This window comes from Larkinella soli (assembly GCF_003703975.1).
In the GTDB taxonomy this organism is placed as follows: Bacteria; Bacteroidota; Bacteroidia; order Cytophagales; family Spirosomataceae; genus Larkinella; species Larkinella soli.
Genome location: NZ_QTJY01000020.1, coordinates 1 through 57671, shown reverse-complemented (window position 1 = coordinate 57671; position 57671 = coordinate 1). Strand labels below are relative to the sequence as shown.

Below are 57671 nucleotides of genomic sequence, written 5' to 3'. Positions count from 1 at the left end.
TAGACAGCGTCGCCACCGACCAGAACAGCAGGCAGAACCCCAGGATGTTCCGGCGCGAAAAGCGGTCGCCGAGGAAACCCGCGATGGGCACCAGCAGGCCGTAGGTCCACACCAGCGCGGAGGCAATCAGCCCCAGTTCGGCGTCCGTCAGGCCGAGGTCGGCCCGGATGAGCGGCAGCACGACGCTGAAAATCTGCCGGTCGGCCTGGTTCAGGAAGAAGGCCAGCCAGAGCAGCACCAGCAGTTCCCAGCGCATCCGGCCGGAGGGAGCAGGGGAGCCGGGGCGCACCGGAGCCGGAGGCAGGGTCTGAGTCGGTTTTTCCATACCGCTATCGGGCTGAGGATTGAATCAAGACCGATTTGGTGTCCAGCGGCACCGTCACTTCCGGAGCATTCCAGGCCGAAACGACGACCTGCACGTTGCCGGCCGGGGTTTCCCGCCAGAGGATGTCCGCCGACAGACTCCGGCTTTCGCCCGGAGCGAGCCAGAAATAGTTATCGTCGGCCACCAGCGCCCTTTTCACCCCGGTCAGGTCGATCCTGGTCATGAAGGCGGGCGTGGTGCCGGTGTTGCGGACCTGCACCACCAGCTGCGAGCGGGTGTCGTCCAGTTTCTTCATCGACAGCAGCCGGCTTTCCAGGCGGGTCGCCGATTTCTGCACGGTCGGTTTCAGGAAGGGGCCCTTCTCCAGCGTCGGCCAGGCAATCGGCTCAGCCAGATACTGGTCGTAGAAGGCTTTATCGTCCATCTTCGTGAGGGAGCGAGGGAAATACACCGACCGCGACACCAGTTTGCCCGCTGCATCCTTCAGTTCCGAGACGATGAACAGAAAGCGGTCTTTGTAGGCAGGCGGGATGGTAAAGCTGCCCGCCGATGCGCTCGTCACGGAAGGGCCGGTCGAGGCCGTCAGCCGGACTTCCTTCGCCCAGAGGGGTCGGAAGGCATCATCCCACACGCTGACCGAAACCGTGCCGGGCAGCGCGTTCGTCCCGGCGTGGGTGACCTTAACGGCGAGCGGGATGGTTTCGCCCGCCTTCCAGAGCAGGCGCGGCAGGTCCACGGCGACGTGGGTGGGCTCGTAGGTCCGTTTCAGAAAGTAATAGGGGGCGGCCGCCTGACCGAACCAGTCCATCATCTGAATGGCGATCACGGGCCAGTGCCGCTTGAACACCCAGGGCATCAGCCCGGCCGTGACCGGATAGTTACCCTGCATCTTCTCCGAAAGGATCTGGTAGAACTCGCCCGCGCCCACCTGCGAGGCTTCCGAGATGGCTTCGATGGTGGGGTCGGTGACGTCCGAGATGTGCGACGCCCGGCTCAGCATCCGGGGCACCCGGCCGGGGCCGTACTCGGTAAAATGGTGGATGAATTCGGGATGCGAGGGGCCGAAGCTTTTGTCCCACATTTTGCCCAGGCCGGTAAACTCCTTGGCGTCCACGGTTTCGTAGAATACGCCCGCTTCCGGGATGCTGTGCATGCCCGTTTCCGATACCCAGGGCTCGAAGCGGTAACTGCGGTTGTACCAGGTCGGGTCCATGTCGGGGTAGGCATGCATCGAGCCGTCGTCGGGCGTCGTGCGGACATAAAACCGGCTTTTGTCGAAGATGTCGAGGTTCCGTTCGATGATTCCCATGGAGGTGGCGTTGCCGCTGGAGTAGGGGTTGAACTCATTGCCGCCGTTCCAGACGACCAGCGAGGGGTGGTTGCGCAGCCGGACGATGTTCTGAACCACCTGGGCCTCCCAGATGTCCTGCGGGTAGTCGGGGGTGTCCTGATTGCCGATCGGAAAATCCTGCCAGACCATGAGGCCCAGTTCATTGCAGAGTTTGTAGAACGTCTCGGTTTCGAGCAGGCCCCCGCCCCAGATGCGGACCAGCTGAACCCCCATTTTCCGGGCGGCTTCGAGCGTCCAGCGGTACCGCTCGGCGGGCAGGTCGAGCAGGATGTCCTGCGGGGTGAAGTTCATGCCCTTGACGAAGAGTTTGCGCCCGTTGACGATAAACTGCCAGTTTTCCCAGCGGTCGGCGATCCGGGGGCCGGCGGTCGGCATGCGCTCGATGGTCCGGATGCCGTAATCGAAGCCGATCCGATCCACCGGAGTGCCGTTCTGTTTCAGCGTCAGGCGGACCCGGTACAGGTTCGGCTCACCGAGTCCGTTGGGCTGCCAGAGCCGGGCGTCGGGCAGGCTCAGGTCTTCTTCGAGCCAGATGCGGCCCTCGTAGGCCGTGACGGGAAATTCTTTCGTCAGGGCGGTGCCTCCGCCGAAGGTGAACTCGACCAGAACGCTCAGCTTGTCGGCCAGCGGCCTGAAGGACGTTCCCTTTTCGTTGGGGTGGTTCAATTGGGTGTTGTTCCAGGGGTGAAGCTGTTTCTGGAGCGAATGGGCACGGCCGAACAGCTCCGCCGACAGATGAAGCTGCGCCGACCGGCCGCTCACGCTTTTCGTCGTCAGGTACGGCCGTTCGAGATGGATCGGCGGCACGATTTCGAGCCGGACGCCCTGCCACATGCCGACGGTAAAGAAGGCTTCCCCGCCGGAGCCGCCCGAAATGACCCAGGGCTTGATGATCCGGCCGCTGGCGCGGGGGTTGAAGCCCGTTCGTTTCGAATAGTCGAACTCGCCCGAAGCCGTCCGGGGGAGGTTTTCGTAATCGGTAGCACGGTTTCCCCAGTTGCCCGCCCGCACCTCCACGGTGATTTCGTTTTTCTGACCCGGTTTGAGCAGGCGGCTGACCTCGACCGACGGCCCGCCGAACATCCCCTCATGGACCCCGGCCAGGCTGTCGTTCACCCAGACTTTCGAGAAATAATCGACCCCGTCGAAACACAGGAACACGTAGCTGCCCTCGGGCGAGGCAGGCAGGTCGAACGATTTTTTATAGTACCAGGCTTTTTCCTCCACCCAGCGGTATTTCGTGGAATGGCGGGCGTAATACGGATGCGGCAGTTTGCCGGCCTTGTGCAGCGACCAGTGTACCGAGTTCGGCACGCTGGTCGGGAAGGCTCCCTGACGGGGCTGGCGGAGGTCCGCAACCGGCTGGTCGGCATACGACAGCTCCCAGCCGCTGCCCGACAGATCGAGGTGCTGGGCGCCCTGGCGGGGCGTGATGCGGTAGGGGCTCCAGAGTTTCTTCGCTTCAGGCGCGGACTGCGCCCCGGCCGCCTGACCGACGAACAGACCCAACACGAGAAAAAGCAGTTTTTTCATGACATAAAAGGTTAAGGTTCTTCATAATGGCCCGGTTTGCCGTAGCCCCGCATGAGCAGGAGTCCGCCGTCGAGGGTAATGGTCGCGCCGGTGAGGTAGCTGCCCGACGCCAGCAGGTCGGCGATCACGGCCGCCACCTCGTCGGGCCGGCCGAACCGCCCGGCCGGGATGCCTTCGTTGACTTCCCGGAGCCGGTCGGGGTCTTCCCAAACCGCCCGGTTCATGTCGGTTTCGATTGCCCCGACGGCGACGGTATTGACCCGGATGCCGTGCGGCCCCAGTTCCATCGCAACGCCTTTCATCAGGGTTTCCAGGGCGCCTTTGGTGGCTCCGTACAACGACAGGCCCAGACCTGGCCGGATGCCGTTCACCGAGGTGATCGTGTAAATACTTCCTTCCACCCGCGCTTTCACCATTTTCCGGGCGACGGCCTGGGTCAGGAACGTCGTTCCTTTGAAATTGAGGTCCGAAAACCGGGTGAAATCCTCCTCCGTGACGTCCAGGAAGTGCTTTTTGTAGGAGACTCCGGCATTGTTGATCAGGAAATCCAGCCCCCCGGCGACGGTCCATGCCTGCTCACCCAGCCGCACGGCCTGGGCGGCATCGGCCAGATCGGCCTGGAGCAGGTGGGCGGTGCTTCCGGCGGCCCGGATCAGTCCGGCGACGTCCTCGGCATCCTCTCGGTTGTGGTGATAATGCACGACCACCGTGCAGCCGTCCTGGGCCAGCCGCAGGGCGATGGCCCGCCCGATTCCCTGAGACGCGCCCGTAACGAGGGCTTTTTTATGAATTAAACGCATAGTAGGCGGCAGAATAAAAGGATTGCCATTGCCGGATAACGGTTCCGGGCTGGAGATCGCCTATCAGGCTCCGTTGCAGGAGCCGGGCGGCTTTGGACTGAAAGTCATGGAAACCGTCGAACCGGGGCCGCACAAACGCCCGTTCAACGGTTTCGCGGGTGTTGCGGTAGAACTGGTGGGTCAGCTCGTTCAGCAGGGGGCTGTCCCAGGCAACCCGTCCGGCGGGTTGCCCGCCACTCAGCGGATACAGCGTCGACTGGCATTCCGGACCGGCGACCCAGCGGCTGTAGGCCACTGCCACGTCGAGGTGCTCGCAGGAGGCCGACACGGCCAGCCCTACCCCGCCCAGCGTGGCTCCGTCGGGCCGGGCGCCGGGCAGGGGGCCGAACGTCAGCGGGTGCCGGACATACCCGGCCATGCCGTAGTTGGCATAGCCGAACGTGATCGGCATATAGACCAGCTCGTCGGTTTGGCCCATCCGGTTCAGCAGGGCCACCGGGTATTGGTTCAGAGCGTCGGAGCCGATGAGGTCATACAAGGCCGACAGCTGATTGATGACAAAAACGGCTTTTTCGTCGTCCATGGCCCACTCCTCATCCTGAAACGGCGGAGCGAACTGGTTGGCATACAGCGAGAAGAACGCTCCCAGCAAACCCATGGGAGCCATCGGCATGGCGACTTTGCCCGTTTCCCGGGCGAGTTCGAGCACCTCGTTCCAGTTGGCGGGAAGCGGCCGGTTTTCGCGCTCGAACCAGTCCCGGCGGGCCACAGACCCCTGCGCGGCCGCATCGACCGGCAGTGCCCACAGGTGGCCGCCGTACTCGTAACTGCCGAACGAAGCGCCCACGGTCCGGCTGCGGAGCAGGGCCAGGTCGGAGGCCGGCAGATGGTCGTCCAGCGGTACGAACAGACGCGAACGGGCGACCGTCCCGATAAACGGATGGTCGATCAGCAGCAGGTCGTATTGCCGCACCAGGGTGTCCAGCCCTTCCTCCCCGAACGACTGGAGCGACCGGATGTCCCAGTGAATACTGACCTCGGGGTGGAAGTCGTTCCAGACCTTCGAGGTGACGGCCAGGGGAGCGTAGCCGCGCGTGTGGTTCCAGGTGATGCCGCGTAGGGTTTTCATGCGTTCAATGCCGAGATCAGACCTTTCATGAAGCCGATGGTGTAGGCCCGTGCCCGGTGGCCGCCCATGGGGTGGGTATAGCGGGCGTCGCTGACCGTGTAGGTGTTCCGCCATTCCGAATCGCCGTCGAGCTGCGGCACGTGGCCGGGGATCATCACCCCGTCGAACCCGACTTCCTGCAACGCCCGGACCACGGCGAACGGGTTGTAATCGGCCAGTTCGGCGAAGTTTTCGGAGAAGAAAGGCGGCACGCCGTTATGGGACTGGAAATGAACATAATGCAGTTTGCCCTGCGGTCCGTAGGCCCGGATTACATCGGCCATCGTGGCGCCGAAGCCCATGGCCGACCAGCCCCCGAGGCAGAACGTCAGCCCGTGGTGGCCGGAGGGGCGAAGGGCCAACGCCCGGTCGAAAGCCTCCCGCGACCGGAACAACTGCGGGACGCCCCCGATGCTGGCGATGGGCGGGTCGTTCGGGTGGACGGACAGCTTCACGTCGGCGCTCTCGGCCACCGGCAGCAGTTCGGTGATGAACCGGCTGTAATGGTCCCAGAACTCCTCTTCCTCATAGACCCGGTCGAAGCTCAGGGGCGCCCGATCGATGTCGGCCTGATTGAAGGCAATGCCGCGCGCACCGCCCCGCAGCCGGTGGCTGTAGGTGGTTCGCCAGACGCCCGTCGGCATCCAGTTGTAGCTGTGGTGCCGGATGCCGGCCCGGCCCATGTTGTCGACGGCTTCCTGGTAGGCCCGCAACTGCTCGGTCCCGGCCGGTTTGCCGAGCATGATCCGGTCGTAGAAGCGGGCCGGGAAGGTTTCGATGGAAAACAGGCGCAGGCCGGCGTCCTCTACCCGGTTTCGGATGGCAATCAGGTTCTTGAACGACAGCTCGGACCAGGATTCGAGGCTGGTACCGAACAGGACGACGTCGTCCACGCCGATCTGTTTGGCGAACGTCAGCTGTTCGGGGGTGGGTGGAAAAAACAGGTCTAAGGCAGGGCGCATGATCGGTTCGGAAAGAGGTGGTTCGTTAACGGGCGGGCGGTTGCAGACGGGCGATCTTGAGCGCTACATCCTTGTCCACTTCGGGAAGGGGGATGGTGAGGGTCCGGTTTTCGGCGTTCAGGGAGGAGGTTCCCACCACGACGCCTTTCCGGGTATCCCAGACTTCGACCCGATAGGTGCCCGGCTGTTTGACGGACAGCGCCAGCCGGGCGTTCCGCACCGGAACCGGCGCTTTTTTCTCCACCCCGATGTGGTACCAGCTATAGAACCGGTTGTTGACCCAGACCAGGGTTTTGCGGTCGGTCTGCAATCCGAAGGCCTGCAACCCCGGGTCCGACACCGCCGGTGCGACCGGTTCATGGAACACCCGCGTCAGCGGCTCTCCCCGGAGGTAGTTTTCGACGGCTTTCGCATGGTACAGTTCGTTCATCTCGTCCAGCGCCTGGTTGAGCCACTCGGTGCCGCCGGCCGCCATTTTGGTGAACAGGCTGAGCCACAGGTGCTGATGAAAGTCGATGGCTTCCGGAAACTTTTTATACTTCTCGCCACTGAGCCAGGAGAAATTCTCCCACTGGCAAATACCGCCCTCGATGTTGACGACCGGAATTTTCCAGTCCCGGAATTTTTCCTGCAGACAGAGATTATAGGCGACGGCATCCCGGCTCTTCTCGCCGTTGCAGAGCTGGTCGTACTCATCGCCCCGGTTGTCGTTGTGGTAATACCAGTCGCCCAGCAGGACCACGTCCCCGCCGTTCAGAACGGCCAGTTCATATTCTCCGATGGAATGCGAGTGTTCATAAATATCGGTCTGCCGGATAAAACCGTGCAGTTCCTTCAGCCAGTCGCGGACCATGACCTTCGAGAGCCGGGTGCCGGGCTGTGATTCGTCGCCACAGTTCCAGAGCCAGAGCGAGGGGCTGTCGGCCATCCGGCTTACCATGTAGCGGAGTTCGTTTTTCTGCATTTCGAGCGCCACCGGGTGGGTATACACCTCGTTGATCGTGCGGCAGGGGCCGCCCTGGGCGGTCGAATAGGGCAGCGTTTCAAACCCGTTCTGGTAGGAGCGGAGAACCCCGTCATGGAACACGATCCAGTACAGGCCGTGACGTTCCATGCTCCGGAGGGCCTGTTCCATCTTCCAGGCGACGTGCTGGTCGATGAAACCGTCTTTTAGGTAGAGGGTTCCGAAATGGAAGGTGGCCAGGTATTCGAAATTGCTGCCGTTGGCCTGCTTGCGGTCGTAGTATTCGTCCAGCAGTTTATAGGGCACCCAGCGGATATTGCCGCCGAACAGAAACCGGCTGCCCCGGAACCAGCCGCTCGGTCCCCGTCCGAAATACGGCTCGCCGTTGTCGAATTCATACAGCCGGGGGTCGACGGCGCTTTTGCGGAGGTAGCCCCGGGCCTCGGAGGAAACGGCCTCGAAACTACCGGCTTCGATGCGCTTCAGGCCGTGACGGTCCTGGGCGAACAGTTCCACCTTGTGCCGCCCTTTCTGGCGGGGCCGGTAATAAAGCTTCCACGGGTTGCCCTTCAACGGCAGCAGAATTTCCTCCTCGGCGTTCAGGCCGACCGGCTCGAAATCCTGCCCGAAAAAGGCGTTCACCTTCTCGATCCGTCCCGAGGGCGTCTCGATGACGGCCGTCACGCTGATCTGTTTCGGATCGAAGGGATTGCGGAAGGTGCCCCGCACCTCCACCGGAATCCGGAGCAGTTCATACAGTCCCACCGTGGCCGGCAGGGGCTGGCTCGTCAGCGTCAGCGAGTCGTCGGCTGAAGTCGGCTGGACGGCATCCAGGTCCACCCGGAGCCGGGTGGCGGGCAGGTGCCGGGCCGGAGCGACGATGATCAGTTCATCTCCCCGCAGAATGGACGGCGGGGTACGCAGGCCCGCCAGTTGCCCGGCGGTGAAGGTTTGCCGTTCGCCCTGCACCAGCCGCGCATCGCCCTGGTGCAGCAGCACACCCAGCGGCTCGTCGGCCGGGGCGGCCAGTCCGATGCCGCCGTCGGCGGTCAGGGTGTTGGGCAGGGTTTTGTACAGACAGGCGCTGCCGATGATGCCCCCCATCCGCTGCGTAACCGCATCCCGAATCTCGACCAGTAGGGTGTTTTCGCCGTCATAGTCGAGGTAGGGCGTCAAATCGATATCGACGGGATGGGGCACCTTGCCCCCGGTCAGGTATTTGAACCGGCCCGCCGGGCGGCCGTTGAGATACACCGCACCTTCGTCGTCAATCATGGTGGCGAAAAAGCCGACCCGGTAGGCCTTCAGGGCGGCCGGTACCCGGAAGGTGAATTTGACCCAGACGGTCTGGTCCTTCAGTTCGGGATGGCCCAGAAACTCCCAGCGCTTCCCGACCCGGATCGGACGCCAGTCCGTCCGGGCGTCGACTTCCTTCAGGGTAGACGCCGGGTTGGGGGCGAGAGCCACAAAACGCCAGTCGAACCGGGTGAGGTCGATGACATGATCGGTCACGGACAGGCTGACCGACTGGGTCAGGCCCGGCCGGAAGGCGGACAGCAGCAGAAACAGGGCTATGGTCAGATATCGCATCTTTCGTTCGGGGAATACCGTTAAATGCCGCTGACGGTCGGAAACCAGTCGGGGCGGTAGGGGTCCTGGTGGAAGCGGGCGTAATAGTCGCCCTTTTCCTCGTAGTATTTTTCGTAACGCTTCATCTTGTCTTCGTCCAGGCTGACGCCCAGCCCCGGACCGGTCGGCACCCGGATGGCGCCGTTCTCGTACTTCATCGGGCCGCCTTCGATGATGTCGTCGGTGAGGTAGTGGTAGTGGGCGTCGCCGGCGAACGTCATGGTCGGAAGGGTGGCCGCCGTATGGATCATGGCCGCCAGCTCGATGCCGAACTCGGCCCCGCTGTGCATGGCGACGCCGAGGTTGAAGGTGTTGCAGACCGCCACGAGGTCCTTGACGCCCCGGGGCCCTTCCCAGTAGTGAAGGTCGGTCAGCACGATGTCGACGGCCCCGAGCCGGATGGCCGGGCCGAGGTCGTCGAACCGGGCGGGATACATATTGGTGGCGACCGGAATGCGGACCTGCTTCCGGACGGCCGCATTGCCCTCCAGGCCCCAGGCGGGGTCCTCGAAGTATTCGGGGTGCAGGTCTTCCATGCGGTGGCCCATCTGCACGGCCGTGGCGACCGACCACACGCCGTTGGGGTCGATGCGCAGGCCGAAGTCGTCGCCCAGCCGGTCGCGGCACAGTTCCAGCACCCGGACTTCCTCTTTGGGAGCCATGACACCGGCTTTCAGCTTCATGGCCCGCACGCCCAGCGTTTCGTGCAGTTCCTGGCAGAGGTCGGCCATGTCCTCGGCGGTTTCGTCGTGGCCCCCCTGCGGCCGGTCGTAGCGCCAGAACAGGTAGGCGATGAACGGCACTTCGTCGCGAACCCGCCCGCCGAGCAGGTCGCTGAGAGGCCGGTTCATCGCCTTGCCCTGGATGTCGAGGCAGGCCATTTCGATGGCGGCATACAGCCGGGCATTGGAGAGGTAATAGATGCTCCGCAGCACTTTCAGCTTGATCTTCTCCAGATGGAACGGGTCTTCGCCGAGGATGCGCGGTTTCAGCTTCTGCAACGCCCCGCGCTGATCGCCCCCGCCCACTTCGCCCAGGCCCACAATCCCTTCGTCGGTAATGAGTTCCAGGATGGTCCGGAGAAAATAGCCGGGATGAACGCCGGTGTTGTGGCGCAGCTGAGCGTTCAGCGGAATGGCGACGCAGCGGGTCCGTAGGTCAATAATTTTCATTCGATCGGTTTACGTCAAAGATGGAGTTTCTGCAAAAGGGTATTACAAAATGACTTTTACGTGATGGGACGGCCCTTTCACCAGGTTTACCCGCTTCTCGACCGTCCTGCCGCCGGTGGTTATCTTCAGGAGATATTCCCCGTGAAATCCGCGGAAGGTGACGGGAGCCGCATCCTGCTGCCGAAGCGTCAGGTTCGTTTTCCATTCGTGGTTGATCAGCTCGTTCAGAACCGTATAGGCGGGTTTGGGCGAAAAGTCCCGATTGACCAGGCCGCCGTTCCACTTATCTTCGCCCGCTACCGCCGTTCCGTCGACGACATTCCACCAGATAATCGCTTCGACCGCCGGGTGGCTGAACCAGAGCCGGTAGAAATGGCGCGCCATCCGGGCCTGCCGTTCCAGCCCATCGGCGTTGTTGGGCAAGGTCGGGATGGTGATTTCCGAAACGTGCAGCGGAAGTCCGAACCGCCCGTACAGGTCCAGTGCCTGAAAAAGCCCCGCCGGGCGCATGGCTTTACCGTTGGCCACATCCTCGTGCAGTTGCTCGCTGAAAAAATGGAACTGAAGTCCAATGCCCCCAATCCGCGCGCCCTTCGCCCGTAAATTTTCAATGAGCAGGTAATACGGGCTGTATTCCTTATGGTAGTTCTGCCACGACTCGCCCGTTACTTCATTGATAAACAGGCGCGTGTCGGCAGGAAAGTATCGTTGCGCTTCGAGAAACGCAAACAGGGCGTATTCCCGGGGCATGGGGAGCGTCGGAAAGTCGTGCAGCACCTCGTTGACGACGTCCCAGGTGTTGATGCGGGTGCCATACCGACCGGCGATCTCCCGGATGCGCTTCGTAATCAGTTGTTTTACGGCGGCCGTATCGGTAGGAAGCCAGTCGGGAGTGCCGTGTTTGGGGTGCGCCCAGACCAGGGTGTGTCCTTTGGCGGTCAATTGATTATGCCGGGTAAAGGCAAGGACCGGGTCGGGGGGAGGACGGCGGTAGATGGGCGTGCTGTTGGCCGCAAACCGAACGTTCCCCGGTTCAGGCTCCAGAGTTTTCCAGTAAAAAGGCACACAGGCGGTATTGAACAGCGACATGAACGTGGCTTCGTACCGTCGGTTTTCGGCCTCGGTCGGGAAGCCGTTCAGCATGAAAATATTGGCTCCAAACTGAAAGGCATGCTTCCGCTGTCGAATTTCGACCGTGGCATTCCGGATCGGCTTCCCCCGGCTATCCACGAGTTCCAGCGTAAAATCGCCTTTACGATTCGTCTCGATACCGTCCTGAATCCGTTTTTCAACGGCCGGATCGTTCCACAATGAATCATAACGGGAGGTCTGGGCCTGCACCAGCGTACAGGTCAATACCATCAGACAGACAGGAAATCCTTTCATTCGATCTGCGAGTGTTTGATCGGGCAGCCGGTTTGAACCGCCGGCTGCCCGATTCCTATTGAAGTCTACCCTGGCTGGAAACACTTTCACCCTGATTAGTACCCCGGATTCTGGTCTTTCGTCGGGTCCAGGGCGGTATTGTAGTTCAGTTCGGAAACCGGGATGGGCCACAACAGGAACTTGTCGGCGACGTCCTTGCCTTCGGCGGCTTTGATATACTGTTTGGCGATGCCCAGCCGCTTGAGTTCCAGCCAGCGTTTGGCTTCGTACATCGTCTCCCAGCCCCGTTCCTTAATCAGGGCATCCATGAACGAGGGAAGATTGGGATAGTCGGCCAGTTTGTAATCGACCGCCGACGGTGTGCCGGAAGGAAGCCCATAGGCCCGGCGACGCACCTGATTCAGCGCTTCGAGAGTGGCCGCCGTCGGGCCGTTGGCCACCCGGGCGGAGGCTTCGGCATACATCATCAGCACATCGGCGTAGCGGTAGACCGGGAAGTCGTTGGCGGCCCCGTTCTGGTTGGTGGCGATGGGGTCGCGGTACTTGCGGTTCAGGTAGGAGGTGGTGCCGAGCCCGATGTTCCAGTTATAGAGGTTATAGGCTTTACGCAGGTCCTTGTCGTCCCAGGCGGCCACGCTTTTGTTCAGGGTGGGGTCGGTGTAGTGGCCGAAGAAGCCGCCCGCCCCGTGATACCGGGCGCCGGGATGATGGGCGAACATGACCATCGTCCAGCCTTCGTTATTGGCCCGCGAGAACTTCAGATACCAGACCTCCTCAGGGGTGGTCACCACGTCGGGGCCGTACAGACCCAGAAAGTCTTCCGAGGTTTTGACCTGGAACAGCGAATACCGGCCCGATTTGATGACCTCGTCGGTCTTCGTGACCACGTCGGCGTACTTGCCGAGCTGCAGCAGCACGTCGGCCAGCAACGTTTTGGCCGACCATCTGGTGGGTCGTCCGGACTGGGCGGCCTTGTCGGGCAGGTTGGTTTCGGCAAACGCCAGGTCTTCCTGAATCAGCTGGTAAATCGGCTCCACCGGGCTGCGTTTGATGTTCGGTTCGAGCATGTTGGCTTCCGTGCGGAGGGGCACCGGCCCCCAGTTGCGCACCAGCTGGAAATAGGTATAGGCCCGCAGAAACCGGGCTTCCGCCACATACCGGTTCTTGTCGGCGGTGGTGAGCGACGTTCCCTTCGGCGCGTTCTCGATAACCAGATTGGCGTTCCGGATGGCCAGATAAAAGGCGTCCCACATCTGGCCCACGCGGGTGACGTTGGTGTTGTCGAGGCCGGTATGGTCGTTCAGCGGCCCGTAGCTGCCCCGCCCGAAGATCAGTTCCGAGTAGGTTTCCTGCTGAATCGGGTAGAGGCTTTTCATGGCGCCGTCCAGCCGCAGGGCCGCGTAGATCGCATTCGTCGCGGCTTCGACTTCGGAAGCGGTATTATAGAACGTTTCGGCCGCCAGCGACTTCGGCGCTTCGACCAGGGTATCCTTGCAGGAGGCCAGCAGCAGGAGCGAAAGGACCGCGCCGGGCAGGAGCGATACCAGTTGCCGCAGGGGAGAATGGAAGAGGAGTTTCATAGGGTTCGAGAACAACAGAGTGAATGTAGCGACTTTAGAAGCCCAGCCGTACGCCGACGGTCACGGCTTTCATGGTGGGATAGCTGTAGTGGTCGATGCCGAGGTTGATGCTGTTGCCGGAGCCGTAGGTGTTGATTTCGGGGTCATACCAGGAATACTTCGTCAGGGTGAGCAGGTTCTGGCCGCTCACGTACACCTGCGCCGAGCGCAGACCCCGGAAGGCCGGCAGGTTATAGGCCAGCTGGATGTTCCGCAGCCGCAGGTAGGAGCCGTCTTCCACGAACCGGTCGGAGATGTTCCCGGCGATGGTCCGGCTGATCCGGGGGTACTTCGCATTCGGATTGGTGGGCGTCCAGGTATTGCCGACCATATCGCGGGGCATGTTCATACCGAAGTTCAGGTCGAGCGTCTGGTTGAGGTTCAGATTGAAGATGTCGTTGCCCTGCGATCCCTGGAAGAAGGCGGTCAGTTCGAAGCCCCGGAAGGCCATGGTCGAATTGAAGCCGTAGATGAAATCCGGGTTCGGGTCGCCGAGGTAGGTCTTGTCCTTGGCGTTGATGGCCCCGTCGGCGTTCAGGTCGGCGTATTTGAGGTTGCCCTTGTCGGTGTATCCGTCCTGTCGGTATCCGTAAAAGACGCCCAGTGGCTGGCCCTCCCGCAGGATATTGACAAAGTCGTTCAGCGGACCGACAAAAAAAGCCGTTCCGTTGATGTCCTGCCCGTTGTAGAGTTTCACCACCTTGTTCCGGTTGAAGGCGATGTTGGCCGAAACGTCCCAGCGGAACCCGGCCCGGTCGGCGCCCCCGCTGAACAGGCCGGCGTCCAGACTCAGTTCAAGGCCCCGGTTCTGAATTTCACCCACGTTCCGGATGGTGCTGGTATAGCCCAGCGACGAAGGCAACTGCACGCTGTTGAGGAGATCGCGGGTGTTTTTCACGTAATAGTCGGCCGTCAGGCGAAGGCGGTTGTTGAGGAAGGCGGCATCGATCCCGATGTCGGTCTGCACGGTCGTCTCCCACCTGAGGTTTCCCGGAAGCCGGGTGCCGGGCGCATAGGTCGTGAAGAGGGCGTCGTCGAACACGGTCTTGCCGGAGCTGAGGCTGTTCAGGGTGGCATAGGGGCTGATGGCCTGGCTGCCCGTGGCCCCGAAACCTGCCCGGATCTTGAGGTCCGAAATGAACGGTACTTGCTTCATGAAGGCTTCTTCGGTCACCCGCCAGGCCAGGGCGGCCGAGGGGAAATACCCCCATTTATTTCCTTCGCTGTAGCGCGATGAGCCGTCTGCGCGGAACGAGGCCGTGAGCAGGTAGCGGTTATTGAAGCTGTAATTGACCCGGCCCAGATAAGAAAGCAGGGTGGAAAAGGTATAGCGGGTTTCAGGCGTATTGAACAGGGCGGCCGCGGCCAGGTCGTAGGTTTCGCTGATGTCGCTGACAAACCCGCTGCCCGACGCGCTGAGTCCCGTGGTTTTAAAGTCCTGATAGGTCAGGGCGCCGGTGACCGAGAGGCTGTGCCGCCCGATGTCGCGGACGTAGCTGACCACGTTTTCGTTGAGCAGACTGACGTATTGCTGCGTACCGATGCCGGCCGTCCCCTGCGAGTTGACGAACTGCCGGGTAGTGTAGCCGTCGGTGCGGTCGTCGGCGTTTTCGACCCCGCCCGAAATCCGGATCGACAGACCCGCCACCGGTTTGTAGGTAACGGCCGCATTAGCCAGCACCCGGTTCGACCGCAGCACGTCGGACTGCTGCTCCAGGAAGTTCAGCGGGTTGACCATCACGTTGGAAATGAACGGGTAGGCCGTCGAGAGGTTGCGGTAAGTGCCGTCGTCGTTGTAGGGGGAGAGCGTCGGCGGGGCGGAAATCATCGCCGTGATGAGGCCGCTGCCCCGGTTGCCGATGGACGTATTTTTCCGGTTGGTCTGAATCCGGCTCAGGTTCGTGCTGTACGACAGGCTGAATTTAGGGCTGATGTCGTGGTTGACGTTGGCCCGCAGCGCATACCGGTCGAAGTTGCTGTTGACGATGATGCCGCCCTGTTTGAGCAGGCTGCCGCCGATCGAAAACTGGGTCTTTTCCGAGCCTCCGCTGACGTTAATGGCATGGTTGTGCAGCGGGGCCGGCTTCATGACCACGTCCTGCCAGTCGGTTCCGGCACCAAGGGCGGCCACCTGCTGGATCTGCTGCGCGTTGAAGTAGGGCGACAATCCGTCGTTGACGGCCTGCTCGTTGTAGAAGGCGACGTATTCCTGCGGGCTGAGCAGGTCGAGTTTCTTCCGGAGGGTCTGGTGGCTGTAGGACCCTTCGTAGTTGACCTGGGTCCGGCCCGCCTTGCCGCGTTTGGTGGTGATCAGCACCACGCCGTTGGCCCCCCTGGAGCCGTAGATGGCCGTGGCCGAGGCATCTTTCAGAATTTCGATACTTTCGATGTCGGCGTTGTTGAGCAGGTTCGGGTTGCCCGAAAAGGGAAAGCCGTCGATCACGTACAGCGGTTCGTTGTTGCCTTGGATGGAGTTGGTGCCCCGAATCCGGACGCTGACGGGCGCTCCCGGCGACCCGTTGTTCTGAATCACCTGAACGCCCGGTGCCCGGCCCGCCAGGGCCTGCACGACGCTCGTCGTCGGGAAGGCGGTCAGTTCCTTTGGTTTCACCGACGCCAGCGAGCCGGTCAGGTCACTTTTCCGCACCGTGCCGTACCCCACGACCACTACTTCGCTGAGCGATTTGTTGTCCTCTTCCATCGCAATGTCGATCTGGGTCCGGCTGCCCACTTCCACGCGCTGGGAGACGTAGCCGATATAGGAGAAAACCACCGTGCGATTCGCTGAAGGCAGGTTGAGCCGGTAGGTTCCCTCGGCGTCGGTGGTCGTTCCGACGGTGGTTCCCTCCACCGATACGTTGACGCCCGGGAGCGGATCGCGGCCCGGGCCGTTCGTCACCCGCCCCGTCAGCGTGAGGGACTGGGCGAGACCGCTGCCTGATAGGATCAGCAGGAGACACAGGCAGTACAGGAAGTTAGTAAATTTGACCATGTATTTAAGGGAGTGTTTTCAATTATATAAAATTGAAATCAATAATGACATAATGGTATAGATAGAAAATGAGCAATCCAAATAAAACGGTATTTTTTCTTTGCAGAGTTAAATGCGTTTAAAAGCGAAAGGGTGCCTTTTTTTGGAGTTTGTGGAAATAACGGCCTATTTGAGACGAAGCCGTTCCATTCCCAAGAAATTAGTTGCCTCTCCTATTGCGTTTGCTAATTATTTGATTAATTTTACAATATAAAATTGTAAGAAGATGATTCAGGTTATCAACCGGGCGTTTGACATTCTGGAATTTGTAGCTTCGGAGGGGAATCGGCCCAAAACGCTGACGGAGGTTGCCGAAGCGGCCGGATTGAATCCCGGCACCTGTGCCAACATCATGAAGACCATGGTGAGCCGGCGGTATCTCGATCAGGCGGGCCCCAAAAAAGGCTATTGCTTAGGATCACGGGCCTACTGGCTGACGGGCAACACCGCCTATCGGAAAGACATTCTGGAAGAGGCCCGCCCGGCCATGGCCGAATTGTCCCGCCGGCTGGAGGAGAGCTGCCTGCTGGCGGTATTGAACGGCGATCAGCGGCTCATCATTCACCGCGAGCTGTGCGACCAGCCGCTTCAGGTTCAGACCGCCAACGAAAAACACGCCTACGATTCGGCCTCAGGGCGCCTGCTGGTCAGCCTGCTGAACGATGCCGAACTGGTTAAATTCAAGAACCGCTATGGGTTGCCGACCACCGACCTTTGGGAAGAAGCCGCTTCCGAGCCGGCTTTTTACGCGCAGATTCAGGCCGTCCGGCAGCGGGGCTACGCCTTCCAGGAAAGTCCGCGTCAGGTGGTCGGGTATGCGGTCGGGGTGTATCGGCAGCAGGAAGTAGTGGCCAGTCTGAGCGTCTATCTGCCCACATACCGCCACACGCCCGAAAAAGCCGCTTTGGTCATCGATCACCTCCGGCAGACGGCGGAGCGGATCAGTGGCGGTTTGTCGGCCGGAGGGAATTGATCGGTTTCAGGGCCGAACTAATAGATATATACCTCTTCGCCCGACGACTCCCCCGTGCGCAGCACCCGGCTGTACGAGCTGACGATGCCCTCGCTGTCCGTAGGCCGCAGGCTTGATTGCCGCACCACCACTTCCGTGGTGATCCGCTCCAGGCGGGATTTGGTGTTTTTATCCGTATGTTCAATATCCAGGATGCACAGGTGGGCTGCCCGGCTGCCCATTTCAAACCCTTTGGCCGACAGGCCCGTGATGGTCGTTTCCAGCCGGGAATGGAAGGGGTCGGCCCCGAAGACCGCCAGACCCAGCTGGTGGGGAATGACGACACCCATCCGGCGGGCTTCCCCAACCACCGCAATGGCGATCTGATCACTGCCCGCCACCACCGCATCCGGCTGCGGCCGCCGTTTCATCAGTTTCTGAAAGCCGCCCCGCCCCTCGAGGTAGCCGAAACCGGCGGTAACGATCAATTCGTCGGCAATCGGCTGATTATAACGATCAAAGGCTTTCTTAAACCCCTTGAGCTGTTCCTGACAAACGCCGGTATGCTCCGGCCCCGTCAGCAGCGCAACCCGCTCGAAACCCGACCGGATCAGGTGCTCGGTCAGTTGAAAAGTGCCGGCTTCGTTGTCGTAAAGAATCCGGTGGGCGGCCAGACGCTCGGGCGCGCGTTCGACAAATACCAGCGGCATGCCCTGCTGCCGGAGCTGTTTGAAATGGTCGATCCGGCGGGTCTGCTGAGACAGGCAGGCGATCACCCCGTCTACCTGGTTCGACAGGGAGGAAGCCTGAAGCATTTCCCGCTCGTAGGTTTCGCCGGATTTGCAGACCACCACCTGATACCCTTTCCGGAACGCTACTTCTTCGATGCCGTTCAGAATGGCCCCATAGGCATACTGTTGAATTTCAGGTAAAATGACCCCGATCAGCCGGGTTCGGCGCTCCCGAAGGCTCTGGGCCTGGGTGTTGGGCTGGTAGTTCAGCTTTTTAGCCATCTTCTTGACGGCTTCGATCGTTTCGGGCCGAATATCGGGATGGTTTCGCAAGGCCCGGGATACGGTGGACGGCGAGATGCTGAGCTGTTCGGCGATGTCGACAATCGTAACGTTGGTTCGGCGGCTGCGGTCAAGGCGTGGCATGGAAGGGGTGTTTTTCCGGGGTGAAAAAAGAAATAAGAACCGCTGCAAATATATTTTGTTTTCGCAAACGTTGCCGCAAACGTTTGCATAAAATTATTATTTTTTTTATTAGAAATGTTATAATAGAATTGCATCCAGTTCAGACCTTTAACCATTTGTCAGCATGAACAGACCCTATACCGTATGGCTCCACGCGCTGATTTTATTGCTGTGTTTATCGGCACAGGCGGCCCTGGCCCAGACAGCGAATGAAATACGACTCAGTGGGATCGTGATCTCGGAAAGCGACGGAAAGCCGCTGCCCGGTGCAACGGTTCTCATCCAGGCGACCAACAAAGGCACGACGACCGACGCCGACGGCCGCTTCCAGCTGATGGCCGGCCTTAACGCAACGCTTCAGGTCAGCTTTATCGGTTACCGTAGCCGCTCGGTGGCCGTCGATAACCGAACCGAACTGACCATCGCCCTGACGGCCGACGAAAGCAACCTGGCCGAAGTGGTGGTGGTGGGCTACGGTACGCAGAAACGCCGGGACGTTACCGGCTCGATCGCGTCGGTGTCGGCCGCGGCCATCAAGGAAATGCCCATCACCTCCGCGGAACAGGGCCTGCAGGGGCGGGTGGCCGGCGTGCAGGTCATCCAGTCGAACTCGGCCCCGGGGGGTGCCGTCAGCATCCGGGTGCGGGGCGGCAATTCCGTCCTCGGCGGCAATGAACCGCTCTATGTGATCGACGGCTTTCCGGTATACAACAGCATCGGGACCAACGACGGCCAGTCGCAGCCGACAAACCCGCTGGCGACGATCAACCCGAACGACATCGTCTCGATGGAAGTCCTGAAGGATGCCTCGGCCACCGCCATTTTCGGCGCCCGGGGCGCCAACGGGGTCGTGATCGTCACGACCCGTCGCGGCAAGGCCGGCCCCGGAACGGTCGATGTCGAGGCTTACTACGGGGTGCAGACCGTCCGGCGAAAAATACCGCTTCTGAACGGCTCGCAGTACATGGACCTGGCGAACGAAAAAGCCCGGAACCTCGGGCAGACCACCCTTCCGTTCCCCGACAAAAGCAAATGGCCCGTCAGCACCGACTGGCAGGAGGAATTGTTCCGGCCCGCCCCGATCCGGAATTATGCCCTGACGTTTTCGGGCGGATCGGAAACCAGCCGGTACGCCATCTCGGGCAACTGGTTCGATCAGCAGGGCATCGTGACCGGCTCCGGCTTCCGGCGCGGCTCCCTGCGGGCCAACATGGACAATACGCTCAGCAGAAAACTGAGTCTGTCGACCAGCATCACCGCATCGCGAACCATCAACCAGCAGGCGCGAACCAGCATCAACTTCGGGAATGGGGTGGTGTACAACGCCTTGATCAGCTCCCCTCTGGCTTCGGTGTACAACCCGGACGGCAGCTATTTTCCGGTCAGCACCATTCCGGCTACCGAGCCGTTCGGCACGAATCCGCTGGCCCTGGCCCGGGAATTCAGCAACGAGCTGGTAACGAACCGGATTCTGGCCAATACCAATCTGACCTACGCCCTGACGGCCGGACTGACCCTGAGCGTCCGGCTGGGGATCGACTACAGCAACGACCGCACGGACCGCTATTTTTCCCGGAAACTTCCCGGATCGACCGGGCAGGCCGGCGTCATCACGGGGGAAGGATCGACCTACCTGAACGAAAACATCCTGACCTACAAAAAGCAGTTCGGCGCGGATCACACCCTCGACGCCACCGGCGGTTTTACATGGCAGGAAAGCGTGTTCTCCTCGCTGTCGGCCAGTTCTCAGAACTTTGCCGTCGACCTGTTCGGAACGGACAACCTGTCGGCCGGCAACAGCCCGGGCGTGCCTGCCTCCGGCCGGAGCAAGAACTCCCTGCTGTCGTGGCTGGGGCGGGTCAACTACGGCTTCAAAGACCGGTATCTGCTGACGGTTTCAGCCCGGGCCGACGGGTCCTCGCGGTTTGGGTCCGGCAACAAATGGGGCTTTTTCCCGTCGGCCGCGCTGGCCTGGCGGGTGTCGGAAGAGCCGTTCATGAAGGCCGTGAACTGGGTTTCGGATCTGAAGCTGCGCACGAGCGTGGGGGTAACGGGTAACCAGGAAATCGGTAACTACCAGTCGTTGAACCGGCTCAGTACGGTCGGCAGCATCCAGGGCGTAGCCCAGTCGCCGGCAGTAGGTTTTGCCGTCACAACCATGGCGAACCCGGATCTGAAGTGGGAAACCACCACGCAGTATGACGCCGGCCTGGACGTGGGTCTGTGGAACGGCCGCATCAATCTGAGCCTGGATTATTACGTCAAGAACACGACCGATCTGCTGGCCCAGGTACCGGTCGCGATCTCCTCGGGTTTCAGCAGCATCCTGCTCAATTCCGGCTCCATCCGCAACCGGGGGGTCGATGTTTCCCTCGACGGGACGATCCTCAACCGCAGCCGGCTGCGCTGGAATGCCGGGGTAAATCTTTCGACCAACCGGAACCGGGTGCAGTCGGTGGCCGTTCGCGGGGGGCAGTTTTTTGCACCCCTGATCACGTCCCCCGTCGATCTGCCGGTGAACATCATCCGGGAGGGCCAGCCGGTGTCGGCTTTCTTCGGCTACGTCCGCGACGGCCTGTGGGGGGAGGACCAGGGCGCTTCCAGCCTGATGCCGAACGCCCGGGCGGGCGAGCAGCGTTACAAAGACCTCAACGGGGACGGAAAGATCACCGCCGACGACCGGACGGTTCTGGGAAAACCGAACCCCGATTTTATCTACGGCCTTACTTCGCAGCTTACCTACGGCCCCTTCGATCTGAATATTCTGTTTCAGGGCGTACAGGGCGCCACAGTGTTCAACGCCAACAATTTCACGCTCAGCGACGTGTTTGCCCGGGGCAATAACCAACTGGCCGACATCACCGACCGCTGGACGACCGAAAACCGCAACGTAAACGCAAAATACCCCCGCGCATCCAGCGTCAGTCCGCTCGTGTCGGACCGTTTCTTCGAGGATGCTTCCTACTTCCGGCTGCGCAACATTCAGGTGGGCTACAACCTTCCGGTGGGGTCACTGGGCGTAAAGTGGTTCCGGTCGGCACGGGTTTACCTCAGCGGCCAGAACCTGCTGACGGTAACGCGGTATACCGGATTCGATCCGGAAGTAAGTTCTACGGCCGGCTCCGATCTTCGCAAAGGCGTCGATATCGGGGCCTATCCGGCGGCTAAAATGTGGACGGCCGGCCTTCGACTGGGTTTTTAAAAGCATTCTTAAACCGACAGATCACCTTCGCATGAACACGCGTCAAACACTCCTTCGTCGGGGCCTGACTCTGCTGACCCTGACGCTCTCTCTTGGCCTGTTTCCGGGCTGTCAGGATTCGTTGCAGGAAGAGGTATACAGTTTCGTTTCGGCCGACAACTTCTACAAAACGGCCGCCGACGCCGAAGCCGCCGTCATCGCGGCTTATCAGCCCTTCACCAGCGACGATTATTTCCGACGCAACTTCTACAACATCGGGTTACTGGCCGACGACCAGGTGATGATCGGCCGGAATGCCACCTTCCAGGCCGTCGATAACTTCAACGTCACCCCCGACCACCCGTTTCATACGGCGCTGTGGCAACAGATGTACCTGTGCATCAATCGTTCCAATACCGGCATTCAGCGCATCCCGGCCATTTCGATGGACGAAACGCGCCGGACCACGCTGGTCGGCGAGTGCCGGTACGTCAGGGCGTACAACTACTTCAACCTGGTCCGTCTCTTCGGTGGCGTCCCGATGCCGACGACGGAAATCCAGTCGCCGGGCCAGACCAATAACCCGAAGGTGCCCAAAGAAAAGGTCTATGAGCAGATCGTGGCCGATTTGCTGGAAGCCGAGAAAGTGCTGCCCCTGACGCGCCCGGCGGCCGAATGGGGGCGGGCCACCCGGGGCGCTGCCCAGACGCTGCTGGCGGAGGTGTACCTGACGATGGAGCGCTGGCAGCAGGCCGCCGATAAGGCCAAAGAAGTGATCGACTCGAAGCAGTACCAGCTGCTGCCGGATTTCAAAGCCGTTTTTTCCGTCAGCAATGAAGCCAACGCCGAAATTATCCAGTCGATTCAGTTCGACGGACCGACGATCGGCACCTGGTTCGCTTCCTTCAACCACGCCGGAGGCTCCGACAACCCAAATTGTTTTCTGGGCAGCGCCAACTGGTCGGTAGAGCAGAAATCCGACATCTGGCTCAACTGGGACAGCAAAGACGGGCGCAAGGCGGCTTCCACCTACGACAAGTTCATCAATAAGGCAGGTAAACTGGTCAGCGTATTCGACTATCCCCAGCCGTTTCCGGGCTTTGGTAAGTACAACGCCCCCAACGAGGTTTCAAACGGCAACAGCCCCTGCAACCCGATCATTCACCGCTACGCCGACGTGCTGCTGATCTATGCCGAGGCCGCGTCCCAGGCCGGCGACGGCCCCACCCCGGCCGCCTATGATGCCGTCAATCAGGTCCGTCGCCGGGGCTATAAAGTCCCGCTGACCGCTCCCTCGGAATTCGACGTGCCGGCCGGTCTGAGCAAGGCCGCCTTCCGGCAGGCGGTCATCCGGGAACGGAGCCTGGAATTCGTGATTGAAAACAAGCGGCTGTTCGACCTGATGCGCACGGGGCAGTTTCCGGCCATCCTCAAAACCCAGGGCAAAAACGTCCGGGACGGAGCCACCCTGTTTCCTATTCCCCTTTCCGAACTTAACTCGAATCTGGCCCTAACCCAGGCCGACCAGAACCCGGGGTATTGACCCTGCCGGCCGGTTTAACGTCGTTTCAGCCATTATGAACTCTATGAATTTCCTACGACACGTTTTTCTCCGACTGATGCTGCCGGCGGCCGGTCTGCTGCCGCTGAGCGGTCAGGCCCAGACGGCCCGGCTCTCGACTGCTAATGCCACGCTGACTATCGACCGCCAGGGCACTCTGACCATCGCTTCCCGGGGGGGTACTCCCTCCTTTACGACACGCACCCCGCTGACCGGCCTGTGGAAGCTGACCCTTCAGAATACCGGAGAGGGCAACTCGTTTCCTCCGAAACTGATGGAGGTGCAGCCCACGACGGCCGTCGACCTCAAACAGACGGCGAGTGAGGTTACGCTGACCTACTCCGGATTGCAGAGCCAGGGACGCCCGCTGCCGGTTCGGGCCGCCTTTCGGATTGCCGTTCAAAACGAAGCCTTTGTCTTTTCGGGCAGCCTCACGAGTGAGTCCGATGAGTGGCTGGTCCGCGAACTGAGCTATCCGATCCTTTCAGGAATCCAGGCTTCGGGCGGGAAAGCAAGCGTATACTGGCCCGAATCGCTGGGACGGTGTTATACCGACCCGGCCAGGTTCGGACAGAAATCGTTCGACTACCCCAGCGGACGAGGCAGTATGCAATGGTTCTCCATCAATACGCCCGCCGGCGGGCTGTATGTGGGATGCCACGATGCCGCCCGGTCCAAAAAACAGTTCGACCTGGCTTTCGACAAGCCGTCGGCGGCTTTCACCTCGTCCATTACCTTCCCGGTGTACAGCCGGACGTTCGCCGTTCCCGACGTATTGGTAACGCCTTATGAAGGGACCTGGCATGCGGCAGCCAAACGCTATCGGGCCTGGTACGACACTCAGTTCACCATGCCGACGCTGCCCGACTGGGTCAAACGGGATGCGGGCTGGTATCTGGCCATCCTGAAACAGCAGAACGGCTACGTCATGTGGCGGTACGACGAAATGGATAAACTATGCGACATCGCCGACCGCTTCGGATTCAAAACCATCGGTTTGTTCGGCTGGGCGCACGGGGGCCACGACCGGCTTTTTCCCAACTGGGTGCCGGACGATCTGCTGGGCGGGCAGGCCGCTCTGAAACAGGGCATCGAACGGGCCCATAAACGAGGCTTCAAGATCATCCTGTACGCCAACGCCACGATGATGGATGCCACCACCGAATACTACAAGTACAGCGGCAATGAAACGATGGCCGTCCGGGAGGACCAGTCGGCCTACACCAGCAGCATCCGCAAGTACAACAGTGCCACGCCCGTCGTCTTTGTCGAAAGTTCGTACAGTTCGGGCCGCTGGCGCAGCACCATGATGAACCTGGCCCTGCAGGCCCGCGACCTGGGGGCCGACGGAATCCTGTACGACCAGGCGGGAGTCAAAGGCGCCCTGCTCAATTTTTCCAGAATCCAGGATCATACGCTGCCTCAGGAGTCCGGTACCAAATACCGGGTGAAGATGCTCAACGACATCCGTACGGCCCTGAAAAAGCTGGACCCGGAGTTTATCATCATGACCGAGGCTACCCACGACGGGGTCATCGACAACATCGATTATCACCACGGCTGGGGCATCGGCACCGCCATCGAACCCATCGGCTTCGGATCGGCGGAGTTTTCGTTTCCGGCATTGTTCCGCTACACCTTTCCCGAACTGGTGGAAACCCAGCGGAATGCCAACCCGATGATTACCCGCGCCGAAGCCAATTTCGCGGCCGTGTATGGACTGCGCCATGAGATCGAAACCCGCTACGCCGAAGATGTGGATTACGTGGTCAACGGGAAACTGCCCACCGCCGGCAGCTATGCGGACGTAACCTATTATCCGCCCGTGCCGGCCAAAATAAAGGAAGCCCCGGAAGCCGTCGCCACGAAGTACGTGCACGACCTGATTCAGTTCGAAAACGACAACCCCGCCTTTTTCCGCTATGGTCAGTTCATCGACGAGGAAGGAATCGAGGTAGCTGGGGAAGACATCACCGCCAAGGGCTTCCGGAACGGTCGGCAAGTGGGGGTCGTGGTCTGGAACACGAGCCGCACCACCCCCCGCACCGCCCGCATCAATGTGCCGGGCTACCAACTGACGACCGCCCGGGAAATCGGGGACTCCGGTTCCGGAACGTCTCCCTTAAGTGCCAGCGTGGCCGGCCGGGAAGGGGGCAGGGTGTCCGACCGGGCGGTTTCCGGCTCGGCCACGGTGTCGGCCGAAAGTCCCCTGAAAGCCAATTCTATACGCCTGCTTGTTTATGAAAAGAAATGATCTCGTTGCTCCCGGTTCCTATTCCGACCCCCAGCCGGTCAATGGATCGGCCCCGGCAGCGTTAAGTTCCGGACCACATGTCGGTGGAGCGGCTCAGGTCGCTCCCGCCCGACGTGTAAAACCTGAAATCAACATGTGTTTACCGTTAGAAGGGAAAGTGGCTCTGATTACCGGCGCGGCCCGCGGCATTGGGAAAGGGATTGCGCTGGTGCTGGCCGAACAGGGCGCCGATATCGTACTCAACGACAAAAAGATGAATCTGGACGGCGAAGTTACCGCCGATCAGATTCGGGAGACCGGACGCCGGGTGTTACTCTGTGAAGCCGACGTGAGTCAGGAAGACCAGGTGAAGGCCATGTTTGCCAAGGTCGGAAAAGAGTTCGGGCGGCTCGATATCCTGGTCAACAACGCCGGGACCTCACAGAACAAGACCATCTTTGAAATCGATCTCGAAGACTGGCGCTACGTCATCGATACCAACCTGACCAGCTGCTTTCTGTGTGCGAAAGAAGCTATGACGATCATGAAGAAGCAGCGGTACGGCCGGGTCATCAACATCAGTTCGGTCGTCGCCGAGCGGGGGTCGCTGTTCGGACATATGCATTACACCTCCACCAAAAGCGGCATGCTGGGGATGACGAAAACGCTGGCCCGCACCGGTGCCCCGCTGGGCATCAACGTCAATGCCGTGGCGCCGGGCATCATCGAAACCGAACTGATGCTGAAAACGCACGGCATCGAAGGTACCGAGAAGTTGAGCGCGTCCGTGCCGCTGGGCCTCGGCAAACCCCGCGCGGTGGGGCTGGCGGTGGCGTTTCTGTGCGGGGAAGGGGGCGACTACATCACCGGTACCATCCTCGACGTGAACGGGGGGATGAACATGCGCTGACCGATGGAGAAACGAGATGCCTACCGGTGGGAGTTGCTGCTGTGGCTGTGGCTGGCTTTCTTTTTCAACCAGGCCGACCGGCAGATTTTCAACGTCTCGCTGCCCCTCATTAAAGCCGACCTGGGCCTGAGCGATGCCCAGGCCGGGCTGGTCGGTTCGCTTTTTTCGCTCACCCTGGGGCTGATGATTCCTTTCGCGGGGATAGCCGGCGATCTGCTCAACCGGAAAAAAATCATCGGCTTCTCGCTGTTGTTCTGGAGCGCGGCTACCCTCCTGACCGGCCTGAGCCATACGCTGCTGCATCTGATTGTGCTTCGGAGCCTGGCGGTGGGCGGTGGGGAAGCGTTTTACGCGCCGGCGGCCAACGGCCTCATCAGCGAGCATCACGACAAAACCCGGGCGGTCGCCATGTCGATTCACCAGACGTCGCTGTATGCCGGAGTCGTGGTGAGCGGAGCGGTCGGAGGATACGTCGCGCAGCAATACGGCTGGAAAAATGCCTTTTTTGGGTTCGGTGGGGCCGGGGTGATCCTGTCGGCCATTCTGTATTTCCGGCTACGACCCACCCCGGCTCCGGTGACGGCCATTTCGTCGGCCGACCAGAAACGGTTTTTCCGCGAAGCCACACTGGCCCTGTTTCGGAAACCGGCCGCTTTGCTGCTGTGTGGTGCGTTTCTGTCGCTGGTGGTCGTCAATGTCGGCTATACGGTCTGGACTCCCACTTTTCTGCACGAAAAATTCGGTTTGTCGGTAGCCGAAGCCGGGTTTACCTCCATGTTCTATCACCATCTGGCGGCCTTCGTGGGCGTCATGGGGGGCGGTTGGCTGTCGGACCGGCTGGCCCGGAAATCGGTGCGTTACCGGCTCATAATCCAGACCGCAGGGCTCCTGCTCGGCGTGCCGTTCATCGTGGGCATGGGGCAGGCGGAAACGCCTTCGCTGACCATCGTTTGTCTGGCGGGTTTCGGCCTCTGCCGCGGTCTCTACGAAGCCAACCTGTACACGACCCTGTTCGAGGTCATCGAACCGCCCTACCGCTCCACCTCGGTGGGGCTGTCGGCCATGTTCGCCTACGTCACGGCGGCCCTTGCGCCGTTCCTGCTGGGGTATCTGAAGCCGACGGTCGGATTGTCGAATGGTCTGTCGTCACTTGGTTTCATGTACCTGCTGGGCGGTTTTTGCCTCTGGCTGACCCTCGGGCGGTATTTTCAAAAGAACAGCCTTCATCGATCTGAATTGACCATTACTGAACTACCATGAAAATCACTGCTATTGAAACCTATATCTGCCACGCCTACCGAACCAATTGGGTGTTTGTCCGGGTCATGACCAGCGTCGACGGGCTGTACGGGATCGGCGAGGCCACACTGGAACACAACGAACTGACCGTGGCGCAGCAGTGCCGCGAGCTGGAACGCATCTTTGTGGGGAAAGACCCGCGCAACATCGAAGCCCTCTGGCACGAAGCCTACCGCGACGTGTACTGGCGGGGCGGATCGGTGCTGATGAGCGCGTTGTCGGGGGTTGAAATGGCCTTGTGGGACATTACCGCCAAAGACCTCGGGGTGCCGGTGTACCGGCTTATGGGCGGCAAGGTGCGCGGGAGCGTGCCCTGCTACGCCAACGGCTGGTTCGCGCCCGCCAAGACCCCCGAACAGTTTGCCGAAAAAGCGGCTTTTGCGATTGGGCAAGGCTTTAAAGCCCTTAAGTGGGACCCTTTTGGGGCCGCTTACCTCACGATGAACCGCGTCGAGTTCGAGCAGTCGATGGCCGTCGTGGCCGCCGTGCGGGAAGCCACCCGGGGCAAGGCCGACATCATCATTGAAGGACACGGCCGCTTCGACGTTCCGACGGCCGTGCGGATTGGTCACGCCCTGGAAAAATTCGAGCCCCTCTGGTTCGAAGAGCCGCTCCCGCCCGAAAATCTGGAAGGACTGGCGGAAGTGAAACGCCGGGTGAACGTACCGATCGCGGCCGGCGAACGGCTTTACAACCGCTGGAATTTCCGGTCGCTGTTCGAACTGCGGGCGGCCGATTTCGTGCAGCCCGACGTAAGTCATGCGGGTGGACTGGCCGAGACCAGAAAAATTGCCGCCATGGCGGAAGCCTATCACCTGCCGGTTTGTCCGCATAACCCGATCGGTCCCGTGGCCAATGCCGCCACCCTGCAACTGGCGGCCTGCGTTCCTAACTTTTATCTGCTCGAAACCATGAATACCGACGTCCCCTGGCGCTCGGAGATCACGACCGAGGAGGTGCAGTTTGTGAATGGGGAGATGATGATTCCCGACAAACCGGGTTTGGGTATCGACCTGAATCTGGACGAGATCGGCAAACACCCCTTCGACCCGCGTCCGCTTCGCCATTACAAAGGAACGCTGACCGAGATCCGGCCCGCCGATGCGACGAGCTATTTCACCGCCTGAGCCATGACTGATCGGCTCATCCCGGGGTGGGGCGGACCTCTGTTCCCGTTTAGTGAACAGGCCCTGCGGGCATTGAACCTGCCGTTCGCCCCAACCCTAACCCGGACACCGACGTGGCAGTAAGACGGAGCGATACACCCGATTTTTCGTGGGAGCGGTTCACGGCCATGCCCCTGGTTGGAATCCTTCGCAACCTGAGCGCAGCCGACCTCGACGAGATTCTCCCGATCTATCAGCAGGCCGGGCTGACGACGATGGAAATTACGATGAATACGCCCGGCGCCCCGGCGATGATCCGGCGAACGCTGGACCGGTATGCCGGAAGCCTGAACATCGGTGCAGGAACCGTCTGTACGCCGGCGGACCTGAACGAGGCTCTGGAAGCGGGGGCGCAGTTCATTGTCACGCCCATCGTGAACCCGGCCGTCATTCGGGCCTGTGTCGAACAGGGGGTTCCCGTCTTCCCGGGTGCTTTTTCGCCTTCGGAGATCTACCGGGCCTGGGCGCTGGGTGCGACGATGGTGAAGGTCTACCCCGCCGGAACGCTGGGCCCCGACTATCTGAAACAGGTAAAAGCACCCCTGAATCAGATAAAGCTCCTGCCCACCGGCGGGATTACCCGGCAAACGATGGAGCATTATTTCAGGGCCGGAGCCGATGGGGTGGGAATGGGCAGCCCGTTGTTTTTACCGGAATATATTCAGGCACGCAACTGGCCGGCATTATCGGTTCATTTTCAGGCTATCGTTCAGGCGATCAGAGCTTCACGGCCGCCGGATGTCTCCGTCATCACTCCATAGGCCGACGATTCGCACGGGCTCTGACTCATCCGGAAAAGCCGCTGTTGAGAAGGGGAGATACACCCGGTTCCTGCCTTTAAACCATTGACTTTTGTCAAGAGTTTGGCGCGGATGTTTGCGGACTTTTGAAACGGAAACCGGAATACCGGTTGGGCCGGGGCTAAACCCCGGTAGGCATGTCGTCGTGCTTTCAACGTTTAAACAATCGAAGTCCATGAACAAAGTCGTTGGTTTAGGAAGGTGGCTATTTGTGCTGCCGTTTACCATGTACATTCTGCTGCACTTCGGCAAAGCCGGCGTGGGCGCGTCGTTCGTTCCGTCGTGGCTGCCCTTTCCCCTGTTCTGGAATTACGCTACCGGCATCTGCATCCTCCTGTTCATCATCAGTTGCATTTGGGGTCGGTATGATAAACTGGCCTCCCTGCTCATGGCGTTGTATGTGTTCCTGATGATCTTCCTGGTCCATGTTCCCCGTGCCGCCACCAGTGAAAACGACCTGCTCAATATCTTCCGCAATACCATGGTCGTCGGGGGCCTGCTGATGTACGCGGGGGCCTATGCCAACGACCGGCGGCTTTCCTTTACCGCCCCCAGGTCTTCCGCGCCGGTCGAAACCGCCCGACGATAGGAGGAGACGGAAGGCCGGGGGCTTTCCATCATCTGCCTCATCAGGCAACGCCACACCCGCAAGGGCCGGTTGGGGGTCGTGGCAATTGCCGGTACGATGGAAAGACTTTTACCCGAAAGGTCCAGTCCTTTAACCGGCTGACAGTTATTTTTTGCGTTATCCGCAATCATTTCCGGTTTTCCGGGCAGGCAGAGCGCCCTCCCTTGCTGAGGTGACTTCAGCAGACAGGCCGGCAATTCTGCCGGCCTGTAACCGAATCAGCGTCTTACCGGTCGGCCGGCGGCTTCGATAAAGGGGGCCGGCAATCCCTGAATTCCCATTTGAATAAAGCAGCGCGGCCAGTCGAACTGGTCCCAGTGCTCATAGAGCTGGCCATTGCGGATCGTCCAGATGTCGATCACGTCAAACTCCAGGCGCTGACCCTGGGGTGCCGCTCCCAGAAAAGGAGCCCCCGTTACGTTTCCCGAAATCGTCCAACGCACCACCACCCGGTCTTCGGTGGCAAATACGTCATGAATGACGGCATTCAGGTTGGGGATGGCTTTATAGAATTCTTCCACAAAGCCGATCAGCCCATCACGGCCCGGAGGGGCAATGGCGTTGTATTGCTGATAATCCGGAGAAACAACCCGTCTGAAGCCGGCGGCCCGGGCCGCCGGCGAATCGGCATTGAGCCCCTCCTCAAAGAAGGCTCGTCCCAGGGCAGCATTGGCGGCCGTCCTGTCGGAAGACTTCGGCGTTACGGTTTCGTTTTCATCATTGCAGGCCGTGGCCGTTACCAAAAAGAAAACGGATAGAACCACTGAGCGTAGGAAAAACCGGGAAGCAGTCATGGTTGTAAAATGTGAAGAGGGTTGATGAAGAGATTTGATTCGGCCGGCGCACGCTGCGTTAGCCTTCGATTACCCGGTACGTCGTCCGGACGTTGCCTCGCGTGGAGTTGCTGTAAGCGCATACGGTTTTGGTAGCTTCCACAAGCTCTTCGGCTTGTTCCCGGCTAACACCGGGTACCTGAATGAACAGGTCGGCGGCTAAGCCGTAACCGCCTTCAATTGCCAGCAGATGCACCCTGGTCGTTACACGGACGTTCCTGACGTCCACCGGCAGCTTACGCTGAGAGGCCACAAAGGACAGACTTTGCCCGAAACAGGCCGAAAAACCGGCCGCAAAAAGTTGCTCGGGGTTCGTGGCTCCGCCATTCCCGCCAATCTCTTTGGGGAAGGCCAGATGTACACTCAGCAGGTTGTCGGATGACTGGGCATGACCGTTACGGCCGCCAAGGGTGGTTACTTCGGCTACATAGAGCCCTTTGTTTGCCTGCGTTTCCATCATTATAATCTGTTTAATTGGATAGGCCGAAAGACCTGGTTATTCTTTGGTCGGGAATGGGGCGATTCGGGTCGCCCGGGTGATGCCCGCAAGCCGGTAGAGCCGTTGCTGGTGCCGAACCGGCGCGGCTCCTTCATCGCTGGTCAGAAACTGGTCGAGCCGGGTCGTCGACCAACCGAGCCGAATACCCGGGCCATATGGGCGTGGCGTTCCACCCCGCTTACCGGAATCTGCGGGAACAACTCGAACGGTTGCCAGCGAATCTGTGTTTCGACCTCGGGAATCTGAGCCAGTGCCTTCTCCAGCCGTCTTCGGCCGATGTAGCACCAGGGGCAAACCAGATCGGAAAGTAGGTCGATTTGTACGGGATTCATCTTCGTAGCGTTGGCCGGTTTTGCTTTTTCGTCCCGATCAACGATACAAAGTTGGTTTCAAAATTCTCTGTCAATCAAGTAGTTACGAAATTGTATGCCACTTACGAAAATGATAGTGTGCTGACCATGAGAAAGTTGAATTCCTCGAATTCGCAGAACCAGTTGCAAATGATTTCCAACTGCCCTCTGACGAGCAGCCTGATCCTGATCCATGGCCGCTGGAAACTGATCATCCTGTGGCAAATCAACGGCGGCATCATCCGTTTCGGTGAACTGCGCCGGGCCATTCCGCTGGTGACCGAAAAAATGCTGACCGATCAGCTCCGGGAGCTGGAGCGTGACGGCTTTGTAGAGCGGGTTGTTTACCCCGAAGTGCCCCCCCGGGTGGAGTATTCGCTAACCTCATTGGCTCAATCGCTGATACCCATCCTGGAACAACTGCTTACCTGGGGCGAGCAGAACCAGGCCGTTGAGCGCGTGAAGCAGCATTTTTCAAAATCGGGTTCGGAATCGGCTCCATCCCATTGATCGATATTTCCCCATCGAGACGGCGGCTGATGTTAGCCCGACTCTTTTGTCCTCCCGAGGAACGAGGGATCTGGTGTTTCGGGGCTCACAATGATTGGTCAACAGAGCACAGGGCCCCTCCTGCGTCGGGATGGCAAAACGCTTCCCATCAACCTAGGGACAGAAGGTGTACAGGGCCGCCCTGGCCCGGCCTCTTTATTGACTTAGGACGAACCTGTGCCGAAGTCTCTTCAAGATTTGGATCAGGAACCTTACCTTTTAATTTAATTTGAATTTATTTGTACTTACTTGTACTTTTTAAGGACTCTTTCCTAACGAATGTGAAAGCCGTCGCCGGAACCCATGAATCAGCCCAAATCAAACCCGCCCCAATCGGATGGATTGCTCTGGCAGCAACTCAAACAGGGCAGCGAACTGGCTCTGGGCAGACTGATTAATCGATTTTTCAATCCACTCCTGAACTACGGCCATAAATTCGTGCGCGATGAAGCGTTCGTAAAGGATTGCGTTCAGGAAGTGTTTATTGAAATCTGGAACCGGCGCGACCACATCACCACCCCCGACAGTGTGCGCGCTTACCTGCTCAGTTCCGTCCGGAAGCGGGTCGTGCGGGAGGGGTTCCGGCAGCAAATCATCCGGGATGACCAACCCGTCAACCTTGAGAACAACGACCAGTTCGTGGAGTTCTCTCCCGAGTGGACGGTCATTGAAGGCGAAACCCTGGCCGAAACGACCCGGCGCATCGCCGGCGTGCTGGCGAAATTGACCAAACGGCAGCGGGAAGTCATTTACCTTCGTTATTACCAGAATCTTGAACGCGACGAAATTGCCGCCATTATGAACGTGACGCCCCAGTCGGTTTCCAATCTGCTTCAGGTAGCCTATGCCTCCATGCGCGACAACTGGATGGTGATAATGGCCCTGGCAATGGGATGGCAAATTAATTTTTTTGAATAAAATCATCCTAAACCAGTATCTGACTCCGGTTTTTGACATCTCCTGTTATAAAGAAAGCCACTCACGCTATGGAAGCCCATTATCGAGCGTTTACGATTGACGAACTAACTCACGACGACCGATTTCGCCAGTGGGTAATCGAGCGCGACCCCGTAGCCGAACGGTTCTGGCTCGAATGGCTGACCCAAAATCCTGATAAAGCCGATACCATCCAGATGGCGCGGGCGTTTCTGCTGGCGCTTGAAGAAGAAAATACGTCCCTGCCCGCGGCTGGGTTAGCCGACATTACGGACGAAATCGTTCAGACGCAGCCGGACCGCCGGACCGCCGTTCGGACCCTTCCTTTCTGGCGCAACACGGCCTTCCGGGTGGCGGCTTCGGTGCTGCTGGTGCTGGGACTCGGGTATGCCGCCCTCCGGTTTACCGGGCAGCCGGAACGACAGATGCAGGCCCGGCTTCGCCGGATCAGCCCGGCCCTGGCCGATGGAGCAATTACCCGGACCAACACCACGCAACAGGTGCAGGACATCCGGCTCGACGACGGCAGCATAGTGCAGTTGTATCCCAACAGCTCGCTGAATTACCCGGCTCATTTTGCCGCCAATAGCCGGGAGGTGTTTTTACGCGGGCGAGCCTTCTTCCGCATTGCCCGCAATCCCAAGAAACCATTCTGGGTGTATACCGGCACCCTCTCGACGCAGGTGCTCGGCACCCGGTTTATGGTCGATGCCGATGCCGGTCAGGCAAACGTTCAGGTCACGTCGGGCCGGGTATCGGTGTATCGGTCAGGCGACGTGGAGCGGGCAAGGCGCGACCGGCTGACGGAGCAGATCGGGGTGATTCTGACGGCCAACCAGCAGGTGGTGTATACGCAAACCGACGAGCAACTGGTGAAGACGGTAGTGGCCCGGCCCACCATGTTGCAGCCGGGGCGGGCGGATGCCTTCGTGTTTGAGGAAACGCCTATTGCGGAGGTGTTTGCCCGGCTCGAAACCATCTATGGCCTGCCCGTGCTGTACGATGCCTCGACCATGAGCCGCTGTTACCTGACGGCCAACCTGACCGACGAGTCGCTATTCGATAAGCTCGCACTGATCTGTAAAATAACCCGGTCGTCGTACGAACTTGTCGATGGGCAGATCGTCATTCATAGCAACGGTTGTGATAATAACTAACTGATAGTCAGTGAATTAATTTTATAGGTAATTTTTTTCTAAAAATAATCGCAAATAACCAGTATCTGCCGGTATCGTCTGCCATCCATGAGAAACCATGTACGGCTTATGAACCGATACTACCTAACTCCTTCTTTTCTTGGGACGCTTATGCGATTCTCGGTGACGCAGTTCCTGATAACCACGCTGCTTGTCGGTGCCACCTACGCCCACGACGTGCTGGCGCAGGAAGTGCTTGACCAGCAGCTTACCCTCGCTACCGAAGTAACCAGCCTGAAAACCGCACTTTCGACCATTGAACGCAACTCGAAGGTGCGGTTTATTTTCAACCCCAAAGAGATCCAGATCAACCGGCGGGTCATCCTGGCCACGCGCTCCGGGACGCTCCGGTCCGTGCTGAACGGTTTACTCCAGCCGCTGCACATCCGTTATGAGGTGACGGGACGGCAAATTGCCCTGTTCTGCGATGACGGCAGCAGTCAGGCCCTGCCCGAACCTGTTTTCCCCAATGAGACCGCCGACCAAAGTATAAGCGGTCGTATTACGGATGAAAAAGGCGAGGGGCTGCCGGGGGTTAGCGTCGTGGTAAAAGGCACCCAGCGAGGTACGACCAGCGATACGGACGGAAAATACCGGCTGTCGGTGCCTGAAGGATCGGCCGTGACGCTGGTGTTCTCATTCGTCGGTTATCAGTCGCAGGAAGTTGCTGTCGGCAATAAATCGGTAGTCGATGTTCGGTTACAGACGGACGATAAATCGCTGGCGGAGGTGGTGGTGGTCGGTTACGGCACGGTCAAAAAATCGGACCTGACCGGAGCCGTAGCCAAGGTGGGTGAAACCGACATCAAAGCGACGCCCATTGTGGCTTTCGACCGGGCCTTGCAGGGGCGGGCCGCCGGTGTACAGGTCGTGCAGAACTCAGCCCGGCCCGGCGGTGCCGCCACGATTCGGATTCGCGGCTCCGGATCGGTCAATGCCAGTAACGATCCTCTCTACGTCATTGACGGGTTTCCGACCACGGGCCTCAACTCCATCAATCCAGGCGACATTGAAAGTATCGAAGTGCTGAAAGATGCCAGCGCGACGGCTATTTACGGCTCACGCGGCTCGAACGGGGTCGTATTGGTGACCACCAAACGCGGAAAGGCGGGTAAATCGGTGGTGAGTTACGAAATGTATTACGGTTCGCAGTCCGTGCGCCGGACCATTCCGCTGCTCAATGCCCGGCAGTTTGCCGAGTTTGTAAACGAAGCCCAGACCAACAGCGGGGGAAAACCCTACTTCGACGGCACCACCGCCGACCGGCCCCTGCCGGCTACCCTCGGCGAAGGCACCGACTGGCAGCGGGAAGTTCTGCGTACCGCTCCCATCCAGAACCACCAGCTGGGCGTTTCAGGGGGTTCGGAGAAGTCGCGGTATGCCGTCTCGTTCGGCTATTACGATCAGCAGGGAATCGTGGTCAATTCAAACTTTAAACGGTATACCCTGCGGGCGAACCTCGATAACGATGTGTCCTCGCGGCTGCGCGTTGGTCTGACCATGCAGGCGGCCTACACAACCGGCAGCAATGCCCGAACGGAAGTGGACGGGAATGGCGGGGGCGGTGTCACGAGTGCTTCGCTGAGTTATTCCCCCACGTTTCCCGTCTATAACCCCAATGGCACCTACTACATAAATCTGGGGTCGCTGAACGGGTACGCGGTCGATAATCCGGTCGCCATCGCCAATGAAATAACCAGCAAAAATTCATTGCTCCGGCTGCTCGCCAACTCATTTATCGACTACAAAATCACGGAGGGACTGAACGTCCGGACCAGTTTCGGTACCGATCTGCAGGCGGGTAAGGGCAATAACTACAGCACCCGGCTGGCCCTGGCGGGCGCGGCCGCGGGCGGTGTGGCTTCGGTAGGGGCCTCGCAGAGCGTCGGCTGGCTCAACGAAAATACGCTGAGTTACACGCGGCAATTCACGACCCGCCATACCGTAAGCGGTTTACTGGGGTACACCATTCAGGGGCTGACCACCGAAAATGTAACGGCCAATGCCAACACGTTTCCCAACGATTTTGCCCTGTACAATAACCTCGGCGCAGGTTCGTCGCTGGTGGCGCCGGGTACGGGGGCCAGCGACTGGCGGCTGATTTCATACCTGGCCCGCGTCAACTACGGCTTCGACGACCGCTTTCTGCTCACGTTTACGGCCCGGCGGGATGGTTCGTCGCGCTTCGGTCCCAACAATAAGTTCGGTTTCTTTCCGTCGGGAGCCTTCGCCTGGAAAATCGCCAACGAGAAATGGCTGAAGAACCAGAACCTGTTGTCGGACACCAAGCTGCGGTTGAGTTACGGACTCTCGGGCAATCAGGAAATCGGTAATTATCAGTATTTAGCCAACATCGGCAATGCGCCTTATGTGCTGGGGGGTACGCTGAATTCGGGGGCCACGACCAGCGGTATTGCCAACCCCGATTTACGCTGGGAGAAAAACGCCCAGTTCGATGCGGGGTTCGACGTGGGGCTGTTTAATAACCGGATTCAACTCACGGCCGATTACTACATCAAAACCACCTCCGACCTGCTGTTCAATGTGGGCGTTCCGACCTCGTCGGGCTTTATTTCCACGCTCAAAAATATCGGCAGCGTCAGGAACAAAGGCGTAGAAATTTCCCTGACGACGATCAACATCGCCAAAGGCGACCGGGCCGGAGGAATCCGCTGGACATCGGACATCAACCTGACGTTCAACCAGAACACCATTCTGACCCTCGACGGGCGGCAGGAGTTCACGACGGGAACCGACGCGCTTATTTTCGCTACGGCCATCAACCCGATTCTTCTGCGGGTGGGCAGCCCGCTGGGTAATTTCTACGGGCGGGTAACGAACGGTATTTTCCAGAATCAGGCCGAAATAGATGCCTCCGCCCAGAAAACCGCCAAACCCGGCGACCTGCGTTACAAAGACCTCAACAACGACGGCGTCATTAACGATCTGGACCGCGACGTTATCGGTAATGCCAACCCAAAACTGTTTGGCGGATTCAATAACACGTTCTCGTTCAAAGGCTTTGAACTGAACATCTTCGTACAGGGCGTTTCGGGCAATCGTATCCTCAACTACGGCAGCTTTGACCTCGTCAACCTGACGGGGGGCAACAACCAGTCGGCCCGCGTCCTGGACCGCTGGACACCCGCGAACCCAGGCAACACCATTCCCCGCGCCAACTCGGCGGGTGGATCGCGGATTCTGTCTGATTTTCAGGTGGAAGACGGTTCCTACCTGAGGTTCAAGAATATTTCGCTGGGCTACGACCTGCCCCGAACGTTGCTGGATCGGTTGTCGGTCAGTTCGGCCCGCGTATACGTGGCGGCTCAGAACGTGCTGACGTTGACCAACTATACGGGCTATGACCCTGAGGTGAACCGCTACGGCAGTTCGTCATTAAGTCAGGGCCTGGATTATGGGGCCTATCCCTCGGCTAAAACCGTACTCGTTGGTCTGAATCTTAAATTTTAACGCCGGCTACCCTCATGAACATAAAACATCTCCTTCCTATTCTGGCGTTGGTATCGCTGGGCTGTGAGAATCAGCTCAATCTGACCCCGGTAACCAACCTGACCGATGCCACCTACTTCAAAACGGCGGACGATGCCAAAGCGGCCCTCGGTGCCTGTTATGCCGCCCTGGGTGCGCCGATTGAACAAAGTGTGGACATGACCACCACCGACGACGCGATTCCGTTTCTGACCGGAGCCGCCGACCGCCCCCTGCTCTGGCGGTACAACATCGTCTCGACCAATACCCTGATCGGCGCGTATGCCGGGGCCTATGCCGGCATCAACCGTTCCAACATCGTCATTAGCCGGCTACCGGGAATTCAAATGGATGAAACCCTGAAAAAACGCTATATCGCCGAGGCTAAAGGGTTGCGCGCGCTCCATTATTTTAACCTCGTGCGGCTGTACGGTGACGTTCCCGTCGTTACGACCGAAACCACCTCGCTCGACGGCCTGGCCGTCACGCGCGACCCGGCGAGCAAAGTGTATGAACTCATCGAAGCCGATTTGAAAGAAGCCGAATCGGTGCTGCCTAAAGCCTACGCGGTCACTGAGTCGGGGCGCCTGACGCAAGGGGCCGCCAAAGGGATGCTGGCTAAAGTGTACCTGACCCGGGCCGGTGTTACCCAAACCTCGCCCTATTGGGCGCAGGCGGCCGCCAAAGCCAAAGAAGTCATCGACCTCGGCGTGTATGATTTATACGCCAATTTTGCCGATGCATTTGCACTCACGGCGCGGGGTGGTAAGGAAAATATTATCGAGGTGCAATACCTGACCGATGTGCGCGGGCACAACCTGGGCCGGGGCTTCGGGGTTCGTTCGGCACCGATTTATCCGGCGGGTGGCGCAGGGATTGCCCGACCCACAGCCGGCCTTTTCAATGCCTATACGGCCTCCGACCAGCGTAAAGCCGTAACGTTCCTGACGTCCTACGTGTTCAACGGCGTCACCACCAACCTATCCATTACCGACCCCGACCCGACCAAAGCGGTGGCTTTTCAGAAACTTTGGGATAAAAGCGCCAAAACCAATGGGGGAGAAGGCACGAGCATTCCTGTTCTGCGCTATTCGGATGTGTTGCTGATGTATGCCGAGAGCCTGAACGAAGCCAACAACGGCCCCACCGCCGAGGCCTATGCCGCGCTGAACCGGGTTCGTACCCGCGCCGGATTGACCGCCCTGTCGAATCTGAGCTATCAGGCATTTAAAGAAGCCGTTTGGCTGGAGCGTCGGCTGGAACTGACGTTTGAAGGACACCGGCGTTTTGACCTGGTTCGGACGGGCCGGTTGCTGGAGGCCGTAAAAGCCGAAAACAGCTTTAACCGGAACGCCACCATCCAGCCGTTTCATGTGCTGCTGCCCATTCCCCAGTCTGACCGGGATGCCAATCCGAACTTAACCCAGAATCAAGGCTACTAATCCGCTTATTATTCTTTATGCAAAATCGTCGGGAATTTCTCAAACTTTCTGCTCTGTCGGCAGCCGCTACATCGCTCCCTGTTTCTGACTTGCGGGTCACACAGGCCCCGCAGGTTCTTCATTCACCTTCGGCTGCCAAGCCGACGATCCTGCTTCGCTCGTCGTGGAACGATCATAACATCGGCGATCAGGGACACACGCCCGGTACGCTCCGGTTATTGCAGCGGTATGTTCCTGAAGCCGAGATTCTGCTCTGGCATCAGGACCCCCGTCCCGAAACCGAGAAGGTGATTACAAAAAACTTTCCGAATGTGACCATCGTGCGCGGGGCGTTCTCGGATGGCGCCAAACCCTTTGGCGGTGAACTAAAGGACGCTTTCGACCGCGCGAATCTGTATATCGTCAACTCCGGCATGGTGTTTAACTATGGCTTGTTCGGCTACGACTGGCCTTCCTCGATGGTGAGCCTGACCCCGTTTTATTATTGCCTCGACCGGGGCCTTCCCTTCGGACTATACGGGCAGTCGTTCGATAAATTTGCCCACCCGGCCATGCCCGTTTATCGCGACGTCCTGAGCCGGGCCGCGTTCATCTATACCCGCGAGGATGAATCACGAAAGTTTTTAAACGAGAACAGGTTTACGCCTGGTGTGCTGGAGTTTGGACCGGACGGCTGTTTCGGGATCGATGTGCGCGATGAGGAGCGGGGACTGGCGTATTTGAAAAAGACGGGCCTGGAAGACGGAAAGTTTCTGGCCATTGTCATTCGTACCAACACCAAACACGTATACGACACCGGCAAGGGGAGCCTGTTGAACCCGGCCCAGGCCACGCCCGAACAGCAGGAACAGGACCGGGTACGGATGGGCTACGTCCGCGACCTCATCACGACCTGGGTGCGCGAAACCGGCCTGAAGGTGCTGCTGGCTCCCGAAGTCAGCAAGGAAGTAGCCCAGAATAAGGAAAAAGTCTATGACCAGCTTCCCGCCGATGTGCAGAGTAAGGTAGTCTGGCGCGATACGTACTGGAACTGCGACGAGGCTATGTCGGTCTATGCCCGCGCCCATTCGATGTTTGGCATTGAACCGCACTCGCTCATTATGGGGCTGGCGCTGGGTGTGCCGGTGGTTCATGCCCGTTCGCTGCTGCACGGACGCAAGGGCTGGATGTTTCGCGATATTGGTCTGCCCGAATGGCTGTTCGACATTGACAAGGCATCGTCTGCCGAGATTACCAAAGCCGTAATGGACATTCACCAGGACTATCCTGCCGCCAAAGCGAAGGTAAAAAAAGCGATGCAGTTCGTGGCCGACCGGCAGAAAGCCACGATGCAGGTAGTGCGTAATACCGTCAAGCTAACGGCTTCAGGTTCTATCCAAAAATGATGGAACGTTTAAACAGCAAAAAAGCAGTGCTTCTCCAGGAGGTTTGACCGACAAGGCCGGCGAATGACGGGACTACGGAAAAGCACGGGAGCGCCGGTTCCGGGAAGTGGGAGGGAGGACAAAGGTTTACGAAAAAGCAATGTACATGGCTGGGCAGGTGCTCACAAAGTCATGGCCCGCAGCCGGGAAAGCCTTGCAGGATTAACTAAAGTTACTGTACATTCAGACTTTAAAAGGGGAATGTTCAGTAAAGGGTGTCATGGTTTAAACAGGCAAATGGGGCCGGTGTCTTTTTTAGAGTTCTTCCACTTCCAACGGCTCTTTCGTCTGTCTGAGGAGGTCGTCGTAATCAGCCTGGGCCTTTTTCAACTGCTGATCATAGTAAGCGTACAGGTCCGAATAAAGGTCGAGCAGGTGGGCGGCATCTGCCCCAGGTTGTTCGCGCAAGCGGGCTGCGGCCGATTGGATACGGTTTAGCTGGTTCTGATTTAACTGAATCATCCGGAGGCTCCAACGTAACGACAGAGGACATATCCGGTTGACTCTGGAGAACCGCCGGGGGGGGCCAGTACCTGTTGCCATTCCGTCTGGAGCGCAGCTATCGGAGGGGTGAAGGGCTGACCATCGAAAACCTCAACCGGGATGTTCAGGCAGGAACCGTTGTCCCGCAGCTGAACGCTGAACAGAATTAGCCCGCTTTCTACGAAACCGGTAACCCGATCCAGAGCGGATTCTAAGGTACCCGCAGGGCAAAACAGGTTGTTCCAGGTTACCCCTTCATTGATTCCATTTATGATAAGGACCATTTGCTTAAAGTAGTATTAGTTCATTCGATAATCTAAAACACTACCTATTGTTTAAATATCCGCCCTAAATAAACTTGCCGGAGTATCAGGAGCAATTTTCTTGATTTATTGTTAAAATGAGGTGCACTCGAAGCGAGTGGAACAAAGGGTGTCCGGATCAGTGGACACCCTTGCCAAATGGCAGGATTTTTTACATGTCGCCGGAATGTGATAAGGTTTGCCGCGAAATCTTTACAGGTGCCGCAAAGGGGCAATGAGCTATATCATCCTTTCAGGAAGCCGGCTTCAGCCGCGGCTGATGAATCCTCATTACCTGCATAGCCCTGAAAAGCTTATACTATTTCAGTCTTTTTGTGATTGCATTTTTTCAAAATAGGGAAGGTCGTCCTATTCACGTTTTACCCCTGTTGTTTCCGACTAACTTTGGCCTCCGCTGTAGCCGTCAGCGTAACGGTCAACCAGGTCATCAGATCCGCCTGTCGGGTTGTTCCGCCAGGGTCAATCAATAACCAGCCTTTTAGAGCGCCCTTGCCTTTCATAGTGTAGGGCCGGGCACCGGGCCGATCCAAGAGCTCGTCCGTCATTGTTTTCTCGCAGCGGATCATCAGGTCATTGTCCTGCACATGGACGACCAGTTTGTCATCAATCATAAACGACAGCCCACCCATTTTAGGTCGTTCGTCCAGCGTCGGAAAGGAGGCCAGGGCTTCCCGCACCCGGTCGGCTAAATGCTCGTTGTAGGCCATCGGAGTGAAGAAGGAGTTTGGAGTCTGAAAAAAGCATTTTTGTCGGTAAGTCGGTATAGGTTTTCCGGTTATTTTTTTAAGTGTTCCTCCAAAAATCGAAACACATCCGGCCCCCAGCGATCCGCAGCATCGATAAAGGTATGCCCGTCTTTAGCCTCTTTCCCTCTGGGCGGATAAATCGTTACCCGGTGAGGTTTATTGACCCGCTTCATCTCCGCGCCTAACTCCAGGCTGGGCCGGATACTGTAATCGTTTTCAGCTTGAATAAAATAGATCGGAACACGCGCCCTGACTACTGCCTGCTTCATCCAGATCCGGATCGATTCGGACTGATCCCAGTTCATGGCACCTCCGGCAAAATTAATGACAGCCCGGATGCCAACGGGTTGAGCAGCCATCAGGATGCTTTGAATGCCCCCGAAGGAAACACCAGCGACCACAATTCTGTTTGTGTCGATACCTGACAGCTCTTTTAAACGAGTTAAACCAGCCAACTGATCACTTAACTGTTCCGTTTGATGGAGACTGATCAGCAACCTCGAACGTGCCTGAGCTCCGCCCATTTTCTCCGCACTCCTGAGCGAGTCCAGAATATATTTTCCCTGTCCGCGGGACAAGCCCTGCCCACGACGGAAGGGAACGAAGAAGGCATACCCCTGATCCAGAAAAGCTGGTGCCAGTTCCGCCAGATAAGTCTGTCCGATGGGTCTGGCTAAGGGTTCACTACCATGATTAAACAAAACAACGGGGAAAGGCCCTGAGCCTGCCGGTTTCCATAACAAGCCTTTCAGCGTAATTGGGCCGTTTGTAAACGTTAAGGTATCAGGTTTAAGGCTCAAACTTGTGGACTGTGCTTTGGCCCATGCAGGCAGCATTGCTACCCATAATAGAAGAACCGATCGTCCGGGGCGAAGGTAGTGGCGCGATAACATGCTTTCAAACAAGGTTTTGCCTTATTAAAGCTACCACTTTACCATCATCCGGTCAAGGGAAATCAGACTGTGGCTACCGTTTGACCATCTACTCAACAATTTTTAGCCGGCAATGCCGGAGGTCGAAAAATCTTTATTTTTGGGTAAGCCTTCTTCCAGCGGCTAAGGAGGAGTCGTGCCGAAGGGAACCATTGCGGTGGAGGCATTGACTCCCAAATTCAAATGCCCGGCCGTGCGCCGGTGGTTCATTTCTCGCTCATTTAAGCCCGCTTGCAAAAAGGCTTTCAATAGTTTTTCCGGAAGGCCCAGCCTGGGATAGTCGGTTTTTTATTGGGACGAGAAGGTTACTCGAACCAGAATAGGTCACCGTAAGTCCAAACCGGACCACACCAAACGTCATGTTCTCTTAACTTAGCAGGCGAGCGTTTAATAGGAACAATGACTATTCATACTATGAAAGGCTATCCTCATCTTTCTTCGCTTTTCCTTCGGACGCAATGGTCTTGGATGCCCCTCCCCACGTTCACTCGGAGGAAAAATCAATTTAGCCCGAGAAATGCTTTCCTTTTATGCCGTTGGAGGGCAGTCATTGGCTCCCTATTGTTGAGTTGGCCTTTAACCGGGAGTGCTCAGGTCAGCCAGGAATGGGTAAAATATTACCGGGGAAACGAATTGATAATTGATAAAGCAATTAGTCTGGTTACGGATGCCGAAGGAAACGTTTACGTCATCGGGTCTAGCGGCCCTGCGGAGAACGCGTTCGACTATACCACCGTTAAGTACACTTCGCGGGGAGAGCAGCTTTGGGTAGCTCATTATAATGGACCGGCCAATGGGATGGATCAGCCCCAATCCTTAGCCGTCGATAACGCCGGCAATGTCTTTGTAACGGGCTACAGCAAAGGAAGTGACTCAGACGATGATTATGCGACGATCAAGTATAATTTCCGGGGCGAACAACAATGGGTGGCGCGGTATAATGGCCCCGCCAATGGGATTGACCAGGCCAAAGCGTTGGCTATTGATAGCCTGGGCAATGTCTATGTCACCGGGGCCAGTGGGGGGAGTGGAACCGGATTCGATTACACCACCATTGCGTACAACACGCGGGGCGAACAGCAGTGGGTGGCGCGGTATCATGGATTCAACCATTGGCATGATCAAGCCAACGCGCTGGCTGTTGATAGACGGGGGAATGTCTATGTCACCGGGCAAAGTTTTAGTAGCACTAATAATGACTTTGCTACCCTCAAGTACAACGCCCGTGGCGAACAGCAATGGGTGGCTCGCTACAATGGGCCGGCCAACTGGAGTGATCAGGCCGTTGCCCTGAGGGTGGATGCCGAGGGCAATGTCTATGTCACCGGGGCCAGTCAAGGACGAGGCACCTTCATCGATTACGCTACGCTCAAATATAACGCCCGGGGAGAACAGCAATGGATAGCTCGTTACTCCGGAGCGAGTGCCCGAGTGGATCAGGTGAAAGCTTTGGTTGTAGATGAAGCCGGCAATGTGTATGTCACGGGGTTTAGCACCGGGATGGTGGGTACGGATTTTGTCACCATCAAGTATAACGCCCGGGGAGAGCAACTATGGTTAGTGAGATATGCAGAAGCACCTACGAGTTATGACGAAGCCACTGCCTTAGCCGTGGATGCCGGGGGCAATGTCTATGTCACCGGTTATAGCCTGATCAGTGGTACCACCACCGACTATATCACCATCAAGTACAATTTCCGGGGAGAACAACAATGGATAGCCCGCTTCAATGGTCCGGCCAATAGTAACGATGAGGCTATGGCGATCACCGTGGATGGGGCCGGCCATCTTCTCATCACCGGGGTAAGTTGGGGCGTGGGCACGAATTACGATTATGTTACGATTAAGTATACCTCGCTCGGAGAGCAAGAGTGGGTAGTGCGTTACACTGGTTCTTACGGGTCCTATAAAGCCAGTGCGATGGCCGTGGATGCGATCGGTAACGTGTATGTCACGGGGACTGGCCGGGGTGTTGATGTTTATAGCGACTATGTGACCATTAAATACAATGCCGGAGGAGAACTACAGTGGGTAAGACGCTACAATGGACCCGGGAATAGATTTGATGAGGCCACGGCCATAGCGGTAGATCGAGCCGGCAATGTGTATGTCACCGGTACAAGTGATGGCAGTGATATTGAATCGGATTATGCCACTATCAAGTATAACGCCCATGGCGAACGGCAATGGGTGGCTCGCTATAATGGCCCTAGTAATAAACGGGATTACGCCACGGCTATTGGGATTGATCGAGCCGGCAATGTGTATGTTACCGGATCAAGTCATAATGAGGGTGAGAATTGGGATTATGCTACCCTTAAGTATAACGCCCATGGCAGACAGCAATGGGCGGCTCGCTATAATGGAACCGGTAATAAACGAGATAATGCCTCCGCTTTAAGGGTTGATCCCGTTGGCAATGTCTATGTCACGGGTACAAGTGATGGAAGGGATACGGATTCGGATTATGCCACTATCAAGTACAATGCTCGCGGAGAACGACAATGGGTAGCCCGTTATAATGGACCTGGAAATAAGTCTGATTATCCCTCAGACTTAGTAATTGATCCGCTTGAAAACGTCTATGTGACCGGTAGTAGTATGGGTACTTCTAGTGCCATAGACACGGATTATGCCACCATTAAGTACAACGCCCGTGGCGAACGGCAATGGGTGGCTCGCTATAATGGCCCTGGGGATAGGAATGATCACGCTCAGGCGTTAAGAGTAGATCGCGGGGGCAATGTCTATGTGACTGGTAGTAGTATTGGGGGGAGTAGGCGACCCGAGGACCTGGTACAGGGGCTAACTACGGTCAAGTACAACGCCCGTGGGGCACAACAGTGGGTCGTGGGTTACGCTACAAACGGAAGCGGGGGGGGGCGTCCAACAGAACACTTGGCCTTAGATGCAGAAGGCAATATTTATGTGACGGATACAGGTGTGCTTGATTTTTCTCGCATTGTTTTCGACTTTATTACCATCAAATACAACCCGAGCGGAGATAAAGAGTGGGATATTCGGCTCAGTGGACCAGGAAATTGGAATTATCTGCCCTCGGCCTTGGTAGTAGATAGAGCCAACCAAGTCTATGTCACCGGTTTGGGTTATGGTGTTGTCGGTTATGGTCTAACGATTGTAACAGTAAAATATAGGCAGACTTTGGCGGGCAGAGACTAATTAAGTAGATATGCCATCTGGGTGATCCTATCCATAACTTCGGCCTCTTTCGCTTCTTCAGGAAATATTGGTGAACAATTATCTTACCCGGCGAAAACGTCATCAAATGCAGTTTGAGCAGGTTCTGGCTAATCATCAACGAATCGACGATCTCCCGCAGAATTAAAAGTGAAACTCTGATCGACTTTCATTCAGTCTGTTTCTTAGGTTGCTTTTTGCTTTAATTTAAGCATTACTATTTTTTATGGGTGATCCCCCAGAGCCGGCTCCAGGGTTGTTTTAACTTCAGAAATCCCACTCGGTCGTTGGCCAGGTCATCGATTGTTTTCCATAGCTCCGGATTGGAACGTCCGAATGGGCGGTAGTGCAAGTGTGGCTCGCTACCTATAAATCACATCAGGGAAATGCAAAGCTGACCAAATGGATTCCTTGGCCATCCAGAACTAAGGACTGGTTTAAAATACGTAGACTCTCTTTCTCTTTTTAACTTATTGAAACGACTTTTCAGAAATGTTTAACGAGACTTGAAGGCACCCTCAAAAAAGCCCCAAGCCCTATGGGCCGAGCGCTCGCTCGACATTGGGCCGGCTGGAGGCCGGTTACCGGCTCCTTCAGCAAAAAGTACGGAAGTTCGTAGCCACCTATCAACTAAAGAAAGGGCGCCAGGTCGCCTACTTTGAGCCTGTATTCTTAAACTTGGTAGAGGTATTTCTGCAAGACCTGGGCCTGTTGTGGTATGAGCTGGAAGAAGCCAGCCGGTAGGCGTCACCGATTCGTTACCCAAACCAGAGCCGTCACCAAGCCGTTACAGAGCAGGTGGTAACGGTAATAGAGTGCAGCACGAGGAAATTAGGGCAGCATTAGGGTATCTTTCCCTTCCCTATGGGAATGCGATAGCCCCTTATTGCGAGAAAGTAGGGAGCCAGGTCTGCAACTGACCTGGCCTTTTTATGGCAGTCCCTCACCTTGTTTCATCCCTTAAGGGGTTACTCCTACCGCTATCTCAACCAAGAGTTTAACTACTGGTAGCGACAACCCCCAGGAGCCCCTGCAGAACCACCAGCGCGACTAACTGGCCAGGCTTTTTTAGCAACGCACTAACATTAATTTCGCTGACCCTGAGGAGATCCGTCGGTTTCATTTCCTTTAAAGAATCAGCTTCAGGACCCAAAACAATAGCCCCTTGCCCCAGGCCCCTGGACGAGGCCGGGGATTCGGTTTGGGCCCGGATTCTTCCTCGGCGGCTCGAAGACGGGCGCAGGAGGTGACACCATGAGGAAGCAAGCAGAGCGTATAAACCCACTGGAAAATGAACTTAAACCTGACCCCAATCCTCGCTTTTTGCCTGACTTTGCTGGCCGGCATCCACAGTTATGGGCAGACACTCACCCCGCATCCCGTACCAGAGGAGTTTGCATCGGATTATTATGTAGTAACCGTCAATGGTCGGCCGGTTCCCGTCTTTCACGCAGGGCTTAACGTCTATTTTGCTTCGTTTGATTTTACGGGTAAGGCCGACGTGCGCGTGAGGGCCAATTCCAACTCCGGTTCGTATTCCGGGCAGACCTCCAATAAAGAAATTGCGAAAGAAGACTCGATGGGCTATTGGAGGGGCGCGGCTTTGGTACGACCCCTGTCCAAGGGCATTGAAACCAAAGTAAACGGGCTTTCAGTCGACTTTTCACTGTCCGAAGCAGGCCAATACTCGGTCGAAAGGGCTGGAATAGGCCTAACCGGGGCTCATCACTTCAAAGACGACGCGCTCCTTTTGTTCGCCAACCGACCCGATCCCCACCGGCCTGATCTCAACTCACCCAATGTCATTCACCTGAAACCGGGCCTTCATCAGCAGCACCTTGACCTGAAAAGCGGGCAGACCCTGTATTTGGACGCAGGCGCCGTTTTGTTTGGCAGCATCAACGTGTGGGATGCCCGGAATGTGCGCATTGTAGGGCGGGGTACGGTGGTGTACTACGGTCCGCAGTCGGAAACGCATGACGATGGCTGGAAGCACCAAAAGAGGTGGCACCCCCTCACTACCCACAACGTACAGGGTCTTCTCGTGCAGGGCATCACCTTCGTGGGGCGAAGCCGGACCTGGTCACTGCAAACCCATACGACCTACGATGCGGTGTTCGACAACATCAAGGTCATCGCGGTGAACCCACAGAACATCAACGGCGACGGCATCGACTGGTATGGGGGCGGACGCACCAAAGTGATCAACAGCTTTATCCGTTCCATGGACGACTGTTTTGCCTTTTTTACCCCCAATAGTAGTCAGGATATGTGGGCGGTGAATAAAGAGACCGAGGGGGCAGTGACGGACATTCACATCGAAAATTGTGTGCTGTGGACGACGCTGGCGAACGTCTTCCGAATCGGCTTCAACGGGCAGGCGCTGCGAACCGATCAGGTGGTGGTAAAAAATACCGACGTGATCCACATCAGTAAGGGCGAATGGTACGCCCCCTGGTCTTTATTCTGTATGGTCAGCCCGAACAGGAAGGGCCGGGCTTCCCACCGGAACTACCGCGTCGAAGGGGTTCGGTTTGAGGAACCAATCGCCTTACTGGGTCTGCAAAACCCCGAATCAAGCTTGACCAACCTGCTGTTTAAAGACGTAACGGTGGCTGGGGTACCGGTGCCTTCCCTGGTGAACAACCGAACGAGCGGGGTGACGTTCGAGAACGTGCGGGTGAACGGAAAACTGATTAGCTCGGAAGACGATATACCGCTTCGATCCGGCGGCAGCAAACCGGAGCAGGTAAAGTTTCGATCGGAGAAGTAATTACTGCCATCCACTCGATGGAGCTTACCTGAACTTTCCTGTTGGCCGATCCGCTACCAGCTGAAGTACCAATTACTGGGAACCGTCCGTCATCGCTTCTGCCCAGGGTCGTACGTCCAGGTTCCTCAGTAACTGGTGATCGGCAGGGGAACCATTAAAGGTATCCAGGTGAATCAGGAGTTCAGCGGATGACTTACCTGCTAACCAGTGCCGAAGCAGGGCTATGACCAGCTGTTCACCCTCCGATCCGCCACCGGTAGCGCTTAATTTCCGCTCCACCGAGCGCAGGGCGTAAGTCAGGGAATCGGCGTTGCCGAGCCGGGCCAGAAGCAACAGGTGCATCAGCCGAATCTGCGTGTACAAAGGCCGGGGCAGCGACCGGGCGGGGCGGGCCAATACCCGGTTCAGCCGACGCAGCCCCACCGACAACTGCCCCTGACCAACGCTAAGTCGAATCAGCAATAACTCAAATTCAGTGCGGGCGGGTAGGGCCAGATGAGCCAGGCCGCGCTCAAAGGCTGGACCCTGGGGGAGGAATGTTTTGAGTAAGTCAGCCGCATCCGTATAACCACGCTGATCGACCAAGGACAGCAGCGAATGGTAGAGGACCACGTACGGAACCACGTGGTTCAGTCCCTGAAGGGGCGTGTCGAAGAGCCGCAGGCGGTCGATAAAAAACGGCATGTCTGCGTATTGTTCCAATAGCCGCAAATCCGATAGAATTCCTTCCAGTAGTTGAACATAGTAGAGCGGCTGCTCGGCCCATAGGGTTGGGTTCTGTTGAAACAAAGCGTCTAACTCACGGTACACCCGCAGACTACCCTCCCCATCGCCAATCATGCGAAAGTAGGCCGATTGAAAGTGCAGATGCTGCTGTTGCATGGCGAACGACCGCATAAGCCCGGGTCGCCCGTGCGGTCCGACCCGGTTTTGGCGGTTCAACAGTTGATATTCTTCCAGTAGCAGGTCGTTGAGCCGCAGCTTGTCGGCGGCACTGGTCATCATACCCTGAGTTCGGTAGCGGAGCAGCAGCGTTTCGTAGAGGGCAGCGTGGTGCAAGGCCGTCTGCGTCCCTTCGAGCTGAGTCCGAATGAGCGCATGTTGATTGGCCAGCGTTGGTTCATCGACTCCGTCGAATTGCCATCGTACCCACTGGTCGACCTGCTGCCGGGCAGCGAGAACGACATACAGCCCTCGTTCCTGTTGTTCCGCCAGCATTCGGGCTTTCTCCAACTGATCCTGACTGAACTGTACCAGACCCCGCTCGTAGAGAATCTGACTGTCGTGCAGCAACTGACCGATGCGCACTTCAAGGCGTTTGGCCCCTTCGTACTGTCGCAAACTCTGCATCAGCACCCGGTACAAGTATTTGCGGGCAGCTTCGAGCGTGGCACCGGGAAACTGCCGGGCCAGGTCGGCAGTCAGGGCCTCGCCAGGCGTTTCGTGGCGGAGCAGGCAGTCGAACAAGCGCACAAAGCTCCGGGCCGCGTCCGGTCGGGCCGCGTTCGGTCGGGCCGCGTCCGGTTTATCTCCTCCCTGCCGTCCCGCCATCAGGCGGCAGTACCGTTTTTCAGACTTAGTGAGTGAATGGACCAGGGGATGCAGCACCTCGATAGTCATGTAGAAATAGCTATTATTTGTCAAAGAAAACCATTTAATGATAAAATAGAGCCTGTATAACGGGACAAAGTTGTCGGTAGGAATAGCTGGCGGTTTAAAAACAGGACTTTTTTTGGTGCAAATATTCCATAGGTTTGTTCAACAACCTCTTCCAGACCCCTATGCCTTTTGTTTGTGTCATCGGCAGTTCCAACACCGACATGGTAATTAAGGCCGATAAACTACCTGCTCCCGGCGAAACCGTCATTGGCGGCACGTTTCTGATGAATCCCGGCGGCAAGGGCGCGAACCAGGCCGTGGCAGCGGCACGGCTGGGAGCGGTCGGGTCGACCGGGACCCGGCCGGGGGCGAACCCGTTGGTCGCCCCTACATCGGTCCTGTTTGTGGCCACGGTCGGGAACGATGTTTTTGGGCGGCAGGCGCTCCAGCAATTCGAGCGCGAAGGCATCAAGGGCGACTACATAAGAACCGACGCCGACGAACCCTCGGGCGTGGCGCTGATTGGCGTCGACCGCCGGGGCGAAAACTGTATCCTGGTGGCTTCGGGGGCCAACGCCCGGTTGGGTGCGCAGCAGGTGGCCGGGGCGCTGGCTTCCCTCACCCATCCGGAAGAAACCGTGGTGCTGCTGCAACTGGAAACGCCCCTCTCTACCGTCGAGTACGCCATCCGGCAGAGCCACGAGCGCGGGATGCGCGTGGTGCTCAACCCGGCCCCCGCTCAGCCTCTTGATCCGGCGGTGCTGGCCTGCCTGTATGCCATCACGCCCAACGAAACGGAGGCCGAACTGCTGACGAGCATCCGCGTCACGGACGAAAACACGGCCCGGCAGGCGGCCCAAAAGTTGCACCAGACGGGTGTCCCCAACGTCGTCATTACGCTCGGCGCGCGGGGGGCCTACGTGTCCAACGCGTCAGGGGCTGGTACGCTGGTCGCCGCTCCGCTGGTCACGGCGGTGGACACGACGGCGGCCGGTGACTGCTTTAACGGAGCCCTTGCCGTTGCACTGGCGGAGGGGCGCCGCTTGCCCGAAGCCGTGGCATTTGCCTGCAAAGCCGCGTCGATCGCCGTCACCCGGATGGGCGCCCAGGCCTCGCTTCCTTACCGCCACGAAGTGGATTCGTTGCCGTTGTTGACTGTCTGATTTCCTTCCAAATTTGTTCGACCATGAAACTTCGTTTTTTTCTCTTTCTTCCCTTATTGATCCTGTTGGCCTGGGGCCCCAGGCCAACCCAAAAAGCATTCGTCGTCGGAATGCCGGCCGGCGTACCGGAGGCCGCCGTTCCGGGTGCCGCCGTCACGATGACCAAAGCGGTGTTACAGGACAAAATCAAAGGCGGTTGGGCCGGTCAGGTCATTGGTTGCACCTTTGGCGGACCCACGGAATTCAAGTTCAACGGCACCATGATGAACGATTACCAGCCTATTCCGTGGTATGACGGCTACATCAAAAAGACAATGCTGGAAAACGTAGGCCTGTACGATGACCTCTACATGGATCTGACGTTTGTCGATGTGTTCGAGAAAAAAGGTCTCGACGCGCCGGTCAGTGAGCACGCGAATGCCTTTGCCAAAGCGGAGTATATGCTCTGGCATGCCAATCAAGTGGGTCGTTATAATATTCTTAATGGCATGAAGGCCCCTGAATCGGGCCATTGGCTGAATAATCCCCACGCCGACGACATCGACTTCCAGATTGAAGCGGACTTCTCGGGACTGATGGCGCCGGGTATGCCCAATACGGCCATCCAACTGGGAGACTCCATCGGTCATATCATGAACTCCGGTGACGGCTGGTACGGGGGGGTGTACGTAGGCGCTATGTATGCGCTGGCCTTTGTAAGCAACGATGTAAACTACGTAGTTCGCCAGGGGTTGAAAGCGATTCCAGTCCAAAGTACGTTCCATCAATGCATTGCCGACGTAATCAACTGGCATGAGCAGTACCCCAACGACTGGAAGCGGGTCTGGCTGGAAATTCAGCGCAAATGGGCAGACGATGTGGGTTGCTCCGACGGCATCTTCGCTCCTTACAACATCGACGCCAAAATCAACTCGGCTTACATCGTGCTGGGGCTGCTCTACGGGCAGGGCGACTACACCAAAACCATGCAGATCAGCACTCGGGCCGGCCAGGATTCGGACTGTAACCCTTCTTCGGCGGGCGGCATTCTAGGCGTGATGCTTGGCTACGATAAAATCCCCGCTTATTGGAAGATGGGCCTGAAAGAAGCCGAAGACATTGAATTCAAGTACACCACCCTGTCCCTCAATGACGTGTACCGCCTTGGCCTAAAGCACGCTCTTCAGGTGATCGGGCGCCAGGGCGGGCAGGTGACCGGCGATCAGGTGACGATTGCCCTGCAAACGCCTACCCCCGTCCGACTGGAGCAGAACTTTACGGGCCATTTTCCAATTGAAAAGCGAGCGATCAATACCAATCTGAATGCACCCAATCAGGCAAACGAATACGCCACCCGTTTCGAGGGGATTGGCTTCCTACTTAGTGGCGATGCCAGGCCAAACGTACAGACGGGTCAATACGAATACGAAAGCGATTACATCGCCCAGGTGGAGGTATATGTAGATAACAAGAAAGTAGAGACCGCCCACTTACCGGCCAGTTTCACCCGTCGTCGCTACGACCTGACGTGGAAGTACCAGCTGCCACCCGGTCAGCATACCCTGCGGCTGAAGCTGCTCAACCCCGACAAGAACGCCACGGTACGCCTAAGAAGCCTGATCATTTTCGGCAATAAACCCATTCTGGCCCGCTACTAACCCCAACCGAAGCATGTTTATCATCGAGTCTTATGGCACCGCCGTGCTGTTTTGCGTGGTTACTATGCTCTGCTGGGGCTCCTGGGCTAACACCCAAAAGCTTTCGGCCGGACACTGGCGTTTTGAGCTATTTTATTGGGACTATGTCCTGGGCATCGTCGGACTGGCCCTGCTACTGGCGCTCACCCTGGGAAACTTCGGCGAAAGCGGCCGCTCGTTTTGGATCGACCTACAACAGGCCGAACCAACGAACCTGGGTTCGGCGATTTGGGGCGGGGTGCTGTTCAACGCGGCCAATATATTGCTGGTAGCGGCCATTGCCATTGCAGGGATGTCAGTGGCGTTTCCGGTAGGTATTGGGCTGGCACTGGTGATCGGCGTGGTAGTGAACTACCTCGAAGCGCCTGTTGGCAGCGCCGGACTACTCGCCGGCGGCATGGCCCTGATTGTGGTGGCTATGTTGCTTAATGCGGTGGCATACCGGCGCACCGCCACGGCGGCCGGCGAAACGACGGGTGCCAGAGTATCGGCGAAAGGTCTCCTCTTATCCGTGGTAGCGGGTGGTTTGATGGGATTGTTCTACGGCTATGTCGCGCAGGCAATGTTCCCAAACTTCGACCAGCCCGAACCGGGCAAGCTCAGTCCCTACACCGCGCTGGTATTCTTCGCACTGGGCATTCTGGCCAGTAATCTCCTGTTTAACACACTGCTGATGTACCGCCCGTTTGTAGGCACGCCGGTGAGCTACGCTGATTACTTCCGGGGCGGCCGACGTAACCACCTGACGGGGGTGCTCGGTGGGATGATCTGGTGTCTGGGTATGGCATTCAGTATTCTGGCTTCTGATAAAGCCGGCCCCGCCATCAGCTATGGACTGGGTCAGGGCGCTACAGTGGTCGCAGCCTTATGGGGCATCTTCGTCTGGCGCGAGTTTGGTACCGCATCCAAGGGCGTGAGTACGTTGCTGGCCTGTATGCTCCTCTGCTACGTCGTTGGGTTAGGATTGCTCATCGTGGCACGTTGACAAGGCCGGCTCGTCTTAGGAAACCAAGTTAACTTTCACTTGGACGAGATGCTCTGAAATACGCACGGTACAGCTCAAAAGGCAGCCCGGTAGTGAAGTCTCACCCAATGAGGGGTAGTCGAAAAGTGAACATCATTTTTGATTTACCTGAAGATGGCCGTCCGAACCAGGCTCTGATGAGTGGCCTGGTAGTCGGAATGGGTCTAAGATCCCTTATGGAACCTTCTGGAGTTTTCTCGACGGTCACTTCTACGGATAGGGAATCAGAGACTCTTTTTTACCTTTTCAGGCACCCTGCGCGATACGGCAGCGATCTTATTAACAGCTTACCGATATAGCTTTTGGAAGGTAGGGGTTAAGCTGTCTACTAATGATCTAATATCTTCAATTTCTGTTGGCGAGTATTTGCGCTTTCGATGGTTGGGGCCTCCAAAGCCTAGAAGTGGGAGGAAACCTGTTTTTCGATAAGATCAATAGAATTTAACCTTTGTCTTAAAAGTAATGTTAACTCATATTAAGTATGCAAAAATGTATGCAAGCAAAAAAGCCACCTTTTCTAAAGGTGGCTTTTTTGCTTGATTTTCATTGCGGACTCGTAGGGATTCGAACCCCAAACCTTCTGATCCGTAGTCATGTGGAAAACCTTATACTCTCTATATATTTATTTATTATGGTTTATTTATTATGCTGTTTTACAGAAACTTATAATTAAGTATTTATTTTGGTTTATTGATGTTCTGCGTTGAATTGTTATTTTTGTATTGCAATTTGTATTGCAAGTTGTCAACCCATTTTCCTGCCCTCTCTTTCTATTTGGTCACTATGACTCTCGCTACCGTTTCCTTGTTTTTGGATCGGCGGGCCTCCGGCGAAGGCACCGGTGTCATCAAATGGTCCGTCTGTTACCAACGCAAACAACGCCTGTTCACCACCGGTTTGAAAGTATCTCTGGAAGAATGGGAGTTTCTGCAGCAATACAAGGGCGGGCTGAAAGGGCATGTTAAGAATGAAGAACGACGCCATCTCTGGCAAAAGGTGTATGGAGACCAATACCAGGAGCCCTTTACCGGCCAACGGCACGACGGCTATCTGAAACGAGCTCAGGTGGTGTTGGCTCAGTTGGGCAATGCTTTTAGCTTTGAAGCCTTCGCTCAGGCCATCACTCAGTATGGCAAGCTGAAAGAAACCCCTGAAGAGAAAACCGATGTGCTGGCCGCTCTTTGGGCTAAGTCCGCTAGCATGTCCAAGGAGGGCCGCATCGGCAATGCCGTCAACTATGAGCTGGCCGCTAAGTCGCTCCGCCGGTTTGTCGACTCCTTCTCCGATCAGCAGCGATGGGATTTCCTACAGATTCCGGTGCCCCGCCGCAAGACCGCGACGGCGTCTGCACCGGCTACCTTACAATTCGCTCATCTGACGCCTGAGTTTCTGACGGCCTATGAGCAGTGGATGCTGGTTAAGGGAAAGACGCCCCAGAGTCCGGGCAAACCACCGACTGGAGCCAGTTCAACCACCGTGGGTATTTATCTGCGACACCTCCGGGCCGTCGTCAATGAGGCCATCCAACAGGGGCATATGTCCCGGGAAGCTTACCCCTTTGGCCGGCATGGCTACGTGATCCCCGCCGGAGCCAATGTCAAGAAGGCTCTCTCGCGCCAGACGCTCGATCGGATTAAGGATTACCAGCCCTTACCGGGCACGCTGGAGCAGCGCAGCCATGACCTGTGGCTGTTTTCCTACTACTGCAATGGGGCCAACCTGACCGACCTGTGTCAATTGACCTGGGACTCGGTCGACCTGGCCAGTAAGAAGCTGACGTTCGTTCGTCAGAAGACCCGTCGCAGCCGCAAACAGAACCAGACCCCCATCGTGGCCTACCTCCGACCCGAGACCTTAGCTATTCTGGATCGCTGGGGCACTAGGGACCGACGAGCCGACCAGCGGGTATTTCCCTTTGTGGAAGCCTGGATGGACCCCGTGCGGCAACGCCGGGTCATTCATCAGCTGGTCAAGGTCACCAACCAGTGGATGGGTCGCATTGCCCGGCAGTTGGGCATCGAAGAGGAGGTGACTACCTATGCCGCCCGGCACTCGTTTGCCACGACCCTGCTCAAAGGTCATGCCCCTTTGGCGATGATCTCCAAATCCTTAGGCCATACCAATCTGAAAACCACGGAAAGCTACTTAGGCTCCTTCGATGATGAGGAAGCCAAAGCTTACTTAAACCTCCTTTGATCCCTGATGGCTCGGTCTCGTATAAGCAATGTGCAAGCTGCCATTGAAAGCCTTGGTGTCACTCTTTCCGCCGAGCCATCGCCCGGCTCGTTCGGCTGGTTTTGGCAGGATGCCCAGCAACGTCTTCTTCAGGGGAGTTGGCGGGTCCTGTTCGGGGTTAAAACTTGGGAAGAGGTGTTACCGTGTCCGGATGTATCTCAGATCACTCGGGAAGCAAACACGCCTTTCAGCTCTTCGCCTACGGCCGAGGAGCTCCGTTTGCGGTGGGAGGTATGGGCTATGGGGTGGTTCCACCAGCACCAACAGGAGTTAAGGGGTAAAATATTTTGGATAAAGGAGCAACTGGAAAAAGAGCTGGCGACTTGGAATCGGAGCCACCCAGAAGCCAATGAGCAGTTGCATCTGGAGCCGGTGTTTGAGGAGTGGCTCCAATCGATGGATGGGTTAACGCTCAAGGAAATGCTTGGAAAGTACTTCAGTAAGCATGCGGCTCAACGTTTCGTGGACCCCAAGTTGGAGGCCTTGAAAGCACGCTACGGGATGGCGATCGGGGGTGGCCCTAAAATGCCACCAAAAAACAACCCACTCTCCATCCGCCAACGGATTCTGATCCATTGTATTCAGGGTGGTCCACCTATTCGCTCAGGCAGCGACGCTAAGGCGTACGCCTTACAATGGGGAGTAACCAGTGGTGCTAAGGTCTACAATTTATATGTTGATTTTTGTACGGCTCGTAAGCGGCTCCGGTATTGTAAGAACTCTAAAAAGAAGGTTGAAAACTTAATTGAAGATTTAGAAACGATCCTAGACTATCTTCCAGAGCAGCACTGGCTGCAGGCTGAAGAGGAGATCAGGAAATTAGAAGAGGAGATCAGGAAACTAGAGGATGATTTTTCTAACCGGTTGTAACCGGTTGGAGCTTTACGGTCCTGTAATATTTGCCCCTGTCATCCAACTGATAGGCGCAATGCAAA

General features: G+C 57.7%; 40 protein-coding genes (1 of these 40 running past the window's edge). 22 read left to right on the top strand and 18 right to left on the bottom strand.

From position 1 onward, the window contains the following. The 10 genes from DX909_RS25650 to DX909_RS25605 all read right to left on the bottom strand — a co-directional run. Positions 1 to 325: the beginning of an MFS transporter gene (locus tag DX909_RS25650; RefSeq protein ID WP_128548104.1), read on the bottom strand. The gene continues 953 nt to the left of window position 1, outside the view; 325 of the gene's 1278 nt are visible here — the first part of the coding sequence; the start codon lies at positions 323 to 325; its stop codon lies beyond the left edge, outside the window. Between the two features lie 4 nt (positions 326 to 329). Next, positions 330 to 3209, bottom strand: coding sequence for a glycoside hydrolase family 2 protein (locus DX909_RS25645; RefSeq protein WP_128548103.1), 2880 nt, complete (start codon positions 3207 to 3209; stop codon positions 330 to 332). Between the two features lie 11 nt (positions 3210 to 3220). Further along, positions 3221 to 4009, bottom strand: coding sequence for an SDR family NAD(P)-dependent oxidoreductase (locus DX909_RS25640; RefSeq protein ID WP_128548102.1), 789 nt, complete (start codon positions 4007 to 4009; stop codon positions 3221 to 3223). Then, positions 3993 to 5138 (bottom strand): ABC transporter substrate-binding protein, encoded by a 1146-nt coding sequence (locus DX909_RS25635; protein WP_164851407.1) that lies wholly within the window; start codon positions 5136 to 5138, stop codon positions 3993 to 3995. Before DX909_RS25635 ends, DX909_RS25640 begins: the two co-directional genes overlap by 17 nt. Further along, positions 5135 to 6139 (bottom strand): mannonate dehydratase, encoded by a 1005-nt coding sequence (locus tag DX909_RS25630; protein WP_128548100.1) that lies wholly within the window; start codon positions 6137 to 6139, stop codon positions 5135 to 5137. The genes DX909_RS25635 and DX909_RS25630 overlap by 4 nt, the downstream gene beginning before the upstream one ends. Positions 6140 to 6164: 25 nt before the next feature. Further along, positions 6165 to 8693, bottom strand: a complete 2529-nt coding sequence (locus tag DX909_RS25625; protein WP_128548099.1) for a hypothetical protein — start codon at positions 8691 to 8693, stop codon at positions 6165 to 6167. Positions 8694 to 8713: 20 nt separating this feature from the next. After that, positions 8714 to 9904, bottom strand: a complete 1191-nt coding sequence (locus DX909_RS25620; RefSeq protein WP_128548098.1) for an enolase C-terminal domain-like protein — start codon at positions 9902 to 9904, stop codon at positions 8714 to 8716. 42 nt (positions 9905 to 9946) lie between these two features. Beyond that, on the bottom strand, positions 9947 to 11290 hold the full coding sequence (locus DX909_RS25615) for an endo-1,4-beta-xylanase (protein ID WP_229311194.1): 1344 nt from the start codon (positions 11288 to 11290) through the stop codon (positions 9947 to 9949). 95 nt (positions 11291 to 11385) lie between these two features. Then, complete coding sequence (locus tag DX909_RS25610; protein ID WP_128548097.1) at positions 11386 to 12870, bottom strand: RagB/SusD family nutrient uptake outer membrane protein; 1485 nt, start codon at positions 12868 to 12870, stop codon at positions 11386 to 11388. A gap of 34 nt (positions 12871 to 12904) precedes the next feature. Beyond that, positions 12905 to 15901, bottom strand: coding sequence for a SusC/RagA family TonB-linked outer membrane protein (locus DX909_RS25605; RefSeq protein WP_128548096.1), 2997 nt, complete (start codon positions 15899 to 15901; stop codon positions 12905 to 12907). A gap of 265 nt (positions 15902 to 16166) precedes the next feature. On the opposite strand from DX909_RS25605, the gene DX909_RS25600 reads away from it, so the two are divergent. Next, positions 16167 to 16913: an IclR family transcriptional regulator gene (locus DX909_RS25600; protein ID WP_128548095.1), complete on the top strand. Its 747-nt coding sequence runs from the start codon at positions 16167 to 16169 to the stop codon at positions 16911 to 16913. 17 nt (positions 16914 to 16930) lie between these two features. Here the strand turns inward: DX909_RS25600 and DX909_RS25595 are convergent, their stop codons facing one another. After that, the gene (locus DX909_RS25595; RefSeq protein WP_128548094.1) at positions 16931 to 18049 is read right to left on the bottom strand and encodes a LacI family DNA-binding transcriptional regulator; all 1119 of its coding nucleotides are present in this window, start codon (positions 18047 to 18049) and stop codon (positions 16931 to 16933) included. Positions 18050 to 18212: 163 nt separating this feature from the next. On the opposite strand from DX909_RS25595, the gene DX909_RS25590 reads away from it, so the two are divergent. From DX909_RS25590 to DX909_RS25555, 8 genes are all read left to right on the top strand, one after another. Further along, positions 18213 to 21290 (top strand): SusC/RagA family TonB-linked outer membrane protein, encoded by a 3078-nt coding sequence (locus DX909_RS25590; RefSeq protein ID WP_128548093.1) that lies wholly within the window; start codon positions 18213 to 18215, stop codon positions 21288 to 21290. A 31-nt stretch (positions 21291 to 21321) separates the two neighbouring features. Continuing rightward, complete coding sequence (locus DX909_RS25585; protein WP_128548092.1) at positions 21322 to 22812, top strand: RagB/SusD family nutrient uptake outer membrane protein; 1491 nt, start codon at positions 21322 to 21324, stop codon at positions 22810 to 22812. A 43-nt stretch (positions 22813 to 22855) separates the two neighbouring features. Continuing rightward, positions 22856 to 25084 (top strand): DUF6259 domain-containing protein, encoded by a 2229-nt coding sequence (locus DX909_RS25580; RefSeq protein ID WP_128548091.1) that lies wholly within the window; start codon positions 22856 to 22858, stop codon positions 25082 to 25084. A 133-nt stretch (positions 25085 to 25217) separates the two neighbouring features. Then, a complete protein-coding gene (locus DX909_RS25575) occupies positions 25218 to 25973 on the top strand; it encodes an SDR family NAD(P)-dependent oxidoreductase (protein WP_128548090.1) in 756 nt (251 codons plus the stop codon). Positions 25974 to 25976: 3 nt separating this feature from the next. Then, on the top strand, positions 25977 to 27233 hold the full coding sequence (locus tag DX909_RS25570) for an MFS transporter (protein ID WP_128548089.1): 1257 nt from the start codon (positions 25977 to 25979) through the stop codon (positions 27231 to 27233). Then, positions 27230 to 28399 (top strand): galactonate dehydratase, encoded by a 1170-nt coding sequence (gene dgoD / locus DX909_RS25565; RefSeq protein WP_128548088.1) that lies wholly within the window; start codon positions 27230 to 27232, stop codon positions 28397 to 28399. The genes DX909_RS25570 and dgoD overlap by 4 nt, the downstream gene beginning before the upstream one ends. A gap of 113 nt (positions 28400 to 28512) precedes the next feature. After that, complete coding sequence (locus DX909_RS25560; protein ID WP_310589884.1) at positions 28513 to 29199, top strand: bifunctional 4-hydroxy-2-oxoglutarate aldolase/2-dehydro-3-deoxy-phosphogluconate aldolase; 687 nt, start codon at positions 28513 to 28515, stop codon at positions 29197 to 29199. Between the two features lie 214 nt (positions 29200 to 29413). Continuing rightward, a complete protein-coding gene (locus DX909_RS25555; RefSeq protein WP_128548087.1) occupies positions 29414 to 29827 on the top strand; it encodes a DoxX family protein in 414 nt (137 codons plus the stop codon). A 257-nt stretch (positions 29828 to 30084) separates the two neighbouring features. Here DX909_RS25555 and DX909_RS25550 read toward each other — a convergent pair whose 3' ends face one another. The 3 genes from DX909_RS25550 to DX909_RS25540 form a co-directional block, all read right to left on the bottom strand. After that, positions 30085 to 30609, bottom strand: a complete 525-nt coding sequence (locus tag DX909_RS25550) for an ester cyclase (protein WP_229311193.1) — start codon at positions 30607 to 30609, stop codon at positions 30085 to 30087. Positions 30610 to 30718: 109 nt separating this feature from the next. Further along, positions 30719 to 31156: an organic hydroperoxide resistance protein gene (locus DX909_RS25545; RefSeq protein WP_128548085.1), complete on the bottom strand. Its 438-nt coding sequence runs from the start codon at positions 31154 to 31156 to the stop codon at positions 30719 to 30721. 143 nt (positions 31157 to 31299) lie between these two features. Beyond that, on the bottom strand, positions 31300 to 31530 hold the full coding sequence (locus DX909_RS25540; protein WP_128548084.1) for a DsbA family protein: 231 nt from the start codon (positions 31528 to 31530) through the stop codon (positions 31300 to 31302). 168 nt (positions 31531 to 31698) lie between these two features. On the opposite strand from DX909_RS25540, the gene DX909_RS25535 reads away from it, so the two are divergent. From DX909_RS25535 to DX909_RS25510, 6 genes are all read left to right on the top strand, one after another. Next, positions 31699 to 32058 (top strand): winged helix-turn-helix transcriptional regulator, encoded by a 360-nt coding sequence (locus tag DX909_RS25535; protein WP_229311192.1) that lies wholly within the window; start codon positions 31699 to 31701, stop codon positions 32056 to 32058. Between the two features lie 342 nt (positions 32059 to 32400). Then, entirely contained in the window at positions 32401 to 33015 is a 615-nt protein-coding gene (locus DX909_RS25530) for an RNA polymerase sigma factor (protein ID WP_128548082.1), read from the top strand. Positions 33016 to 33083: 68 nt separating this feature from the next. Then, the gene (locus tag DX909_RS25525) at positions 33084 to 34190 is read left to right on the top strand and encodes a FecR family protein (RefSeq protein WP_128548081.1); all 1107 of its coding nucleotides are present in this window, start codon (positions 33084 to 33086) and stop codon (positions 34188 to 34190) included. A gap of 108 nt (positions 34191 to 34298) precedes the next feature. Further along, complete coding sequence (locus DX909_RS25520) at positions 34299 to 37700, top strand: SusC/RagA family TonB-linked outer membrane protein (protein ID WP_229311191.1); 3402 nt, start codon at positions 34299 to 34301, stop codon at positions 37698 to 37700. A gap of 14 nt (positions 37701 to 37714) precedes the next feature. Then, positions 37715 to 39160, top strand: coding sequence for a RagB/SusD family nutrient uptake outer membrane protein (locus DX909_RS25515; protein WP_128548080.1), 1446 nt, complete (start codon positions 37715 to 37717; stop codon positions 39158 to 39160). Between the two features lie 89 nt (positions 39161 to 39249). Next, positions 39250 to 40545: a polysaccharide pyruvyl transferase family protein gene (locus tag DX909_RS25510; protein ID WP_164851406.1), complete on the top strand. Its 1296-nt coding sequence runs from the start codon at positions 39250 to 39252 to the stop codon at positions 40543 to 40545. A 294-nt stretch (positions 40546 to 40839) separates the two neighbouring features. Here the strand turns inward: DX909_RS25510 and DX909_RS29650 are convergent, their stop codons facing one another. The 3 genes from DX909_RS29650 to DX909_RS25500 all read right to left on the bottom strand — a co-directional run bounded on the left by DX909_RS29650 (position 40840) and on the right by DX909_RS25500 (position 42972). Continuing rightward, the gene (locus DX909_RS29650; protein WP_164851405.1) at positions 40840 to 40992 is read right to left on the bottom strand and encodes a hypothetical protein; all 153 of its coding nucleotides are present in this window, start codon (positions 40990 to 40992) and stop codon (positions 40840 to 40842) included. Positions 40993 to 41749: 757 nt separating this feature from the next. Beyond that, positions 41750 to 42097 (bottom strand): TfoX/Sxy family protein, encoded by a 348-nt coding sequence (locus tag DX909_RS25505; RefSeq protein WP_128548078.1) that lies wholly within the window; start codon positions 42095 to 42097, stop codon positions 41750 to 41752. Between the two features lie 68 nt (positions 42098 to 42165). Beyond that, positions 42166 to 42972, bottom strand: a complete 807-nt coding sequence (locus DX909_RS25500) for an alpha/beta hydrolase family protein (RefSeq protein ID WP_206513051.1) — start codon at positions 42970 to 42972, stop codon at positions 42166 to 42168. Between the two features lie 510 nt (positions 42973 to 43482). Here DX909_RS25500 and DX909_RS25495 point away from each other — a divergent pair. Next, complete coding sequence (locus DX909_RS25495) at positions 43483 to 46248, top strand: SBBP repeat-containing protein (RefSeq protein WP_206513050.1); 2766 nt, start codon at positions 43483 to 43485, stop codon at positions 46246 to 46248. A 1309-nt stretch (positions 46249 to 47557) separates the two neighbouring features. Next, the gene (locus DX909_RS25490) at positions 47558 to 49039 is read left to right on the top strand and encodes a glycoside hydrolase family protein (RefSeq protein WP_128548075.1); all 1482 of its coding nucleotides are present in this window, start codon (positions 47558 to 47560) and stop codon (positions 49037 to 49039) included. Between the two features lie 72 nt (positions 49040 to 49111). Here the strand turns inward: DX909_RS25490 and DX909_RS25485 are convergent, their stop codons facing one another. Beyond that, positions 49112 to 50683 (bottom strand): hypothetical protein, encoded by a 1572-nt coding sequence (locus DX909_RS25485; RefSeq protein ID WP_229311190.1) that lies wholly within the window; start codon positions 50681 to 50683, stop codon positions 49112 to 49114. 137 nt (positions 50684 to 50820) lie between these two features. Here DX909_RS25485 and rbsK point away from each other — a divergent pair, with 137 nt between their 5' ends. The 5 genes from rbsK to DX909_RS25460 all read left to right on the top strand — a co-directional run bounded on the left by rbsK (position 50821) and on the right by DX909_RS25460 (position 57606). Further along, complete coding sequence (rbsK, locus tag DX909_RS25480; protein WP_128548074.1) at positions 50821 to 51801, top strand: ribokinase; 981 nt, start codon at positions 50821 to 50823, stop codon at positions 51799 to 51801. A 23-nt stretch (positions 51802 to 51824) separates the two neighbouring features. Beyond that, complete coding sequence (locus DX909_RS25475; RefSeq protein WP_128548073.1) at positions 51825 to 53438, top strand: ADP-ribosylglycohydrolase family protein; 1614 nt, start codon at positions 51825 to 51827, stop codon at positions 53436 to 53438. A 13-nt stretch (positions 53439 to 53451) separates the two neighbouring features. Next, complete coding sequence (locus tag DX909_RS25470; protein ID WP_128548072.1) at positions 53452 to 54462, top strand: GRP family sugar transporter; 1011 nt, start codon at positions 53452 to 53454, stop codon at positions 54460 to 54462. 822 nt (positions 54463 to 55284) lie between these two features. Continuing rightward, the gene (locus DX909_RS25465) at positions 55285 to 56697 is read left to right on the top strand and encodes a site-specific integrase (RefSeq protein WP_128548071.1); all 1413 of its coding nucleotides are present in this window, start codon (positions 55285 to 55287) and stop codon (positions 56695 to 56697) included. 30 nt (positions 56698 to 56727) lie between these two features. Then, the gene (locus DX909_RS25460; protein WP_128548070.1) at positions 56728 to 57606 is read left to right on the top strand and encodes a hypothetical protein; all 879 of its coding nucleotides are present in this window, start codon (positions 56728 to 56730) and stop codon (positions 57604 to 57606) included. Positions 57607 to 57671: the final 65 nt, after the last annotated feature.

Excerpts from the sequence above, each read along its gene's own strand:
- DX909_RS25570 (WP_128548089.1), top strand. The coding sequence starts at position 25,977 with ATGGAGAAACGAGATGCCTACCGGTGGGAGTTGCTGCTGTGGCTGTGG.
- DX909_RS25530 (WP_128548082.1), top strand. The coding sequence starts at position 32,401 with ATGAATCAGCCCAAATCAAACCCGCCCCAATCGGATGGATTGCTCTGG.
- DX909_RS25600 (WP_128548095.1), top strand. The coding sequence starts at position 16,167 with ATGATTCAGGTTATCAACCGGGCGTTTGACATTCTGGAATTTGTAGCT.
- DX909_RS25605 (WP_128548096.1), bottom strand. The coding sequence starts at position 15,901 with ATGGTCAAATTTACTAACTTCCTGTACTGCCTGTGTCTCCTGCTGATC.
- DX909_RS25535 (WP_229311192.1), top strand. The coding sequence starts at position 31,699 with ATGATTTCCAACTGCCCTCTGACGAGCAGCCTGATCCTGATCCATGGC.
- DX909_RS25540 (WP_128548084.1), bottom strand. The coding sequence starts at position 31,530 with ATGAATCCCGTACAAATCGACCTACTTTCCGATCTGGTTTGCCCCTGG.
- DX909_RS25495 (WP_206513050.1), top strand. The coding sequence starts at position 43,483 with ATGAAAGGCTATCCTCATCTTTCTTCGCTTTTCCTTCGGACGCAATGG.
- DX909_RS25475 (WP_128548073.1), top strand. The coding sequence starts at position 51,825 with ATGAAACTTCGTTTTTTTCTCTTTCTTCCCTTATTGATCCTGTTGGCC.
- DX909_RS25620 (WP_128548098.1), bottom strand. The coding sequence starts at position 9,904 with ATGAAAATTATTGACCTACGGACCCGCTGCGTCGCCATTCCGCTGAAC.
- DX909_RS25640 (WP_128548102.1), bottom strand. The coding sequence starts at position 4,009 with ATGCGTTTAATTCATAAAAAAGCCCTCGTTACGGGCGCGTCTCAGGGA.
- DX909_RS25555 (WP_128548087.1), top strand. The coding sequence starts at position 29,414 with ATGAACAAAGTCGTTGGTTTAGGAAGGTGGCTATTTGTGCTGCCGTTT.
- DX909_RS25645 (WP_128548103.1), bottom strand. The coding sequence starts at position 3,209 with ATGAAAAAACTGCTTTTTCTCGTGTTGGGTCTGTTCGTCGGTCAGGCG.
- DX909_RS25505 (WP_128548078.1), bottom strand. The coding sequence starts at position 42,097 with ATGGCCTACAACGAGCATTTAGCCGACCGGGTGCGGGAAGCCCTGGCC.
- DX909_RS25525 (WP_128548081.1), top strand. The coding sequence starts at position 33,084 with ATGGAAGCCCATTATCGAGCGTTTACGATTGACGAACTAACTCACGAC.
- DX909_RS25545 (WP_128548085.1), bottom strand. The coding sequence starts at position 31,156 with ATGGAAACGCAGGCAAACAAAGGGCTCTATGTAGCCGAAGTAACCACC.
- DX909_RS25595 (WP_128548094.1), bottom strand. The coding sequence starts at position 18,049 with ATGCCACGCCTTGACCGCAGCCGCCGAACCAACGTTACGATTGTCGAC.
- dgoD (WP_128548088.1), top strand. The coding sequence starts at position 27,230 with ATGAAAATCACTGCTATTGAAACCTATATCTGCCACGCCTACCGAACC.
- DX909_RS25500 (WP_206513051.1), bottom strand. The coding sequence starts at position 42,972 with ATGCTGCCTGCATGGGCCAAAGCACAGTCCACAAGTTTGAGCCTTAAA.
- DX909_RS25575 (WP_128548090.1), top strand. The coding sequence starts at position 25,218 with ATGTGTTTACCGTTAGAAGGGAAAGTGGCTCTGATTACCGGCGCGGCC.
- DX909_RS25515 (WP_128548080.1), top strand. The coding sequence starts at position 37,715 with ATGAACATAAAACATCTCCTTCCTATTCTGGCGTTGGTATCGCTGGGC.
- DX909_RS25465 (WP_128548071.1), top strand. The coding sequence starts at position 55,285 with ATGACTCTCGCTACCGTTTCCTTGTTTTTGGATCGGCGGGCCTCCGGC.
- DX909_RS25585 (WP_128548092.1), top strand. The coding sequence starts at position 21,322 with ATGAACACGCGTCAAACACTCCTTCGTCGGGGCCTGACTCTGCTGACC.
- rbsK (WP_128548074.1), top strand. The coding sequence starts at position 50,821 with ATGCCTTTTGTTTGTGTCATCGGCAGTTCCAACACCGACATGGTAATT.
- DX909_RS25610 (WP_128548097.1), bottom strand. The coding sequence starts at position 12,870 with ATGAAACTCCTCTTCCATTCTCCCCTGCGGCAACTGGTATCGCTCCTG.
- DX909_RS25625 (WP_128548099.1), bottom strand. The coding sequence starts at position 8,693 with ATGCGATATCTGACCATAGCCCTGTTTCTGCTGCTGTCCGCCTTCCGG.
- DX909_RS25580 (WP_128548091.1), top strand. The coding sequence starts at position 22,856 with ATGAATTTCCTACGACACGTTTTTCTCCGACTGATGCTGCCGGCGGCC.
- DX909_RS25630 (WP_128548100.1), bottom strand. The coding sequence starts at position 6,139 with ATGCGCCCTGCCTTAGACCTGTTTTTTCCACCCACCCCCGAACAGCTG.
- DX909_RS25590 (WP_128548093.1), top strand. The coding sequence starts at position 18,213 with ATGAACAGACCCTATACCGTATGGCTCCACGCGCTGATTTTATTGCTG.
- DX909_RS25635 (WP_164851407.1), bottom strand. The coding sequence starts at position 5,138 with ATGAAAACCCTACGCGGCATCACCTGGAACCACACGCGCGGCTACGCT.
- DX909_RS25490 (WP_128548075.1), top strand. The coding sequence starts at position 47,558 with ATGAACTTAAACCTGACCCCAATCCTCGCTTTTTGCCTGACTTTGCTG.
- DX909_RS25615 (WP_229311194.1), bottom strand. The coding sequence starts at position 11,290 with ATGAAAGGATTTCCTGTCTGTCTGATGGTATTGACCTGTACGCTGGTG.
- DX909_RS25520 (WP_229311191.1), top strand. The coding sequence starts at position 34,299 with ATGAACCGATACTACCTAACTCCTTCTTTTCTTGGGACGCTTATGCGA.
- DX909_RS25470 (WP_128548072.1), top strand. The coding sequence starts at position 53,452 with ATGTTTATCATCGAGTCTTATGGCACCGCCGTGCTGTTTTGCGTGGTT.